Annotated in this window: 54 protein-coding genes (1 of these 54 only partly in view); 22 read left to right on the forward strand and 32 right to left on the reverse strand. The window is 32.7% G+C overall.

The window, feature by feature from the left end; translation table 11 throughout:
• Positions 1-255: 255 nt before the first annotated feature.
• Together recU and ACODH8_RS07410 are read left to right on the forward strand one after the other, a co-directional pair.
• Complete coding sequence (recU, locus tag ACODH8_RS07405; RefSeq protein ID WP_332464815.1) at positions 256-882, forward strand: Holliday junction resolvase RecU; 627 nt, start codon at positions 256-258, stop codon at positions 880-882.
• Entirely contained in the window at positions 872-3,094 is a 2,223-nt protein-coding gene (locus ACODH8_RS07410) for a PBP1A family penicillin-binding protein (protein WP_332464749.1), read from the forward strand. The genes recU and ACODH8_RS07410 overlap by 11 nt, the downstream gene beginning before the upstream one ends.
• Positions 3,095-3,120: 26 nt before the next feature.
• Here the strand turns inward: ACODH8_RS07410 and nth are convergent, their stop codons facing one another.
• The 9 genes from nth to ACODH8_RS07455 form a co-directional block, all read right to left on the reverse strand.
• On the reverse strand, positions 3,121-3,774 hold the full coding sequence (gene nth, locus ACODH8_RS07415) for an endonuclease III (protein WP_332464748.1): 654 nt from the start codon (positions 3,772-3,774) through the stop codon (positions 3,121-3,123).
• A gap of 12 nt (positions 3,775-3,786) precedes the next feature.
• A complete protein-coding gene (locus tag ACODH8_RS07420; RefSeq protein WP_332464747.1) occupies positions 3,787-4,491 on the reverse strand; it encodes a DnaD domain protein in 705 nt (234 codons plus the stop codon).
• Positions 4,492-4,560: 69 nt separating this feature from the next.
• Positions 4,561-5,712 carry a hypothetical protein gene (locus tag ACODH8_RS07425; RefSeq protein WP_332464746.1) on the reverse strand — a complete coding sequence of 384 codons (1,152 nt, stop codon included), beginning with the start codon at positions 5,710-5,712 and terminating at the stop codon, positions 4,561-4,563.
• A gap of 100 nt (positions 5,713-5,812) precedes the next feature.
• Positions 5,813-6,442 carry a uracil phosphoribosyltransferase gene (gene upp / locus ACODH8_RS07430; RefSeq protein WP_332464745.1) on the reverse strand — a complete coding sequence of 210 codons (630 nt, stop codon included), beginning with the start codon at positions 6,440-6,442 and terminating at the stop codon, positions 5,813-5,815.
• An 81-nt stretch (positions 6,443-6,523) separates the two neighbouring features.
• Entirely contained in the window at positions 6,524-7,762 is a 1,239-nt protein-coding gene (gene glyA / locus ACODH8_RS07435) for a serine hydroxymethyltransferase (protein WP_332464744.1), read from the reverse strand.
• A 51-nt stretch (positions 7,763-7,813) separates the two neighbouring features.
• Complete coding sequence (locus tag ACODH8_RS07440; protein WP_332464743.1) at positions 7,814-8,839, reverse strand: L-threonylcarbamoyladenylate synthase; 1,026 nt, start codon at positions 8,837-8,839, stop codon at positions 7,814-7,816.
• A gap of 13 nt (positions 8,840-8,852) precedes the next feature.
• Positions 8,853-9,695: a peptide chain release factor N(5)-glutamine methyltransferase gene (prmC, locus tag ACODH8_RS07445; RefSeq protein WP_332464742.1), complete on the reverse strand. Its 843-nt coding sequence runs from the start codon at positions 9,693-9,695 to the stop codon at positions 8,853-8,855.
• Positions 9,688-10,758, reverse strand: a complete 1,071-nt coding sequence (gene prfA, locus ACODH8_RS07450) for a peptide chain release factor 1 (protein WP_332464741.1) — start codon at positions 10,756-10,758, stop codon at positions 9,688-9,690. Before prfA ends, prmC begins: the two co-directional genes overlap by 8 nt.
• Before the next feature lie 54 nt (positions 10,759-10,812).
• Complete coding sequence (locus tag ACODH8_RS07455; protein ID WP_332464740.1) at positions 10,813-11,382, reverse strand: thymidine kinase; 570 nt, start codon at positions 11,380-11,382, stop codon at positions 10,813-10,815.
• A gap of 188 nt (positions 11,383-11,570) precedes the next feature.
• Between ACODH8_RS07455 and ACODH8_RS07460 the strand changes: the two genes are divergently transcribed.
• Positions 11,571-12,182 (forward strand): FMN-dependent NADH-azoreductase, encoded by a 612-nt coding sequence (locus ACODH8_RS07460; RefSeq protein WP_332464739.1) that lies wholly within the window; start codon positions 11,571-11,573, stop codon positions 12,180-12,182.
• 14 nt (positions 12,183-12,196) lie between these two features.
• Here the strand turns inward: ACODH8_RS07460 and ACODH8_RS07465 are convergent, their stop codons facing one another.
• Both ACODH8_RS07465 and ACODH8_RS07470 read right to left on the reverse strand, forming a co-directional pair.
• Positions 12,197-13,363 carry an AI-2E family transporter gene (locus tag ACODH8_RS07465; RefSeq protein ID WP_332464738.1) on the reverse strand — a complete coding sequence of 389 codons (1,167 nt, stop codon included), beginning with the start codon at positions 13,361-13,363 and terminating at the stop codon, positions 12,197-12,199.
• A gap of 29 nt (positions 13,364-13,392) precedes the next feature.
• The gene (locus tag ACODH8_RS07470) at positions 13,393-13,746 is read right to left on the reverse strand and encodes a PTS glucitol/sorbitol transporter subunit IIA (protein ID WP_332464737.1); all 354 of its coding nucleotides are present in this window, start codon (positions 13,744-13,746) and stop codon (positions 13,393-13,395) included.
• A gap of 181 nt (positions 13,747-13,927) precedes the next feature.
• Here ACODH8_RS07470 and ACODH8_RS07475 point away from each other — a divergent pair, with 181 nt between their 5' ends.
• Positions 13,928-14,953 carry a lactonase family protein gene (locus tag ACODH8_RS07475; RefSeq protein ID WP_332464736.1) on the forward strand — a complete coding sequence of 342 codons (1,026 nt, stop codon included), beginning with the start codon at positions 13,928-13,930 and terminating at the stop codon, positions 14,951-14,953.
• A gap of 60 nt (positions 14,954-15,013) precedes the next feature.
• Here the strand turns inward: ACODH8_RS07475 and ACODH8_RS07480 are convergent, their stop codons facing one another.
• Complete coding sequence (locus ACODH8_RS07480) at positions 15,014-15,952, reverse strand: NAD(P)-dependent oxidoreductase (protein ID WP_332464735.1); 939 nt, start codon at positions 15,950-15,952, stop codon at positions 15,014-15,016.
• Positions 15,953-16,075: 123 nt separating this feature from the next.
• Here ACODH8_RS07480 and ACODH8_RS07485 point away from each other — a divergent pair, with 123 nt between their 5' ends.
• The gene (locus tag ACODH8_RS07485) at positions 16,076-16,621 is read left to right on the forward strand and encodes a TIGR01440 family protein (protein WP_332464734.1); all 546 of its coding nucleotides are present in this window, start codon (positions 16,076-16,078) and stop codon (positions 16,619-16,621) included.
• A 40-nt stretch (positions 16,622-16,661) separates the two neighbouring features.
• On the opposite strand, the gene ACODH8_RS07490 is transcribed toward ACODH8_RS07485, so the two are convergent.
• The gene (locus ACODH8_RS07490; protein WP_332464733.1) at positions 16,662-17,483 is read right to left on the reverse strand and encodes a LysR family transcriptional regulator; all 822 of its coding nucleotides are present in this window, start codon (positions 17,481-17,483) and stop codon (positions 16,662-16,664) included.
• A gap of 113 nt (positions 17,484-17,596) precedes the next feature.
• Between ACODH8_RS07490 and ACODH8_RS07495 the strand changes: the two genes are divergently transcribed.
• Positions 17,597-18,601, forward strand: coding sequence for a YeiH family protein (locus ACODH8_RS07495; RefSeq protein ID WP_332464732.1), 1,005 nt, complete (start codon positions 17,597-17,599; stop codon positions 18,599-18,601).
• 49 nt (positions 18,602-18,650) lie between these two features.
• Here the strand turns inward: ACODH8_RS07495 and ACODH8_RS07500 are convergent, their stop codons facing one another.
• Genes ACODH8_RS07500 through ACODH8_RS07515 form a run of 4 tightly spaced genes read right to left on the reverse strand, consistent with a single transcriptional unit; the run spans position 18,651 to position 20,658 of the window.
• Entirely contained in the window at positions 18,651-19,196 is a 546-nt protein-coding gene (locus tag ACODH8_RS07500) for an isochorismatase family cysteine hydrolase (protein ID WP_332464731.1), read from the reverse strand.
• Positions 19,197-19,198: 2 nt separating this feature from the next.
• Positions 19,199-19,903: a 5'-methylthioadenosine/adenosylhomocysteine nucleosidase gene (locus tag ACODH8_RS07505; RefSeq protein ID WP_332464730.1), complete on the reverse strand. Its 705-nt coding sequence runs from the start codon at positions 19,901-19,903 to the stop codon at positions 19,199-19,201.
• Positions 19,904-19,915: 12 nt separating this feature from the next.
• Complete coding sequence (locus tag ACODH8_RS07510; protein ID WP_332464729.1) at positions 19,916-20,101, reverse strand: hypothetical protein; 186 nt, start codon at positions 20,099-20,101, stop codon at positions 19,916-19,918.
• A gap of 11 nt (positions 20,102-20,112) precedes the next feature.
• Positions 20,113-20,658 carry an NUDIX hydrolase gene (locus ACODH8_RS07515; protein WP_420504718.1) on the reverse strand — a complete coding sequence of 182 codons (546 nt, stop codon included), beginning with the start codon at positions 20,656-20,658 and terminating at the stop codon, positions 20,113-20,115.
• A 201-nt stretch (positions 20,659-20,859) separates the two neighbouring features.
• On the opposite strand from ACODH8_RS07515, the gene ACODH8_RS07520 reads away from it, so the two are divergent.
• Together ACODH8_RS07520 and ACODH8_RS07525 are read left to right on the forward strand one after the other, a co-directional pair.
• On the forward strand, positions 20,860-21,567 hold the full coding sequence (locus tag ACODH8_RS07520; protein ID WP_332464727.1) for a 5-bromo-4-chloroindolyl phosphate hydrolysis family protein: 708 nt from the start codon (positions 20,860-20,862) through the stop codon (positions 21,565-21,567).
• Entirely contained in the window at positions 21,568-22,755 is a 1,188-nt protein-coding gene (locus ACODH8_RS07525) for a toxic anion resistance protein (protein WP_332464726.1), read from the forward strand.
• Between the two features lie 28 nt (positions 22,756-22,783).
• Here ACODH8_RS07525 and dinB read toward each other — a convergent pair whose 3' ends face one another.
• The 5 genes from dinB to lepB all read right to left on the reverse strand — a co-directional run bounded on the left by dinB (position 22,784) and on the right by lepB (position 33,064).
• Entirely contained in the window at positions 22,784-23,902 is a 1,119-nt protein-coding gene (dinB, locus tag ACODH8_RS07530; RefSeq protein WP_332464725.1) for a DNA polymerase IV, read from the reverse strand.
• Positions 23,903-24,138: 236 nt separating this feature from the next.
• The gene (locus ACODH8_RS07535) at positions 24,139-25,029 is read right to left on the reverse strand and encodes a DUF975 family protein (RefSeq protein WP_420517654.1); all 891 of its coding nucleotides are present in this window, start codon (positions 25,027-25,029) and stop codon (positions 24,139-24,141) included.
• A 69-nt stretch (positions 25,030-25,098) separates the two neighbouring features.
• A complete protein-coding gene (gene addA, locus ACODH8_RS07540; RefSeq protein ID WP_332464723.1) occupies positions 25,099-28,848 on the reverse strand; it encodes a helicase-exonuclease AddAB subunit AddA in 3,750 nt (1,249 codons plus the stop codon).
• Positions 28,841-32,392 carry a PD-(D/E)XK nuclease family protein gene (locus ACODH8_RS07545; RefSeq protein WP_332464722.1) on the reverse strand — a complete coding sequence of 1,184 codons (3,552 nt, stop codon included), beginning with the start codon at positions 32,390-32,392 and terminating at the stop codon, positions 28,841-28,843. Before ACODH8_RS07545 ends, addA begins: the two co-directional genes overlap by 8 nt.
• Before the next feature lie 111 nt (positions 32,393-32,503).
• Positions 32,504-33,064 (reverse strand): signal peptidase I, encoded by a 561-nt coding sequence (gene lepB, locus ACODH8_RS07550; RefSeq protein ID WP_332464721.1) that lies wholly within the window; start codon positions 33,062-33,064, stop codon positions 32,504-32,506.
• 167 nt (positions 33,065-33,231) lie between these two features.
• Between lepB and ACODH8_RS07555 the strand changes: the two genes are divergently transcribed.
• The 4 genes from ACODH8_RS07555 to ACODH8_RS07570 all read left to right on the forward strand — a co-directional run bounded on the left by ACODH8_RS07555 (position 33,232) and on the right by ACODH8_RS07570 (position 37,334).
• The gene (locus ACODH8_RS07555) at positions 33,232-34,590 is read left to right on the forward strand and encodes an APC family permease (protein ID WP_332464720.1); all 1,359 of its coding nucleotides are present in this window, start codon (positions 33,232-33,234) and stop codon (positions 34,588-34,590) included.
• Positions 34,591-34,673: 83 nt separating this feature from the next.
• A complete protein-coding gene (locus ACODH8_RS07560) occupies positions 34,674-35,540 on the forward strand; it encodes an SPFH domain-containing protein (protein WP_332464719.1) in 867 nt (288 codons plus the stop codon).
• Positions 35,540-36,109: an XRE family transcriptional regulator gene (locus ACODH8_RS07565; RefSeq protein WP_332464718.1), complete on the forward strand. Its 570-nt coding sequence runs from the start codon at positions 35,540-35,542 to the stop codon at positions 36,107-36,109. Before ACODH8_RS07560 ends, ACODH8_RS07565 begins: the two co-directional genes overlap by 1 nt.
• 58 nt (positions 36,110-36,167) lie before the next feature.
• Positions 36,168-37,334 carry an MFS transporter gene (locus ACODH8_RS07570; RefSeq protein WP_332464717.1) on the forward strand — a complete coding sequence of 389 codons (1,167 nt, stop codon included), beginning with the start codon at positions 36,168-36,170 and terminating at the stop codon, positions 37,332-37,334.
• Positions 37,335-37,386: 52 nt separating this feature from the next.
• Here the strand turns inward: ACODH8_RS07570 and ACODH8_RS07575 are convergent, their stop codons facing one another.
• The 7 genes from ACODH8_RS07575 to ACODH8_RS07605 form a co-directional block, all read right to left on the reverse strand.
• Positions 37,387-38,103 carry a tyrosine-protein phosphatase gene (locus tag ACODH8_RS07575; protein ID WP_332464716.1) on the reverse strand — a complete coding sequence of 239 codons (717 nt, stop codon included), beginning with the start codon at positions 38,101-38,103 and terminating at the stop codon, positions 37,387-37,389.
• An 8-nt stretch (positions 38,104-38,111) separates the two neighbouring features.
• Positions 38,112-38,903 (reverse strand): PhnE/PtxC family ABC transporter permease, encoded by a 792-nt coding sequence (locus tag ACODH8_RS07580; protein WP_332464715.1) that lies wholly within the window; start codon positions 38,901-38,903, stop codon positions 38,112-38,114.
• A 9-nt stretch (positions 38,904-38,912) separates the two neighbouring features.
• Entirely contained in the window at positions 38,913-39,713 is an 801-nt protein-coding gene (gene phnE / locus ACODH8_RS07585; protein ID WP_332464714.1) for a phosphonate ABC transporter, permease protein PhnE, read from the reverse strand.
• A complete protein-coding gene (gene phnC / locus ACODH8_RS07590) occupies positions 39,706-40,515 on the reverse strand; it encodes a phosphonate ABC transporter ATP-binding protein (protein WP_332464713.1) in 810 nt (269 codons plus the stop codon). Before phnC ends, phnE begins: the two co-directional genes overlap by 8 nt.
• A gap of 2 nt (positions 40,516-40,517) precedes the next feature.
• On the reverse strand, positions 40,518-41,435 hold the full coding sequence (locus ACODH8_RS07595; RefSeq protein ID WP_332464712.1) for a phosphate/phosphite/phosphonate ABC transporter substrate-binding protein: 918 nt from the start codon (positions 41,433-41,435) through the stop codon (positions 40,518-40,520).
• 184 nt (positions 41,436-41,619) lie between these two features.
• On the reverse strand, positions 41,620-43,617 hold the full coding sequence (gene tkt, locus ACODH8_RS07600) for a transketolase (RefSeq protein ID WP_420517655.1): 1,998 nt from the start codon (positions 43,615-43,617) through the stop codon (positions 41,620-41,622).
• Between the two features lie 107 nt (positions 43,618-43,724).
• Positions 43,725-43,967, reverse strand: coding sequence for a DUF896 family protein (locus ACODH8_RS07605; RefSeq protein ID WP_332464710.1), 243 nt, complete (start codon positions 43,965-43,967; stop codon positions 43,725-43,727).
• 144 nt (positions 43,968-44,111) lie between these two features.
• Between ACODH8_RS07605 and lexA the strand changes: the two genes are divergently transcribed.
• From lexA to ACODH8_RS07655, 10 genes are all read left to right on the forward strand, one after another.
• Positions 44,112-44,732 carry a transcriptional repressor LexA gene (lexA, locus tag ACODH8_RS07610; protein WP_332464709.1) on the forward strand — a complete coding sequence of 207 codons (621 nt, stop codon included), beginning with the start codon at positions 44,112-44,114 and terminating at the stop codon, positions 44,730-44,732.
• A 109-nt stretch (positions 44,733-44,841) separates the two neighbouring features.
• Positions 44,842-45,051 carry a hypothetical protein gene (locus ACODH8_RS07615; protein ID WP_332464708.1) on the forward strand — a complete coding sequence of 70 codons (210 nt, stop codon included), beginning with the start codon at positions 44,842-44,844 and terminating at the stop codon, positions 45,049-45,051.
• A gap of 125 nt (positions 45,052-45,176) precedes the next feature.
• Positions 45,177-46,364, forward strand: a complete 1,188-nt coding sequence (locus tag ACODH8_RS07620) for a cation:proton antiporter (RefSeq protein WP_420517656.1) — start codon at positions 45,177-45,179, stop codon at positions 46,362-46,364.
• A gap of 136 nt (positions 46,365-46,500) precedes the next feature.
• The gene (locus ACODH8_RS07625; protein ID WP_332464707.1) at positions 46,501-47,535 is read left to right on the forward strand and encodes a M42 family metallopeptidase; all 1,035 of its coding nucleotides are present in this window, start codon (positions 46,501-46,503) and stop codon (positions 47,533-47,535) included.
• Positions 47,536-47,891: 356 nt separating this feature from the next.
• Complete coding sequence (locus ACODH8_RS07630) at positions 47,892-48,512, forward strand: 50S ribosomal protein L25/general stress protein Ctc (protein ID WP_332464706.1); 621 nt, start codon at positions 47,892-47,894, stop codon at positions 48,510-48,512.
• Positions 48,513-48,714: 202 nt separating this feature from the next.
• Positions 48,715-49,887: a hydroxymethylglutaryl-CoA synthase gene (locus ACODH8_RS07635; protein ID WP_332464705.1), complete on the forward strand. Its 1,173-nt coding sequence runs from the start codon at positions 48,715-48,717 to the stop codon at positions 49,885-49,887.
• A gap of 11 nt (positions 49,888-49,898) precedes the next feature.
• The gene (locus ACODH8_RS07640; protein WP_332464704.1) at positions 49,899-51,182 is read left to right on the forward strand and encodes a hydroxymethylglutaryl-CoA reductase, degradative; all 1,284 of its coding nucleotides are present in this window, start codon (positions 49,899-49,901) and stop codon (positions 51,180-51,182) included.
• 133 nt (positions 51,183-51,315) lie between these two features.
• Positions 51,316-52,470, forward strand: coding sequence for an efflux RND transporter periplasmic adaptor subunit (locus tag ACODH8_RS07645; RefSeq protein WP_332464703.1), 1,155 nt, complete (start codon positions 51,316-51,318; stop codon positions 52,468-52,470).
• A 1-nt stretch (position 52,471) separates the two neighbouring features.
• Positions 52,472-53,206: an ABC transporter ATP-binding protein gene (locus tag ACODH8_RS07650; protein ID WP_332464702.1), complete on the forward strand. Its 735-nt coding sequence runs from the start codon at positions 52,472-52,474 to the stop codon at positions 53,204-53,206.
• The gene (locus ACODH8_RS07655) at positions 53,199-54,422 is read left to right on the forward strand and encodes an ABC transporter permease (protein ID WP_332464701.1); all 1,224 of its coding nucleotides are present in this window, start codon (positions 53,199-53,201) and stop codon (positions 54,420-54,422) included. Before ACODH8_RS07650 ends, ACODH8_RS07655 begins: the two co-directional genes overlap by 8 nt.
• 1,143 nt (positions 54,423-55,565) lie before the next feature.
• On the opposite strand, the gene ACODH8_RS07660 is transcribed toward ACODH8_RS07655, so the two are convergent.
• The 3 genes from ACODH8_RS07660 to ACODH8_RS07670 form a co-directional block, all read right to left on the reverse strand.
• Positions 55,566-55,943: an ASCH domain-containing protein gene (locus tag ACODH8_RS07660; protein WP_332464700.1), complete on the reverse strand. Its 378-nt coding sequence runs from the start codon at positions 55,941-55,943 to the stop codon at positions 55,566-55,568.
• Between the two features lie 61 nt (positions 55,944-56,004).
• A complete protein-coding gene (locus ACODH8_RS07665) occupies positions 56,005-57,519 on the reverse strand; it encodes a DUF1846 domain-containing protein (protein WP_332464699.1) in 1,515 nt (504 codons plus the stop codon).
• A gap of 136 nt (positions 57,520-57,655) precedes the next feature.
• Positions 57,656-57,671 carry the final stretch of an L-threonine 3-dehydrogenase gene (locus ACODH8_RS07670; protein WP_332464698.1) on the reverse strand. Its footprint extends 941 nt past the window's final position, so the window shows 16 of its 957 coding nt (coding positions 942-957); its start codon lies off the right edge, out of view; the stop codon is at positions 57,656-57,658.

Consider the following 57,671-nt stretch of genomic DNA (forward strand, 5'->3'; position numbering starts at 1 on the left):
TCATTTTTATATTACTGTCTAGGGTAAATCCTATCTACTTGTAATGCTTTTATTGTATCTAATTACATTTGATAAATCAAATTCAAACTCATCCTATCCTCATATACTATAATGACTTTTTGAATAGAAAACAACTATTTTATTAATTTTTTTAAAAATTTATTTGAATATTTCATTTATCAGCTAACTTTTCGCTTATTTTCTTTTCATTGTAATTAAACATTTGCTATAATACGGACTAGGAGTGTGATATTTCTGAAGATAAACTATCCAAATGGACAATCTTTTTCAACTGAAAAAAAAGAGAAGTCCTCTCAACCAAAAAGGGCTATTAATTTTGCCAATCGTGGGATGACCTTTGAAGCAGAAATTAATCAAACGAATCAATACTATCTTGATCGGGGGATTGCTGTCATTCATAAGAAACCCACCCCTGTTCAAATTGTTAAAGTAGATTATCCTAAAAGAAGTGCTGCAGTAATAAAGGAAGCTTATTTTAAAGAGGCTTCGACAACAGATTATAATGGTATTTATCAAGGGCGCTATATTGATTTTGAAGCAAAGGAAACAAAGAACAAAACTTCTTTTCCTCTAAGTAACTTTCATGAGCATCAAATCAAACATATGAGTCATTGTTTAAATCAAAAAGGCATTGTTTTTGTCCTCATCTGTTTTTCTAGTAATAAAACCTACTATCTAGTTTCTGCTAGTTTGATTATTGACTACTGGAAAAATCAAGAAACTGGTGGACGAAAATCTATTCCTTTAGCCGCTATTAAAGAGCATGGTTATGAGATTAATCCTGGTTATGCTCCTAGGATTCCCTACCTAAGTATTTTAGATCAACATTTTTTAAAAGGAGACTACTCAAATGATAAATGAACCTACTGGGCGAAAGCCTAGAAGAAAGAAAAGTAAAGGTAAAGCAATCTTAATTGCTATTATTGTATTACTTTCCTTAATTTGTATTCCATTAGTAATTGGTGGGGCTACGTTTTTATACTACGTCAAAGATACACCTGAGTTAGATTATGCTAAATTAGAAGACACACGTTCTTCTACTCTATATGACGTGAAAGGAAATCCGTTTTTAACCCTTGGTGAAAAAAAACGAGAAACGATTGAACCAAATGAAATTCCACCTATGCTTAAAGATGCTGTTATTTCAATAGAGGACAAACGATTTGAAAAACATATCGGTATTGACCCTATTCGAATCGCTGGTGCTGCTGTTTCCAATTTAAAAGGGAATAGTCGTCAAGGAGGAAGTACGTTAACTCAGCAGTTAATCAAGTTATCATACTTCTCTCACAAACAAGAAGACCAAACCCTAAAAAGAAAAGCCCAAGAAGCTTGGTTGTCTGTAGAGTTAGAAAAGAAAAAATCTAAAGATGAAATCTTAACATACTATATTAATCGTGTGTTCATGTCTAATGGCGTCTACGGTATGAAGACGGCTGCAGAAACTTTTTATGGTAAAGATTTAAATGATTTATCCTTAGCTCAGTATGCTTTATTAGCTGGAATGCCTCAATCGCCAATGGATTACGATCCTTATGTTCATCCGGATTATGCCAAAACAAGACGTGATACTGTTTTAAATGAAATGTTAAAAGATAAAAAAATATCTGAAAAAGAATACAACGAAGCTGTTGCTGAACCGATTGATGCAGGTTTAGTTGAACTAAAAGAAGATTCAACGATTCAACGTGTGACAGATAACTACTACAATGAAGTTATTACAGAGGTCCAAAAGAAAACAGGTAAAAATGTTTATACAGACGGATTAGATGTTTATACTAACATTGATTTAGAAGCCCAAACTTATCTTTACAACTTAGTTAATAATGAAAATTCATCTATTGATTATCCTGATGAACAAATGCAAGTCGCTGGTACTTTAATTGATGTAAAAACTGGAAAAGTTGTCGCTCAAATTGGTGGTCGAAATATACCTGCAGATACACAACGTTCAGGAAATAAAGCAGTACAAAACGAACGTGACTTTGGGTCTACTTCTAAACCACTCGTTGCTTATGCACCAGTTATAGAAAACTTAAATTATGGCTCTGGGGAAATTTATGTAGATGAACCTTATTCATATAAGTCAAGTGGTAAGCCAGTTTATAACTATGACCATGCTTATAAAGGTAGCTTAACTATGAGAGAATCATTAATTGATTCAAGAAATATACCTGCCTTAAAAGCATTAGATGAAGTAGGAACTGATAAAGCTCAAGAATTTATCAAAAAATTAGGTTTTGACAATGACGTTTATGAGTCAACCGCTATTACGATGCAAGGCTCACCAAATCAATTAGCTGCTTCCTACGCGGCTTTTGCAAATGGTGGTGTTTATTACGAACCTTCGTATGTAAATAAAATTGTTTATTCTGATGGAACCGAAGAAGCTTTTGAGCCTCAAGGAACTAGAGCGATGAAAGAGTCTACAGCATATATTATTACTGATATGTTAAAAGATGTTATCAATGAAGGTACCGCTGCTCCTGTCCAAATTCCTAATGTCATTCAAGCTGGGAAAACTGGGACATCGAATTACGCAGATGATGCTCTAGATAAAGTAAAAGGTGAAGGTGTCCCTGATATTACATTTGCTGGATACACACCAAAATATTCTTTTGCTGTTTGGACTGGTTATGATGATTATTTCACGCCAATCTCTTCTTATTCACAACAATTAGCAATGGATATTTATCGAAACTTTATGACTTTCTTATACCAAAATATCGAAGCAACTGATTGGAAACAACCAGATGATGTAGTTCGTTCTGGTAGAGAAGTTTACTTAAAAGATTTTATTGGTAGCCAAAGTAAAAATACTTATAAGTCATATAGTACTCAAAGCTCTTATTATTCAGAAGTTCCAACTTCTAGTAGTAGTGCAACAAAATCATCTGAAAAAGTAACGCCTCCGACATCTGAGGTAACACCTCCAACTTCGGAAGTAACTCCTCCAACTTCGGAAGTAACTCCTCCAACTTCGGAAATAACTCCTCCAACTTCGGAAGTAACTCCTCCGACGTCTGAGGTAGTTCCACCTGATCCAAGTTCTGAAGAAGGTGGAAATGACTAATAAAAAAGAGAAATGAGTATAAAAACTCATTTCTCTTTTTTTTGTAAGATTCTCTGTCCTTCTATACACATATCAAGTAAAGGACATCCTTCACATTTAGGAGATCTTGCTGTACAGTGGTAACGGCCAAATAATATAATCGTGTGGTGGGCTTGAACCCATCTTTCTTTAGGTATTTTTTTCATGAGAACTTCTTCTACTTCTGTAACTGAAGCTGATTGTTTTGAAATTCTCAATCGCTTAGCAACCCTTTCAACATGAGTATCTACTGCTATTGCAGGCACACCAAACATATCACCAGCAACAACATTAGCAGTTTTTATACCAACTCCCGGAAGCTTCACTAATTCTTTTATTGTTTTCGGAATTTCACCATCATACTGATCAACTAATATCTGAGATGTCTTAATCACATTTTTAGCTTTTGTTTTATATAGGCCAATTGTCCTAATTTTTTCCATCACACTTTCTAAAGGCGCAGTAGCTAAATCCTGAGCTGTAGGATAACTCTCAAATAATTTTGGTGTTGCTTTATTAACTGAGACATCTGTTGCTTGGGCACTCAACATAACTGCAATCAAGTATTGAAATGGTGTTCCATGATCTAATTCACCTTGAGCATCTGGGTACATCTCTTCCATTCGATTTAGAGCTTCAACTGTTTTTTTTCCTGATAACATTATCTCACCTACTTATTTTTGATTTGGATTCAACCAATTATAAAGTGGAATATGTGGTAGTTCTTCTTCTGATTCCTCTTGTTGGCTCGTTTCAATTTTAGCTAATCTTTTCTTTTGGTCTTTTTGAATTTGGTCCTTAGACGTTAAATTTTTACGTTCCCAAGCTAATAGAATACGGTCAATGTATTTTAAACTGTATGCTTGATTTAAAACAGCTTCTCTTAAAGCTAACTGAATTAATTCAATATCATAGGAATCAACCATTAACCAATTTTGAATAGTTTCAAATTCAATAGGAGATAAAGGACGACCAAATTCAGTTTCAAAATTTCGGTAAAGTTCTACTACCTTGTTTTCCTTTTGTGTTTCTTCTTTTTTGGTTTCCTGCTGTTCTAAATAAGAAGATAACTTATCATAGATTAGAAATAAATCATATCTATCTTCTTGCTGTCCTTGTTTATTAACTTTTGTTTCAATTTTTATGAATCCTTTATCTATTAACTGTTGTAAACTTTGAAATAAATCATCAACTGGAACATCCATTGTTTCAGATATCACACTTAAATCAGGAAAAGGATTTCCTTGCTGATTATAATTTAATAATTGTAAATAGAATAAAAATTCTCTATCTGACATACCTATCTTTTTGTAATGTTTGATTAATAAATTCGAAACGCTCGTTACATCTGCTTTCAAATAATCAATGAGTGATAACATTTTTTCCCCTACTTTCTCTTACATCTAGTATAGCAAATAATTCATAATATAGTAAAAGAGAGGTTATTTTTATAATAAACTCTCTTCTAACTCTTTTAAAATAAGCTTTCTAGTGGCTTCATCAAATTTTTCTAATACTTCTTTTATACTGTTAACTTCTTTTTCAATTTCAATTTTTTCCTCTTTATCTTCTGAATTAATAACAAATTCTGTTAATCCTTCTCGCATAAAGGGATGAATTTCATTTAAAAATAAGCTATTCAACTCATAAGTCATACGTGTCTCCAATAAATGAAGATACACTTCTTTTTGGATCCATTTAGCCATTCCTTTATTACTAAAAGCAAGTAACTCTTTTTCTCTATCTGTAATATCTTCAATGAGTAACATCTTATAGAGTTCTTCAAAAAAAGAGTGTGGTAATACAGGTTTTTCTGGATGAGTTTTGAGTCGTTTTTGAATTTGACTTGACCAAATACTGATATTATCAAAAAGTGATTGTTTACGGATATTTTCTGGCAAACTCTGTTTAAATTGAACAAAATTCTCCTCAGTATAAAAATCATGTTGGATGACTTCCGTCGTTGTTAATTTTTTTATTTCAAATAAAACAGCTTGGTAATCTGATACATAAACTGGCATATCAGCCTCTTTAAAATCAGTAAATCTTTGACCTAATTCATAGTTGATTTTTTTATTTTCTTTACTGTATTGATTTTGATACAGAGTCAATGAATAATTATTCCAAAGATTAGTTGGGAACTCAACACCTCTTCTTTTTAACCACAACAACTCATCTAAAGCAAAATCGACATTGTTTAACCTTTGGACTATTTCAGAGGCTACCTGATGAGGAATGTTTAAATGATCTTTAAAATGTTGAATTCCTAGCCCCATTATTTTCCCTGTCGCTTTTGATTTAACGAGATATTGATATTTTAATCTTCTGCCACATTCACAATATAACATCAATTCTTTTTTATGACTTTCCGGATATTTTTCGTCAATCTTTAAATCCATAAATTCCCAATCAGAAGCACTTAGATAGCTGTCCTTAATAAATTCAGAACGAACGAGATATTTTCTATGGGCGTCAAGTAGGTTTCTTTGTGGCTTCGTTAATCGTTTATAAATTTCCAATCGTTCTTTGATGGTTAAAGCCCTAAAATCATCTAATTCATAAATCACGTCTTCTTGTGGTACTTCCCAATTTTCTGCCATTTTAATTCCACCCTTTTCACAATAAAAAACTCCCTCTATACATAACCAGAAAAACTACTAGCTACTATAAAATGGGAGTTTTAGTTAAAAATAAGCTTTTTTATTTAGTACCAAATAAACGGTCACCTGCGTCCCCTAAACCAGGAACAATATAACCTTTTTCATTTAATTTCTCATCTAAGCCAGCTGTATAAATATCAACATCTGGATGAGCATCTTGAAGTGCTTTAATTCCTTCAGGAGCAGCTACTAAACAAACAAATTTAATATTTGTAGCGCCACGTTTTTTTAATAAGTCAATTGCCATAATAGCAGATCCACCTGTTGCTAACATTGGGTCAACAACAAATAATTGTCTTTCAGCGATATCCGCTGGTAATTTGACAAAATACTCAACCGGTTCAAACGTTTCTTCATCACGATATAAACCAACATGTCCAACTTTAGCTGCTGGAATTAACTGTAACATACCGTCTACCATACCAATACCGGCACGTAAAATAGGAACGATTGCTACTTTTTTCCCTGTTAAAGTTTTTTGAGTTGTTTTTGCTACGGGCGTTTCAATTTCGATATCTTCAAGAGGCATATCTCTTGAAACCTCGTAAGCCATTAACATAGCGATTTCATCTACTACTTCACGAAATACTTTCGTCCCACAATTTTTTTCTCTGATGATCGTCAATTTGTGTTGAATAAGTGGATGATCAATAACTTGAAATTTTCCCATATCATGATTCTCCTTTAAATTTTGTTCCAATCTATTGTAACGGAAAAAAAGGTAATTGACTAGCCAATTACCTTAATTTTTTTATTTATATAATGGATGTGCTTCAATTAGAGTAGCCACTTCTTTTCTAATAGCTTCTAATGAATCTTCACTTCCATAATTAACAAGAGCTTCAATAATTAACTCTGCAATTTTAGTAGCGCCGTCTTCTTTAAAACCACGAGACGTGATAGCCGGTGTCCCAATACGAATACCACTTGTTTCAAAAGGACTACGACTTTCAAATGGAATCGTATTTTTGTTAACAGTGATATGAACACTGTCTAAAATAGCTTCTGCTTGTTTTCCAGTTAAACCTAAGTCCGTTACATCGATTAATAATAAATGATTATCCGTATCACCACTAATTAATCTTGGGCCAGGTGTTTGATTAATCACACGAGCCATAGCTTTTGCGTTAGCAATCACTTGCTCACTATAATCTTTAAAATCAGGTAATAATGCTTCTCTAAATGCTACTGCTTTAGCAGCAATCACATGTTCTAAAGGTCCACCTTGGATACCTGGGAAAATATTACTATTAATTTTTTTAGCCAATGCAGCATCATTCGTTAAAATAAGTCCACCACGAGGGCCTCTTAATGTTTTATGAGTTGTTGATGTCACAACATCAGCGTACATCATTGGGTTTTGATGTAAACCAGTAGCCACTAAACCAGCAATATGTGCCATATCAACCATTAGTTTTGCGCCAACACTATCTGCGATATCTCTAAATTTTTTGAAATCAATTTCTCTTGAATAAGCACTTGCCCCTGCTACAATTAATTTTGGCTCATGTTTACGCGCTAAAATTTTTACTACTTCATAATCTATTACTTCTGTTACTGGATCTACTCCATAAGAAACAAAATTGTATGTTTTACCACTAAAATTAACAGGAGAGCCATGAGTTAAATGACCGCCAGCAGTTAAGTCCATTCCCATAATCGTATCTCCTGGCTCAACTAAAGCTAAATAAGCTGCAGTATTAGCTTGAGATCCTGAATGAGGTTGTACATTAGCAAAATTAGCATCGAATAAATCACAAGCGCGTTCGATTGCTAAATTTTCAACAACATCTACAAATTCACAACCACCATAGTAACGTTTACCTGGGTATCCTTCTGCGTATTTATTTGTTAAAACACTTCCTTGAGCTGCCATAACAGCTTCAGAAACAAAGTTTTCAGAAGCAATTAACTCAATATTATTTTCTTGTCGTGTTTTTTCATTCTCTATTGCATCCCAAAGGACAGCATCTGCTTGTTTATAATCCATTTCCAATCCCACTCTTTCTCCTAAATTACATACATTGTATCATAGGTTGCATCAATTTGAATATATTTTTCCGCCAGAAGCTTTCTTTAACCGATTCATATAGGCTAAACCTTCGTCTTTTTCAAGATAAGTTTCTGAAAGTATTATATCGCAATTTTCATTATCTAATGAACGTAAACCGGCAAATAATTCTTTCATTGCTTCTTTAACATCAGCTACTTTTGACAGTTCGTAGAATTCATTAAATCCAGTTAATACATCACTTTTTTCTTTATTTGCCAAAATGGCGACACGCTTCTTTTGACTCTTGTAATAATCAATTGCTTCTTGCCAATTATCTAATTGATGGTCAATCATTATTACCTCTGTTTTAGGCGAGTAGTGCTTGTACTTCATCCCTGGTGCTTTAGGTATTTCACTTGTATCTACTAAATGAGTATCTACATCAACTACTCCTATCACTTGTTCTAATTGATGTTGAGTAATTGCTCCCGGTCTTAAAATAATAGGATTTTGACTATCATCAGATAAATCTAAAACAGTTGACTCTAGACCAACTTGACAAGGTCCTCCATCTAAGACACCAAATATTTTTCCAGATAAATCATCTAATACATGATTAGCTGTTGTCGGACTTGGTAAACCAGATGTATTAGCACTTGGTCCTACTAATACTTTGCCTGATTGATTAATTAACTTTAATGTCAGCTCATTATTAGGCATTCTAAACGCAGCTGTTTGCAAGCCTCCTGTGACAATTGAAGACAGACCCGAATCATTTGTTAAGTTAAAAATCAATGTTAAAGGTCCTGGCCAAAAAGCTTCCATTAGTTTATTAGCTCTTTCAGGAATCTTATCAACAAACTTTGCTACTTGTTCTTTATTTGACACATGAACTATTAATGGGTTATCACTAGGTCTACCCTTCGCTAAATAAACTGATTTAACGGCACTTTCATTTGTCGCATCTGCTCCTAATCCGTAAACAGTTTCTGTTGGGAATGCCACTAGTTCTCCCGATAGAATCCCTTCTACTGCTTGATCTATTTCATTCGGATGGATTATTTTAGTTTCCATCAAAACACTTCCTTTACTTCACTTCAATTATTCTATCTTGCCCATTCAAATCTTTTATGACACTTATGTTTTTTCTTGGAAATCTTTTTTGAAAGATTTGACTAACAGATTCGCCTTGTAAGTAGCCGATTTCTAAATAAATCTTTCCTGTTTCAGAAAGACACTTTTGGCTTTCTTCTGCAATTTTTTCATAAATAGCAAGTCCATTATTTTCAGCAAATAAAGCTGTTTTAGGCTCATGTTCTCTCACAGAGACATCCATAACTTCCCACTCATCATAGCTAATATAAGGAGGGTTAGAAACGAGTATATCAATTTTCTTTTCTTTAGGATAATCAGATAACACATCACTTTCTAGAAAAGTAACCTTTCCTTGAAGTATTTCATTGTTTTCAGTTGCTACTTTTAAGGCTTCTAATGAAATATCAAGACCTGTAACTTCCCAAGTTGGGTTAGCCAAACCTAAAGACAAAGCAATAATTCCCGTTCCTGTTCCAATATCAACAACAGTTAAATTCTCACTCTGATTGTCTTTAAGAATTAAATCTACTAGTTCTTCAGTTTCAGGTCGCGGAATGAGTGTGTGTTCGTTCACTTTATAACGTCGACCATAAAATTCAGTACTACCTATTAAATATTGGACAGGTATATAATTGACTACCTGCTCTATGTCTTGACAATATTGTTCATATTCTTGTTCTGGCATTTCTTTTCTTAAATGAGTTAATAAATCCGTTTTAGTCCATTGTTTTTTTTCCAATAATAAATATTCTGCGGTATAAGACTCCTGACCATTATTTTCTAAAAAAGAAGAAGCCCAATTCAGGACTTCAACATAAGTTTTTAATTTAGTCATTTAATTTTGCCAACTGTTCTGTTTGGTCATAAATGATTAATGCATCAATAATCTCATCCACTTTACCAGCTAATATTTGATCCAATTTTTGAATGGTTAAACCAATTCGGTGATCAGTTACCCTATTTTGCGGGAAGTTATATGTTCTAATTCTCTCAGAACGATCTCCCGTTCCTACAGCTGATTTACGAGTTGCATCATACTCACTTTGGCTCTCTTGTAACATTTGGTCATAAACACGAGCACGTAAAACTTTCATCGCTTTCTCTCTGTTTTTAAGCTGAGAACGCTCATCTTGCATGGCAACTGCTATTCCTGTTGGAATATGTGTTAAACGAACCGCTGAGGCTGTCTTATTAACATGCTGTCCACCAGCTCCACTAGCATGATAAATGTCTACACGGATATCTTTATCTTCTAAATCAAGTTCTACTTCTTCAGCTTCTGGTAAAACAACAACTGTAGCAGTTGAGGTATGAACACGACCTTGAGACTCTGTTGAAGGGACACGTTGAACACGATGTGCACCACTTTCATATTTTAATTTTGAAAAGACACTTTGTCCTGTAATCATGATAGTTACTTCTTTATAACCACCAATACCAGTAATATTAGCGTCCATTACTTCAAACTTCCAACCTTGTGCAGAAGCGTAACTTTGGTACATCTCAAATAAATCACCAGCAAATAAAGCTGCCTCATCTCCACCAGCTGCCCCTCTAATTTCCATGATAATATTTTTATCATCATTTGGGTCTTTTGGTAATAATAAAATCTTAATACGCTCTTCTAATTCTTCTTTTTCTGCTTTAAATTCTGCAAGTTCTTCTTTAGCTAATTCTTGTAATTCATCATCTAGTTTTTCGCTTAATAATTCTTCAGAATCTGCTATTCCTTGAACAACATCTTTATAACGACGGTAAACGTCTACTGTTTCTCTTGTACTAGCTTCTTCTTTAGATAATTCCATGAAGCGTTTCGTGTCACTTACGACTTCTGGATCACTTAACAACTCACCTAATTCTTCGTAACGATCTTCAAGAGATTGTAATTGATCAAACATTTATCTCTTCCTTTCTATTTCTTAACCTATTATACATATTTTTAAATCATTTTTCTATTTTTCCGGATTTAAGTAATGTTTCCTACAAACTGGGAAATAGGATTCATTTCCACCGATTTGAATTTGCTCACCCGTATATACCGGCTTATTGTCAGACATTCTTAAATTCATAGTCGCTTTTTTATGGCAGAACCAACAAATTGTTTTTAATTCTTCTATTTTATCTGCATAAAGAAGTAAATACTTAGAACCTTCAAATAGCTCATTTTTAAAGTCATTCTTTAGCCCAAAAGCCATTACCGGAATATCTAATTCATCAACGACTTTTGCAAATTGAATCACATGATGCTTCTCTAAAAATTGTGATTCATCTACTAAAACACAATACGGTTTAACGGGCAGTGACCTAATTGTTTCGTAAACGTCTGTCTCATTAAAAATTGGAATAGCGTCACGTTTTAAACCAATACGACTAGAAATAACTCCAACAGCTTCTCTAGTATCAATACCACTAGTCATTAAAACAACTGGTTTATCTTGTTCTTCGTAGTTATGAGCGACTTTTAAGATTTCAATTGTTTTTCCACTATTCATTGCACCATGTTTAAAAAATAATTGTGCCACTTGCTCAACCCCCTTGTTTATCCTATGATAGTATACTTTAATTTTAGAAAAAAAGCATTATCAAAGCGAAAAATTCTTGCGGATTCTCTCCTTACTTTCTTTTTACAATTATTTCCTTTACTTTTATTAAAACTATCGTTATAGTAATTAGGAAAATAACTAACAATTAATAAGTAGGGGGAACCACATTGGCAAATCTTTTAGTCGTACAAGCACATCCTTTAACAGCAGATAAATCTCGTTCAGTAGCAGCGCAAGAGGCGTTTATTACTGCATATAAAAATATTAATCCAACAGACACAGTTACTGTACTTGATATTTATAAAGAAGAAGTACCTGAAATTGATGAGTTTTTACTTTCAACTTGGGCAGATGCAGCTGCACAAAATGAATTAAGCCCTAAACAAGTTGCTTCTTTAACTCGTTTTAATGAATTAACTGAGCAGTTTTTATCAGCAGATAAAATTGTTATTACAAACCCTTTATGGAACTTAAGTATCCCAGGTCGCTTAAAACTTTGGATTGATACGATTGTTGTAAAAGGTAAAACATTTACTTACTCTGAAACTGGCCCTGTTGGTTTAGTACCAGAGAAAAAACTATTACATATTCAATCAAACGGTGGTGCATTCGCCGGTGAAGAACCTGGTTCTAAATATTTAGAAACAATTTTTAATTTTATGGGAATTACTGATATTCAACATATTTTTGTTGAAGGCGTTGACCATCAACCAGAACGAGCAGAAGAAATTATTCAAGAAGCTCATGATAAAGCAGCTCATTTAGCTGAAACTTTCTAATAAAAAAGACTAGCTTACTCTGAGCTAGTCTCTTTTTTTGCCTCTTCATAAAGTCCCGATGCTTCTTTATACCAGCGGAATAAATGTGTCACAATAACTTTCATTGCCGCGTAAAATGGAATTCCTAAGATAACCCCCATAATACCAAATATCTTTCCTGCTGATAATAAAACAAAAATAATTGTCACTGGATGAATATCCAATTGACTTCCTAATACTAAAGGTGAAATAAATTTCCCTTCAATTGTTTGTTCGATAATAAAAACGATAATAACAGCTATCAACATTTTAGGTCCATCTACTAAAGCTAATATAATAGCTGGAATTGTCGCTAAGGCTGAGCCCACATAAGGAACTAGGTTTAAAAATCCAGCCAAAATCCCTAAAGTAACACTGTAGTTTAAGCCGATTACTGAAAACCCAATAATAAACATAATAGCCACTGCTACTGCTACCGTCACTTGTCCACGAACATATGAAGATAGCTGTTTATTAATATCAGTTAAAATCATTAACGTTGTTTTTCTTAATTTAGTTGGTAGAAAGTCCATTGTATAAGGTGCCAATTTTTTACCATCTTTTAATAGGTAAAATAGGATAAAAGGAACTGTTACAACTGTCACAACAATATTAGCCACTGCTCCTACAAAGCTTCCAATCCCTGCAAAAGCATTTTTAGAAATAGTTTTTGTAATAGCATTAATCGAATTAAACAACTCGTTTATTGATTTTTCAATAGGATCACTAAACTTCTCAAAAAGTGGTGCATTAAAAAATTCAGTTGTTTTCATCTCTATTGTTTTCCAATAAATTGGCCAATCTTCAATGAAACTTTTAGTTTGATTTTCAATTTTCGGAACTAAAATGATAATTCCCCATGTTAATAAACCAAAAACAGCTACATATAAAATGGTGATGCCTAGATTACGTTTAATTCCTTTTTTCTCCATAAAATTAACAACAGGGTTAAAAATATAATAAAGTAATCCTGAAATAATAATTGGTAGTCCGACAATTCCTATAAATTGAGCCACAGGGGTAAATAAATAGGAAACTTTCGTAAATAACAAAACAATCAGTAAACCTAGTGCTAAAGCTATTAAAGGCATTAAAACTTGATTATTAAAAATCCATCGATTAATCCAGTTTTCTTTTTCTTTATTTAGGTTATTTTTTTCCACTCTTTTCCTCCCCCTCTTCTTTTAGAGTCTTATAAATATTGAATGATTGTTCCTACTTCAATAGTTGGTAACTCATAAGGTTCTAAATATAAAGCGTTAGCCAATTGGTCTTCTTTTCCTACTTCTTTAAAGACTAATGTCACATGGCCCATACTTAATAAATTTTCATCTGCAAGGGGTCCGACTTCTACAATTTTATATTCTTGCTTATCAAATAAGATACTGTTTCCAGCTGTTAATTTATTTTCACTTTTTTTCTCAAATCTTTGAATAACTGAGAAATTTTCTAAAGCTTCTGTGGCACTCTCGTCAAATAATATGATTAATGGTTCTTTCTTACTGATAGCTTCTTTACCAATTGATTTTACAATCGCTTTTTTCATAAAGTTACACCTCTTAAAATTATTTTTCTCAAAATTAGTATAACACAACTTTACTTTTCATTTTATGGTTGAAAAGAGTAGTTGGTGATTTTCAATCTATTTTGACTTCTTTTTCTATATATCCTTATTTTTATTATGTTATAATCTTCATGAGATTATAAATGGAAGGGAAGTTTACTCAATGCAAAAAATGATTTTAGGCTCTTATACAAAAAAAGATAGCCGAGGTATCTATACAATTGAATTAGATACTGAAAAAAAAGAATTAGTTAATCTACAACCTTTAATTCAAGAAGATAATCCAACTTTCTTAGCTACTTCCAAAAAAGAAGTTATTTATGCCGTTTCTAAAGATGGTTCTTTAGGTGGTGTTGCTGCTTATGAAAAATTAGATAATGGAACTTATTCTTTCCTAAATCGAGTTTCTGAAGAAGGCGCTCCTCCTTGTTATGTAGCTGTTGATGAGGTGAGACAACTTGTTTACGGCGCTAACTACCATAAAGGTGTCGTTACTTCTTATAGTATTCAAGAAGATGGTTCTTTAGAACTTGCAGATCGCATTCAGCATATTGGTAACGGTCCTCACGAAAATCAAGGTGGCCCACATGCTCATTATTCTGATTTAACACCTGATAATCGCCTAGTTGTTTGTGACTTAGGAAATGATACTTTATATACTTATGATGTAAGTGATTCAGGAAAATTAACTGAAGTAGCTCAATTCAAAGCAAATCCTGGTACTGGTCCACGTCATATCGTCTTCCATCCAAATGAAGTTAATGCTTATCTTTTTGGTGAGTTATCGAATGAAGTGGTTGTCTTGTCTTATGATAAAACAACTGGTATTTTCACTCAAGAACAAGTGATTTCAACTTTACCAAATGACTTCACTGATTTTAGTGGTGGAGCTGCTATTCGCGTCTCAGCTGATGGTCAATTTTTATATGCTTCAAACCGTGGTCATAACTCTTTAGCTGTTTACAAAGTATTAAGCGAAGGTAACAAAATCGAATTAATTCAATTAATTTCTGTTGAAGGCGACTTCCCTAGAGATTTTGATATTACTCCTGATCAACAAATGATTGTTTTAGCCAATCAAAATACAGATAATCTGACATTATTTGAGCGTAACCAAGAAACAGGAGAATTAACTCTTTTACAAAAAGATATTTACGCTCCTGAAATTGTTTGTATTCAATTTAATTAATAACATATTAAAAGAGACTCATGTATAAGTTAAACAGCTTACACATAAGTCTCTTTAGTTTTAATTTACTTTGTTTACTGACACATCGCTTGTGTCTAAGAAATGCTTCAAATTTGATACAAATATTGGAAACAGACGATTATAATATTGATCTGTAGCACCTGAAGAATGAGGTGTTATTAACACATTTTCTAATGACCATAAAGCACTATCCGCTGGTAAAGGTTCTACTTCAAAAACATCTAAACCTGCAAAACCAATTTTTTGACTTTCACAATGCTTAATCAAACTTTCTGTATGGACAGTCCCACCTCGTCCAGCATTGATAAACATGACACCATCCTGCATTTTGGAAAATAACTCATCATTAAAGAAATAATGAGTTTCTTTGGTATCAGGTAATAAACCAATAACAATATCCATCTCACCGATAACTTCTTCAATATTCTCTTGTTGTACAATATGATCAAAATGAGGTACCTGACGTCCTTTACGGTTAACACCAGTGACTTCTACTTGAAAAACTTGTAAAATCTCTGCTAATCTTTCTCCAATATGCCCTGTTCCAACAATCATAGCTTTTTTTCCATTTAAGTCACTTTGATTTTTTGGACTTGACCATGTTTTCTTCTCTTGAGACAAAACAGCTTCTTTTATTCCTCTAGTATGAACAAAAATCATCCCTAGAATCGACTCACTCATTTGATGACCGTGCACACCACTTGCATTAGTTAACAAAATATTTTTTTCTTTTAATGCTTGTTGATTAATATGATCAACTCCTGCTGATTGAGCTTGTAGCCACTTTAATTGACTATCTTCTGAAGTCAGTATGCTGTTACCAACTTCTTTATCCCAACCATACATAATGGTAATATCCTCACAATTTTTATCCCAATTATCTAAAGTGACTACTTTAAGTCTATCACTTATTTCTTGTAATTCTTTTAATTGGTTTTCTTCAATCGGAACAGTTACTAACAATGTTTCTTTATTCATTCATTATTCCTCCTATTCTCTTTTCTCTATTGTACACAATTCCACTAACTAAAAGTGGCTTTTAACTAAAATTATCTCATTTTGTGCTATAATTTACCTAGATAAATTCAGGAGATGATTGTTATGACAGACTTAAATAAAATAAAAAATGACTTAATCGCAATAACCGAAGATGTAATTGAACAAACAAACATCAGTAAAGGTGATTTATTTGTTGTAGGTTGTAGCTCAAGTGAAATAATTGGAGGCGTCATTGGTCAAAATTCAAGTGAAGAAGTTGGGCGTGTGATTGCTGAAACCTTGATTGATTTACTTGATTCAAAAGAAATTCATTTAGCTATTCAAGGTTGTGAACATATTAACCGTGCCCTAACGGTTGAAAAAGAAGTAGCTCAAAAGTTTGGCTTAGAGGTTGTTTCTGTTGTTCCTAAACTTCACGCAGGTGGCTCTTGTGCCACTGCTGCTTTCAATTACATGAAGAATCCTGTTGAGGTAGAGCATATCGTTGCTGATGCTGGTATTGATATTGGAGATACTGCTATTGGCATGCACATTAAACATGTTCAAGTGCCTGTTAGACCAACCATAAAAAGTTTAGGTGAAGCTCATGTAACAGCTTTGGGTAACAGACCTAAATTAATAGGTGGACAAAGAGCGGAATACATTTAAGTTTTTTATTTATAACTATCAAAAGAGACTGATCGTTGAATCAGTCTCTTTTTTGATAATAGTTTTCTATTTCTTTTGCAATCATTTCAAACTCATTTTGATTAACGTCATGTTTTTTCAACAAATAAAGTGGGCGTAAATAACTTTTACCTAAATCTTTATATGGAAGATGTTCTGGTACACCTCGTTTTGAAATCATACTTTTACCAATACCCCGCTCTAACATTTTAATAATGATCTCATTATTTTTAACCACAAAACGATTCGGCTTTAAATTTTCATTTAGTAAATAACGTTCCATGTAATGATAAACACCAGATGTTTCTTCGCGACTAAGCCACAGATCACTTGTCAAATCTCCTGCTAACACAAGTTGATCTTTTTTAATTTCAATTCGTTGAATTTGATCAGCCAGTAAGGGCATTTCAATAAAACCAAAGTCAATATGATGTTGTGTCATTTCTTGAAGGACTTCTGCTGAATTTTTCATGTCAATTTGAAACATAATCGTTGGGAAAATACCTTTTAAATGGGCTAATAGTTCTGGTAAATAATATACTGAGATTGTATGAGACGCACTAATTCGGCAGATTAAAGTTTCTTCTTGGCTTTCTCTAACCAGTCTTTGTGTTTCTTCCCAGTCATCTTTTAAATTAAGTGCTCTGATATACAGAGTATCAGCTGATTTAGTTGGATGCATCTCTTGCTTGCCTTTTCTTTTAAATAACGTACACTGTAACTCTTCTTCTAGTTGTTTCATCTGACTAGAGACTGTTGGTTGTGAAATAAACAATATTTCTGCTGTTTTCGAGAAGTTTCTTGTTTCATAAGCTACACGAAAAGTTGTTAAATGTTTAAACATTTCTCTCACCTACTATTTATTTTTTCTATAGTTACTATTCTAACTATTTATTTCTCAAATGTAAAAAACAAAGTTATAATTTATTTATAAATTAAATAGGAAGTGTGATTTTAATGACAAAGAATATAAAACAAATAGCACCAGGGTTGATATTATCATTTATTGTAGCAGCAATTAGTAAAGTAATCGCTATCTGGCTACCATCAATTGGAGCGGCAACTATTGCCATCCTTTTAGGGATTTTATTAGGTAACACTTTTTTAAAACAACCTTTTCTAGGTAAAGGAACTAAGTTAGCAGAGAGTAAGTTACTTGAAATTTCTATTGTCTTATTAGGAACTACTGTGACGTTTCAAACAATTGCTCATATGGGATTAAATGGTTTTTCTTTTATTGTTTTACAAATGGCTGGGACTATTGTTGGTGTTTACTTAATCGGTAGAAAAATGGGCTTTTCAAAAAAAATGGGACTTTTAATGGCAGGAGGTAATGCTGTTTGCGGTTCATCAGCCGTTGGAGCCATCGCTCCTGAAATAGAAGCTAATGAAGATGAAAAAGGACAAATTATTACTTTAGTAAACCTTCTAGGGACAGTCTTAATGCTCCTCTTACCCTTTATTGCTACAGGACTTTATTCGGAAGTTTTAACTCAAAGTGCTTTAATTGGTGGTATCTTACAATCAGTTGGACAAGTTGTAGCTAGTGCAAGTATGATTGGACCAGAAGTTGTTGAATACGCAACCTTATTTAAAATCATGAGAATTGTTTTATTAGTTGTTGTGGTTGTTTGTTTTTCAAAATTTACTGAAAAAGACCGTACCCCTGTTAACGTAGAACAAACAACAACTAATAAGAAAAAATTACCCTTGCCTTGGTACATTATTGGTTTCCTTTTCTTCTGCACCTTAAATAGTGTTATTCACTTACCTGTCAAACTCAGTGATGCTGCTCATTTTGTGAGTGGATGGTTTGAAATAACAGCTCTTGCTGCTATTGGTTTACGACTTGATTTTGCTAAATTTTTCAAAGAAGGTATTCGCTTCTTGATTTACGGGTTATTAGTTGGTATCTTACAAATTGTACTAGCCTTAGCTCTCATTTTTCTTTTCAAGATATAAATAAAAAAGCTTTTCAAGAGTGTTTTAAACATTCTTGAAAAGCTTTTGTTTATTTAATCGTTGCACCAAGTGTATTTTTAAAATGTCTTAAAGCCCAACGATGACCTTCTGCATCAAAACTTTGAACACATTTTTCATGAATAACAATATCATATCCTAAATTGTAGGCGTCTACTGCTGTATGTAAGACACAAATATCCGTACAAACACCAGTTAAATGAAGTGTGCTTATTTTTCTTTCTCTAAGGCGGACATCTAAGTCTGTTCCACTAAAAGCCGAGTAATGACGTTTATCTAACCAATAAACATTCTGATCCTCTTCATGTGTTTCGTATAATTCTTTTAAAGAACCAAATAAATCACGGCCCTTTGTTCCCATTAAATTATGAGGCGGAAATAATTTGTTTTCTGGGTGATAGTTATCTGCTGAATCATGTCCATCTATAGCAAAAACAACGTACTCTCCAGCTTCAATAAATTGTTTGGTTAAAGAAACTAAATCCTTTTCAATCCCTTGTCCTTCTTTACCTGTTGTTAACTTACCATCATCTGCAACAAAATCATAGGTATAATCAATTGATAATAAAGCTTCCATTTTTATAGGTCTCCTTTTTTAATCTCTCCTAATAAAGCAATTACCATCTTAGCTGATTTTTCTCCAGCTTCAATAATAAATTCATCAAAGTTAACACTCGCGTTTTCATCTCCTACATCACTCATCGCACGAATAACAACAAAAGGAATATTATACTGATGAGCTACATGAGCAATAGCTGCTCCTTCCATTTCGTTTGCTAAACAGTCAGGAAAATGCGTTTTTATCTCACTAATTTGTTTTTGACTATGAACAAAGGTATCTCCTGAAACAATTAAGCCAACACGGCCGTTTAACATGTTGTTACTTGAAGCTTCCATTGCTGCTTGAACTAATCCAGTATTAGCTTCATAATACAGTGGCATTTGAGCCATTTGTCCATATTCATAACCAAAGGCTGTTACGTCAACATCTGAATAGGCTAGGCGGTCAGAAATCACCACATCTCCTATAGAAAGACCTTCTCCGATACCACCAGCTGAACCTGTATTAATCACTACTTCAACATGATAGTGACTAATTAATAAAGTTGTTGTCAAAGCTGCCAGCGTTTTACCAATGCCTGATTTAGTCACCACCACTTCATGGTCACCTAAATTCCCTTTATAAAAAACAGCTCCTGCTTCTTCCCAAGAAGACATGTTTTCTAATCTATCTTTTAGTATCGTTACTTCTTGTTCCATTGCTCCAATAATTCCTATTTTCAACCTAAACACTCCTTAAAAATTTAATACTAAATAAATCGTTATTACTAATAATACTGCTACAATAACAATCGCTGTATTTAACCACGTATTTCTTTTTTTATTTTTATTAAATTCACGTACACGACTTCTCGTTAAAATCTGAGGATCTTCCTTTTTAATAGGAGGCTCTTCTTTCACTTCTTTTTCTTTTCTAAACATTAGTTGTCTCCTTACTTCTGATTCATTTCCCAATATAGCATAGCATACATTGTTTTAGCATCACAGATTTCTCCGCTTTTTATTTTATCTTTTGCTTCATCTAAAGTTAATGTCACTATTTCTAAAAACTCATCCTCATCTTGTGGAAGGGGATTTTCTACTTTTATTAATCCTTTTGCTTCATAAATAGTTAACTCTTCATTACAAAATCCAGGAGACGCGATAAATTTTGTTACCTCTATCATCTCTTCTGCTTGAAATCCTGTTTCTTCTTCTAACTCTCTTTTAGCAGTTTCTAACGGATTCGTTTCATCTTTTTCAATTTTTCCAGCAGGAATTTCTAAAATACTTTTTTCTAAAGCTTTTCGAAATTGTCTAACAAGAACTAATTTATTCTCTTCAGTAATAGCAATAATGGCAACTGCTCCATTGTGAAATACCAATTCACGTTTTGCTGACTTTCCATTTGGTAATAAAACGTCATCTCTTACAACATCAATGATTTTGCCTTCATAGATTAATTCTCGTTTAGTTGTTACTTCTGCAAATTTATCCATCATTTTTTCTCCTTGAATGTCTTTGATTTTAAGATTATGATACCTTTAAAGGCTTTCCATTTCAATTTAATCTGCTTGTTTTTTGCCTTTTCATTAAGAAAGATGGAAATCCATCCATAGACTGATATGAATTACTATGGACTGTGATAAAATGTTTTTAAGACCAAGATATTTGGAAAAACCATATAGGAGTGAGCCAGAATGAAACAACATAATAATTCAAAACTTTATAAGGCACTCGGTGTGATTATCTTACTAATCCCACTTAACCTTATGATAGGAACAGACTGGGGACTAATTCACCTTGTTCTCTCAGCAACTCTTTTCTTTTCAATTTTTTATGCTGTTTTATTGTTAATTAAGAGCCTAACTAAAAAAGACAATGATTCTAACAAAATGCCTGAATTAACAAAAGAAAAAGAAGCCCATTATACTGAATTTGGTATGAGTGATAAAGAAATTGCCTTTTTTAGAGAAACAATGGCCGAAGCAAAATCTCAAATAACCGTCTTAGAAAAAAATATGCAGCAAGTTGCTAAACTAAAAGCAATTAATCTAAGATACGATACGTTGAAAGCAAGCCGAGCAATGTTTAAAGAAATCGTAAAAGAGCCAAACAAATTACATCGTTCAGATCGTTTTCTTTATAACCATTTACCTAACCTAGTAGAATTAACTTCTAAGTACATTGAAATCAATGACCATGAGTTAAAAACTAAAGACACTTTTGATGCTTTAAATCAATGTGCTGCTGCGATTGAAGAAGTTTCTCAATTAATTGTTAAAGATTATTCTGAGTTCGTTCAAGATGACTTAGATGATTTAGATGTAGAGCTTTCAATTGCCAAACAAAATATTGACCGTGAAAAAGAACTTGAAGATTATAAGATAGATAAGGAGCAAATTTAGATGACGGATGAATTAAAAGACGTTACTCCAGTTAGTAACACACTAGATGATTTATTAAGCAACCCTTTTGAAGCACCTGATGCTACCAAATTAGCCACTCAGGAAGATAAAAAACTACAAACCAACACTTCTGTAGCCCCAAAAGTAATTGATAAGCTACCAGAAGAAAGACAAAAACAAGCACGAGAATTAGCAGCTCAAATTGACGCAACAGATAGTCAAGCTGTTTTAAGTTACGGCGTTGCTGCTCAGCAAAAACTAGGTGAATTTTCTCATACAATGTTAAATCATGTCCAAGCACAAGACATTGGACCTATGGGAGATTCTTTAACTGAATTAATGTATCGACTAAATGAAGCAAGCCCTAGTGAGCTAGAAGCTAGAGATAGCAATATTTTCAGAAAAATGTTTGGCAAAGTAAAACAATCCGTATATGAGGTTACTGCTAAATATCAAAAAATTGGTGCCCAAATTGATAAAATTGCTGTTAAGCTTGATAAAGAAAAAAACGGTTTATTACAAGACAACTTAATGCTAGAGCAACTTTACAATAAAAATAAAGATTATTTTGATGCCTTAAATATCTATATTGCGGCTGGCGAAGTAAAAATTGAAGAATTAGAGATGGTAACCATTCCAGAGGCTATGAAAAAAGCTGAAGAAACTGGAGACCAGATGGATGCTCAAATCGTTAATGACTTAAATCAATTTGTTGATCGTCTAGAAAAAAGAACTTACGATTTGAAATTAGCAAGACAAATTACGATTCAACAAGCACCTCAAATTCGTTTGATTCAAAATACTAACCAAGCTTTGGCAGAAAAAATTCAAGCATCTATCAATACGGCTATTCCTTTATGGAAAAACCAAGTTGCTATTGCCTTAACTTTATTAAGACAAAAAGATGCTGTAACAGCACAACGACAAGTCTCTCAAACAACTAATGATCTTCTAGCTAAAAACTCTGAAATGTTAAAAATTTCAGCTATTGAAACTGCTGAAGAAAATGAACGTGGTATCGTTGATATTGAAACACTTCAAAAAACTCAAAATGATTTAATTGAAACAATTCAAGAAACTCTTCGCATTCAAAAAGAAGGTAAAGAAAAACGCCGTAACGCTGAAATTGAATTAAGTGTTATGGAAGAAGATTTAAAAAATAAATTACTTGAAATGTCTAATCAATAATAGTTTAGGAGAACTCAGCTGAGTTCTCCTATTTTTTATCCCATAGAGGTAATTTAATTAGTTCATATTGTTTCGATTCTAAGTTAGTTACTGTAATCCCTAACAATCTAATCCCTCTTTCTAATAAATCAAATTCATCCCAAATCTGTTTGGCATAAAAATAAATCGTTTCATAATCATCTATGTAATCTGTTAAAGTGATTCTTTTAGTAAAGGTTTCATACTCTTTATCACGGACTTTCAGCACAACAGTTTGACCGTGTAATTGAGCTTTTTTTAATGATTTTTCAACGTCTTTAGCCAGCTCTCTTAATTCAATGACAATATTTTCTTCTACTACAATCAGTTTTGAAAAGGTGTTCTCTCGTCCAACAGATTTTCGGTCACGATTAGGTTCTACAGGACTGTTATGAATACCTCTTACTTTTCGGTACAAAGAATATCCCATCTTACCAAACTCACGAATCAAGTCCATCTCAGACTGATTGTATAGGTCATGACCAGTATAAATACCTAATTCATGCATACGAGGAACTGTTTTTTTCCCTACTCCATGAAAGTCCTCAATGGGTATGTCCATTAAAAATTCTTCTGCTTTCTCTGGTAAGACAACGGTTAACCCTCTTGGTTTTTCGTAATCAGAGGCTAATTTAGCTAAAAATTTATTGTAGCTAACACCAGCTGAACAAGTTAGGTGAAGTTTGTGCCAAATTTCTAATTGAATCATTTGAGCAATTTTTATGGCACTTTTTATATTTTTTTTATTGGTAGTAACATCTAGATAAGCTTCATCTAAGGAAAGAGGTTCTATCATGTCTGTATATTCTCTAAATATATGATGAATCTCTTTTGAAATCTCAGCATAATGACTTCTATTTCCTTGGACAAAATTTGCCTTTGGGCATAACTCATAAGCTTTTTGAGAACTCATCGCAGAATGAATCCCAAATTTTCTAGCTTCATAATTGGCAGTCGTTACTACTCCTCTGCCACCTGTTTCTCTTGGATGTTTCGCTATCACAAGAGGATACCCCTTTAATTCTGGATTGTCTCGTTCTTCCACAGAAGCATAAAAAGCATCCATATCAATATGAATAATTTTTCGTGACGTATCTTTATGTAATGGAAATCTTAATTCATTTGACATGTAACTCCTCCTAATAAGAACGTATGTTTCTATTATAAAATAAAACATAAAAAAAAACCACTAAAGCCGTCGCTTTAGCGGAAATGAAGGTTGTTATTTCACTCTCTCGGTAAGAGTTAAGTATGAAAAACCAATTCGGGATAATTGGTATGTATGTATATTACTCTACTATTCTTAAATATTATTGATTAATCACTTTCAATATAATAAAAAAAGAATGAGAATTATCTCATTCTTTAAAAACTTGTCCACTCTTCGTCTTCTTCTTCAACTTCTTCAAAAGATAAATATTTATCCTTTGCTAAGTCATTGTAAAAGGCTGCTTTAGTTGTTGTTACATATGGATTAATCCATAATAAACCGATACCTAAAGTTAAAAATCCTAATAAGTACCATCCAATGAAGCTGACATCCAACCAAAACAATCTTCCTTTATGTCCATGCATTAAATCACGACTTTCAGAGATAAAGCTTGTTGCTCCCATTCCTCTGACATCTTTGTGTGTTGCCAAATCTTTATAAATAAAGTAAGACTGAGAATAAGAGTAACTTTTTATAATCCCTGGAATAACAAATAACAGTGACCATAACGCCGTAAAGATATACGTTAAAATATTAATTAAAAAGATTGGAATAAAGTCAATGCCATTAAACACTCTAAAAGCATCTTTAAATTCCATAGACTGATCTTTACCTCTTCTAACAACATCTAAGAATGTAAAAGAAATACCTACCATTAAAAATGAAATGACTAAATTCATGATTGGTGCCATAAATGATGATGAGCTTGCAGATGCTGCTGCACTGGCAATTGATGAACTTGATGATGAATAATCATCATTATATTCTTGATACCAACTATCTACCTCATCTTCAAAAAAGTCTTCGTCAAACATTTGCTCAATATTAGTTCTACCAACATTACTTTGACTCTCGAATGATTCAAAGCTTGAACTTGTTGCAAACATTGAAATAAAGAAAAACATTCCTGCGACTAATAGTCCTATTAAAAACATAGAAATCATTTGTAGAAGGGACGGGACTAAATTTAAAATAACCGCTTCTTTCCAACGCCCTTGCAAACTATTTCTTGCTTCTTGTTTCAATTGTCCTGATGTTTTATACATAACTTCCCCTCCTTTTGTATACACAAATTTTACCACTATTCTATTTAATTCACTAGCGTTTTCTTAAAGTTAGCTCATTTCTATTTGATGGTTCCCTTTTAATAAAATTAATTTTACAGATGTAACTTTTTGTTGTTTGACTTGTTCAAGAGCTTGTTTATATAAATTTAGTTGGCCTACATATTTTTGTTTAACCTTCTCTATTTCTTCTGATAAAGGATTTTTTGACATATAATCCGTTTTAAAATCATATAATATTAATTCCGTCTCAGTTTCAATAAAGCCATCAATAATCCCATGAACTAATAACTTATCAGATTGTTTTCCTTTGAAATCTTTAAAGATGGTATCTGCACTTAACAATAATGAAAAAGGCTGTTCTCTTTTTAAAGATTGATGGTTACTGATTAAATACTGACCAAAGTCACTTTCAAAAAAGGTGATAATCATCTCTCTATCAATTTTTTCACCGATTTCTTTTTCAAGGACCTCATCTTCAATCAATCCATTTATAAGACTATCAATTGATTGCTCACTTGGCGTTTGAGACAAATCTAGCATTTGCATAACTAAATGGGTTCCTGTTCCTATTTCAGCAGGAGAAACTGTTTTTCTCTGAGATAAAAAATTAGGTTTAGCTAATTCATCTCCCACTATTCGGTTTCCTTTACTCTCCTCAGCCTTAACAAAATCTAAAACTTTTAACTCTTTCATATCAGGATCTTCAAATAGGCGTTTAATCTCAGAAACAGACTGATAGCTAGCTGTTGTAGTTGCAGATTGATCCTGATACTCATAAGATAAACGATCAACTACTTTTCTCAACAGTTGAGGATCCGCTTTAGTTGTAACTTTTAACTCTTCACTAACAACGTCGCTCTCTTCCTTCACTAACTGTAGGTCGTCTTTTGAAACAAATTGAACTTTAAAAGACACAGGTATTTCTCCTAATCCTTTTAAAGGTGTTGTTTGAACTTCTGGATAGTCTTTAATAAACTGAGGATGTCTGACTAAACTTAATCCAACCCATCCTAGTAAACTTCTTTGAGCTAACCTAGCATTTGTAGATAAGACACGATGGTCAGATGTGACATTGTCTTGCCAACTTTTTAGAGCAGCCTCTTTATTTTTATACGAGCCAACTAAAAAGAGTTTCTCTTCGGCTCTTGTTAAAGCCACATATAACTTTCTCATCTCTTCTGCTAAGAGTTTTTTTCGTTTTTGCTCTCGAATTAAAACGTATGGTAATGTTTCGTATTTTACTCGACTGTCGCTATCTAAAAACTTAATTCCTGCCCCTAGTCCTTCATCAAAAATAAAGGATTGATTATTAATATCTGTCATATTAAATTGTTTATTCATATCTAAAACAAAAACAACTGGAAATTCCAATCCTTTACTGGCATGGATGGTCATCACTCGAACAGCATCCTCTTCTTCACCAGTTTGATTTGGTTCTGCTAAATCTTTGTTTTTAGCCTGCATTTTTTCGATAAAACGGATAAATTGGAACAAACCTTTAAAGCTCATCTCTTCATAAGCAGCCGCTCTATCATATAAAGCATGTAAGTTAGCTTGCCTTTGTTTACCAGAAGGCATTCCTGCCACATATTCTAAAAGACCTGTATCTTGATAAATTTTCCAAATTAAAGTAACTAGTTTTTCTTGTCTAGCTAATTCACGCCAGTGATTAAATTGCTTATGGAATTCACTGATTTTGTTATACAAGATATCTACCGAAGATTCATTAACTAAGTACGTCTCTAAAGCTTCATAAAAATAACCGCGAGTATCAAACTGTCTAATTTTAACTAAATCATTTTCCTTTGCTCCTACTATTGGAGATCTTAAGATTGCAGCTAACGGAATATCTTGATAAGGATTATCAATCAATTGAAGTAAGGCAACCATAATCCGGACTTCCGTTGCTTGGAAATAGTTTTGTGTATCATTAATTAATAAAGGAATATCAAATTCCTTAAAGACATCTAAAATAACTAAATTATTCTTTTTGGTTGGACTAAGTAACACAATATCACTATAAGTGACTGATCGTGTTACTTGTGCTTTTTTATCATATATCGGAAATTCAGAAGCAATTAATGATTTAATTTTTTGTGCAACTAACAGAAGTTCCCCTTCTGTTTTATCTTCAATTTCAAAAGTTAACTCAGCATCTAATTCTTCTTCTTTATCCGTTTCACTTTCATAAATCAAAACTTCTGTGTCATGTAGAGAACTCTCAGGATATCCTGTATAACCCGTTATTAATTCAGCACTTTGATCGTATTCAATTTGTCCTAATTCTTTATCCATTAATTGAGTGAAGATTAGATTAGTAAAATCAAGAACACTGCCACGTGATCTAAAGTTTTCAGCTAAGATAATACGACGTCCATCTTTTTCATCTGCATACTGTTCATATTTTTCGATAAAGAGCGTAGGATCTGCAAGACGAAAAGCATAAATCGATTGCTTCACGTCTCCTACCATAAATAAATTCCCTTGATTTTCTTCAGGACGCCTTAGCCAGTAAAGAATTCCTTCCTGTAAACGATTGACATCTTGATATTCATCCACTAATACTTCTTTGAATTTATGGCGGTAATAAGTAGAGGCTTCTGATGCTTGCCATTGTCCTTCCTGTTCTTGTCTTAAAATACTTAAAGTGAGATGTTCTAAATCATTAAAATCAACTAGATTTTTTTGCTCTTTTTGTTTTTTGAAAGCATCTAAGTAAGCCAAACAAACAGCCACCATCTCTTCAACTAGAGGCTTAGCTTCTTTAATAAGAGATAACATTTTTTCAGGTGATAAACTAAAGTAATTTTTCTTTATCGTTCCCAATTCTTTTTTGATAATGTCTCGTTCTTTTTTTAGACTCTCGTAATGTTCCATTACTTCTTCAGGACTTGTTTTTTTACTTGGTCCTTTAATTGTTGCAAATTTATTATTTAAAAGACTTTGATAACTTCCCTCTAAATCATCTACTTCAATTTGTTTTAACACTTGTAAAATTAATGCTTTGTCTGATTCAAAAATAGGTAATGTTTTCTCAAAATCAGGCTCACCAGTAGTTTGCTGAATCAAACTTTCTGACTTATCTACTAATAAGGATAATTCCTTTATTAAACTAGGCTTCATTAAAGTCTGATACAAGTTACTTTCTGTTATCGAACCCGTTACTGCATAATGTTCTGACAGACCTTCCAACCATTTTTTAGGCTCTGTATTAGACTGGGCAAAATTAGCCAATGAAAAAATAAGTTTTGTTAGTCCATTGTCATTACGGTCATTAGAAAAATTTTCTGTTAGTTGATAAAAGGCTTCTTGATTCTCTCCATACAACTTTTCTCGCAACTCTTCCCAAACATCTTCCTTAAGTAAGGTTATTTCCGTTTCATCTGTTAACAACCTAAAAACCGGGTCGATATGAATCAAATAATAATATTTTCTAATAACCGTTAAACAAAATGCATGTAAGGTACTAATAGGCGCTGTTGGCAATAAACTCAGTTGCGCAATTAAGTGCTGACGTTTTTCTAAATCAACTTCTTCGGTGATTCCTTGTTGAATGGCTACCTGAATTCTCTGCTTCATCTCTCTTGCTGCAGCCTCTGTGTAGGTAACAATCAGTAATTCATCAACATTTATGCCTGATTTAATATGCTGAATCACACGTTCTACTAAAACAGTTGTTTTACCTGACCCAGCTGAGGCAGATATCAAGAGATTATCGCCACCATCATAGACTGATTGCCACTGTTTATCAGTAAAGTGACTGTTACTTGGCTTTAGAGGTATATTATGTTTACTCATCTTCTGATACCTCCTTAGGATGAATGACATCTTCTTTATTAATTTCTTCAATACGATGATAATTATTTTCTTTTAACATCACGTCAAATTGGCAGACACTTCTAAAAGGACAAAACTCACAGGCAATTCTTTTTTGCTTTTTATAAGCTGGGTTTAGATTAGTTTCTCCACTAAAAATAGCTTTTCCTGCTTCTTCGTATTTACTTTGATTATTTTTAAGTAACCAATCTAACTCTTCTTCTGATACAAATTGAGAGGATTTCATGGTTTCTTTTTTCAATTGTTGATATGGATAGACTGAAGATTTAACACCTGGCTCCATTGTCTTATCAAGTAGCTCAAGAACCCGTTCTTCATTTGTTAATATACCTTCATATTTAAAACTTTTGAGCAACTCTTCCTCTAAAGATTCTTCATCTATTTTTTCACTAGCAGTGATAATTGGATTTTGAATCTGCATGTAGAATGCGCCAGCTGCTTTAGCTTCTTCTCCTACTAAGCTAACGGCATTGTTAAGAGCAACATTGAGATAGGTCACCATTTGTAAAGCTAGCCCGTAATAAGCATCGACAAAATCAAAATTATGTTTACTTGATTTATAATCAATAACAGATAGGTAAATATCTTCCTCAACTGTCATTTTATCAATTCGGTCAATTTTTCCACGAACTTTTAGTTTCTTTTTGTTCCCTAATTCAAAATCAAGACTAGCTAGTCCTTTATCTTGCAGTATTTGACCAAATAATACTTCCGTTTGAATAACTGACATGTTACTGCGTTCACTTTGCTTTTTCAAATTCCATCCAACTCGCTGAATCGTTTGAGAGAGTTGGTACTTAATATAATTCATTCGATTAGTCGTGTTTAAAATGCCAAATTTATCTTGTCCTAACACTTTTTGAAGAACTTGTTCTGTCACTTTATTAATTTCTTCTTGAGTCATTTGGCTTAATATATATTGCTCAGACATAATTTCTTTGAAAAATTGATCAAGTGCCTCATGATAAAAGTCTCCTGTTGCCGCTGGAGATAGCTCAAATTGATCTCTTTCTCTCAGTCCTAATCCGTACATCAAAAAGTACTTATACTGACATTTGTAGAAATTTTCAATTTTTGATACAGACGCATAAACCGTGTCACCATACAACTCTTCAACAGAAACTGGTGTCAATTTCTCAGGAATATTTTGATGTGTCAAACTACTTAATAAACGTTCTGTTTTAAAAGGTAACTCTTTTAAAAGCCTCTTTTCAAGTTGATTGAATAACCACGGAACCTGTGCTTTTTCGTCGATAATAGTTCTTTTATACGACAACCACTCTCTTAGTAAAACATCATCCGTTGAAAAATTATTTTCAGTTACCTCTTGCCCTTCATAAAAGCCTACTACTTTATTATGTTCTTCTAATTTAAATTGTTTTTTTAGTATATTTAAGTAAGGTGAAATTTTTAATTCTTTGGCACCATCACTACTTTTAGGATAAGTTAAAATCACTTTATCTGTAGCAGATAGTAAAGAGAGATAAAATACAAATGGTTCTCTTGCTAAGTCACCTTGTCGATCTTTCTTTAAATATTTATCAAAAGGTAAATACTCCTTAACTAATCCTCGTTCTTCATCTGTTAATAACGTTTTATTCTCAATTTTCCGAGGGATTTGTTGATCCGTTGCCCCAATGATAAACGTAACTTTACTTTTTTTGGCGCGAACTAAATCCATAGAAGTTACTTCTAATTGATCTAAAGTTGTGGGCACTTTACTATAAGTCAATCCTTCTAATCCTGCTTTTATGACTTGAACAAAATCTTCTAACACAAATTCAAACTCACCCATTAACTCAGTATATTCATCTAGTAAAGAAATAAAAGCTTGCCAAGTTTGTTCATGATTTTTAGCTTTTACTAAATTGCCTCGTTCTAATTCTAAGTCTCGCATAAAGGTTAATTGTTTCTCCACTCCAGCTTGAATCATAAAATCATATAATAAAAAACTTGCTTCTTTACCTAAGATTACTTGATCTAATTGTTTGAAAAATTGTCCCACATGATCTTTGATTAAATGTCTCACCTCATTTGATGTGTCTTGAATGACACGCTCTTTATCAACGGTAAGCTCTTCACCTTCATATTGGTAATAGATATATTTCCAATCTTTTTCTTTAATCCAATCACTACCACTAAAGCCGTATGCTAGTACCACGTTTTCTGTATAATCAATAGCTTTCCTTAAATTTTTCTGCTCTTTTTGCCAGTCTTCTAATGAATCTACTTCCAGGCTAATTGGCGAAAAAATCTCAGACCTTAAAAAACGTAGTACATCCTTATATTGATAATAATTTTTTTTCATATTAAACAAGGAACTAATAAATTCAACTAATGGATGATGTTTCATTTCAGTCTCTTGGTTAAAGTAATAAGGAATCTTATTTTCATCTAACACTGGTCCTAGCACTTTTTCATAAAGAGATAGGTCTCTTGTGAGAATCATAATATCTTGGTAACGGTACCCCTCATCTACAACTAACCGTCTAACCTCTTTTGCCATAGAGACCATCTCTGTATAAGGATCATCACACTTCCAAACTTCTAACCAATCTGGGTTTTCAATAGCTGTAGGTTTCGATGGGGATATTTTTTGACTGTCTTGCCATACTTCATCCAAGACAGCTAATTTTTCTTTTTTTCGCTTATTTATCTTATGATCAAATAATAAAGGTATTTTTTTCCCTCTCGCCAGTTGATACAACTCATGATATAAATTGCCTGTATTATAAAATAAGTCAAAAGGTTCTGGCTGATTATGAGGATACCCTTTATCTAAGACGAGTGAGATTTTCATTTCTCCAGCACTTAACATTAAAGCTTCTATTAATTGCTTTTCTGAAGCTGTAAAATTAGAGAACCCAGAGACAATAATCATCACATGTTGCATCTCTTTTTCTTTCAAATACTCAGCTAAGGATAATAAAATTTCATGTCCATCACTATTGAGTTCAATTATTTTTTCTGAATAATTAGCATAAATTTTTTGAATATCACTTAGTTTAACCGCTTCATCTGAATGAGAATTATCTTGCTTCAACTCTTTTAATAAAACTTCTAAATCCTCGCAAGTCACGAATCCTTCTTGAAGCTCATCAAATAAATCTACTAATTGCTCGACAAAGCCTGGCTTATCAATTTCAAATTGAAATAAACTCAAATCAGCAGCACTTTCTATTAATACTTGTTTTAATATCATATATTTAGCTGTTGGCGTTAAGGTTTGTTTTTGATAGCTAGCAGTATTTTGCAAAAAATACCATGCTAACCTTGAAAAACTGAATACTTGTAAATTCATACTCACCATGTTTTCCCAATTAGCATAACTCGGTCTCTCACTTAACTCTTTTAACACGTGAATCTCAGTCTCGAATTTCACATGGTTCGGGACGAGATAAAAAACTTCATGAGCACTTGACTGCTTGAGCCACTCATCGGCCATACAAACTAACTCTTTTGTATGTTCTTCATTTGCTGTTCCTAATATAAATTGAATACTCACAATCACAATCCCTTTCTATTTGCTTATTAGCTTTAGTTTAGCATAATTTCAATGATAAAATAACTGAAAACAAAAAGGCTGGGCATAATTGCCTCAACCTCTTTATCTTTATTATTTATTAAACATGCCCCATTTTTCTGGTGGCCAAAAAACAAATTTTACATCTCCTAAAACATCGTCTTCATTAATAAAACCAATCATTCGACTATCTTTTGAGTTTTGACGATTATCACCTAAAACAAATAATTGATTTTCTGGAACCTTTTGAACACCTAATACGTCTTCCATCTTAAAGTCCTGAGTTAAAGGTAAACCGTATCGAACTGTTTCTTCTGTAGGATTATTTTTGTATTCATCTAAGTAAGGTTCTTTGTATTCTTTGCCGTTAATATAAAGAATATCATCTCTATATTCCACAGTATCTCCTGGTAAACCAATCACTCGTTTTATATAGTTCTTTTTAGGATTATCTGGTGCTGGAAATGTAATAACATCAAAGCGTTCAATTTTTGATTTTTTTAAGGCGATAACTCGTTCTCTATCTACCATTGTTGGATTCATTGAATCTCCAGAAACATTAGTTGGTGTAAAAACATAAGCTCGTAATAAAAATAAAACAATAATTAAACCACCAAACCAGACAATGTTACTAATTATTTCTTTTTTATTCATTTCTTCACTTCCTTTTAATTAAGTTCTTCTTATCTAGTTTAACACATCACACAAAGACTGAATAGTTTAGAAATAAACACTAACCATATCTTACAATTACATTAAACGTTATTTTTATATTTCTTTAGAGTACTAGATATGGTATATTTTTCCTTATAGAAAATCATATGGGAGGTTTTTTTATCAATCAAAATAAAACATATGGATTATGGACCGCCACTGCGATGATTGTTGGAATATGTGTCGGCTCTGGTATTTTTTTCAAAGTTGATGATATTTTAAGATTTACTGGTGGAAATGTAGTTCTTGGTGCTTTAGTTTTTATTATTGGAGCCTTTAGTATCATATTTGGAAGTATTTCCTTAACGAATCTAGCTGCTCGTTCAAACAAAAATGGTGGCATTGTTGCCTATTTCGAAGAATTTTATTCTGAATCTATTGCTAGTGCTGTTGGATGGTTTCAAACATTTCTTTATTATCCTACTATTGCAGTCGTTGTTGCATGGGCCTCTGGTATTTACACGTGCTTATTATTAGGCTTGCCAGATAATTTAGACTTACAAATGGCAATTGGTTTATTTTATTTATTACTATTTTATGGAATCAACATTTTATCTTCTACTTTAGGAGGAAGATTCCAAGTGATTTCTTCCATTGCTAAATTAATTCCACTAATTGGTGTAGGACTTATTGCTATCTTTTTCACAAAAGATTATCCAGAGATTCCTGCAAACGTTGAAAGAGTGCCTGTTAGTAACGTTGGAATAGGTTGGTTAGCAGCTCTTGCACCAACAGCTTTTTCTTATGATGGATGGGCTATTTCTTTAAGTATCTCAGGTGAAGTTAAAAATCCTAAAAAAACAATGCCTTTAGCATTAACCATTGCGCCAATCATTGTGTTATTTGTTTACTTATCTTACTTCTTAGGAATGACTCATATTTTAGGACCTGAGTATATTTTATCAACTGGAAATGGTGCTGTTACTGAGATTGGCTACATGTTATTAGGAAAAAGTGGCGAAGTTATTATCTTACTCTTTATCTTAATTTCTATGTTAGGAGTTGTGAATGGTGTTATTCTAGGACATATTCGTATGCCTTATGCCCTAGCAACTAAAAACATGATTCCTTATTCAGCTAATGTAACGCAACACAATCAAAAAGGTTTTTTCAAAAATTATTCAGCTCTCATTAGTTTAGTTTGTTCTCTTATGTGGTTCTCCATTCACTATTTAACACAAAAATTTGAACTTATGTCGACTGGAGATATTAGTGAAATTGCTATTGTTTTTGGTTATTTATTCTACATGATTCTCTACGTTAAAGTCTTATCATTATATAAACAAAAAATCATTACAAATGCCTTTACAGGGTTAGTAGCACCTATATTTGCTATAATTGGCGGTTTAATTATTGTCATTGGTGGCTTCTCATCTAATCCACTTTCAATGATTGTCTTTTTTGTTATTTGTCTTCTATTCTCATTATCCGGTAGTTTTTATTACCGCAAACAGCTATCTCTTTAATAAAAAGATAGCTGTTTTTTTTGTAAAATAGTTGTCTTATGAAAGAGTTTATACTAACATAAGTTTATAAAAGGAGTGAAAAAATGAAAGAAAAAAATACGTTTCATGTTAATGGTTATTTAGGTCTTTTTATCTTACTTATTATGGTGTTAGGTGGTGGTGGTCTTATCTACTTAACCATCATCAAAGAATCTATTCTGATGGGGATTTTAGGCGCTCTACTGTGGATTATTTCTGGTTTCTTTCTTAGTTCTTTAACAATCGTTAGTCCTAACCAAGCAAAAGCCATTCTTTTCTTTGGTAAGTACTTAGGAACAATTAAAGAAAATGGTCTGTTTATTACTACTCCACTGACTCAAAAGATTTCAATTTCTCTAAAGGTTAGAAATTTTAATACAGCTTTATTAAAAGTAAATGATTCTGATGGAAATCCCATTGAAATTTCAGCTGTGGTTGTGTTTAAAGTAGTTGATTCTGCTAAAGCACTCTTTGCTGTTGATAATTACCGTGATTTTGTGGCAATTCAAAGTGAAACAGCTTTAAGACATATTGCCTCTCAGTACCCTTATGATACCTTTGATGCTGAAGATATTACCCTTAGAGGAAATACCACTGAAGTATCTGAAAAATTAAAAATTGAGTTAGAAGAACGCTTAACGATTGCTGGTGTTGAAGTTATCGAAACTAGGTTAAATCACTTAGCTTATGCAACTGAAATTGCAAGTGCTATGTTACAACGTCAACAAGCTCGTGCCATTTTATCAGCTCGTCAAACTATTGTTGAGGGAGCCGTATCAATGACTCAAATGGCCTTAGAACAAATTGAAGACGGTCAAGATATTCATTTTACAGATGATAGACGTGTTCAATTGATTAATAACTTACTGGTTTCAATTATCACTGATAAAGGAACACAACCAGTTATCAATACGGGAGATGTAAAAGATTAATGCCAACACGAAAAAAAAATCCTTTCAATGATGAAATTGGAATTAAATTAAGACAAATTAGAAAAGAAAAAAAATTAACTATTGAAGAGTTAGCCAAACTATCAGATGTTAGTGGTATCACGATTAGCAATATCGAAAACGGCCGTTCTAACCCAACTTTAAATAGTTTATGGCGTTTAGCAGACTCTTTAAATGTGCCATTAACTAAACTCTTAGGTTACTCTCATACTGAAAAAGAAATCTCTAGTTTAGAAGAAGCACCACCTTACTTTACAAATGATTTAAAAGAAGGATGGCTTGTTCAACCAATTTTTCAAGAAGATGATATTGAAATTTTTAGAGTCTGCCTAAAAGGAGAATCAGCTACTAAACGTTCTCATCAAGTAAGAGATTCTAAAGAAATCATTACTGTTATGAGTGGTGAGTTGGAACTTAGAGTCGGAGATAAATCTTATCATCTTAAAGCTTATGATAGTATCAACTTTGATTCAGGTAATACACATGAATACATCAATCACTCCTCTCAAGACCTTTTATTAAATGTGGTTGTCAAATACAAAAACATATAATATAATATGCAAAGACATATTATATTATATGTTTTATTTTTTTGGAGAGGAATTTTATATGAAACACAAATTAAATTATTTATTGCTGTTAGCAATTATTTTAATCGCCACCAACTTAAGAGCTCCCATCACTGCTGTTGGTCCTTTAGTTGGAATCATTACAGAAGAATTATCATTAACTGGAGCACAAGCTGGTTTAATCACTACTTTACCATTGATTGCTTTTGCTTTAGTATCGCCTTTAGCACCTAAAATAGCACGGAAATTCGGAACTGAAAAAACAATACTTGGTTCTTTGCTATTCATTATTTTAGGATTAAGCATTCGTTATATTCCTAGTATACCTACCCTATTTTTAGGAACCATTATCTTAGGTTGTGGAATTGCTATTGGTAACGTGTTAATTCCTAGTATTGTGAAGAAAGAATTCCAAGGAAATAGTGGTTTAGTAACAGGGATTTATTCAGTAAGCATGAACCTAACAGGTGCTATTGCTTCTGGTGTTAGTATTCCATTAATCCAACAACTTGGATGGACGTGGAATCAAGCTCTTAGTCTATGGATACTATTTGCTCTCTTAGGTCTCATCGGATGGTTACCTCAGATGAAAAGAAAGCAAAAAACAACGACCATTGTTGAATCTACTTCTAATGTATCTGTGTGGCATTCAAAATTAGCTTGGTCTATCTCTTTATTTATGGGAATTCAATCCTTTATTTTTTATGTACTAGTTGCTTGGTTACCTCAAATGTTAATTAGCCAAGGTATTCCAAGTTCAAAATCAGGTGGTATGCTGTCCTTACTACAGTTAACTTTACTACCTACAACCTTCATTATTCCGATCATTGCAGAGAAAAAAGAGAATCAAAAATCTCTTGTTAGCCTATCTTTCTTATTATTCTTTTTAGGAATTGGTGGATTAATGTTTTCAAATAGCTTCATTATTACAACAGCTATCATTTTTATTGGAATTGCGGGTGGTATTGCTTTTAGTTTATCGATGATGTTCTTTAATCTACGGACAACTAGTGCTAAAAGTGCTGCTGATTTATCAGGTATGGCTCAATCAGTTGGTTATATTCTTGCTGCCATTGGTCCTTTCCTCTTTGGTTTACTCCATGATTTAACAAATTCATGGCAATCCTCATTGATTCTACTACTGGCAACGACTCTTATTCTATTATTCGTTGGTCTAAAAGCTGGATCTAAAGAAACTATTTCATAAAACCAAAAGAAGGTTGCTAACCTAAGCAACCTTCTTTTTAGTTTAATAATTACTAATCAATTTCAATATATTTTTCAATAATTTGATTTATGTCTGTTTCAGTTAGTCCACATGTTAACAAATAATTTCTTAAGTTTCCATAATCTGCCCGTAATTTATCTAAAAAGCGTTCCATATGCTCTCTTTTAGAGTTAACTAAATGAGCATATTCTTCTGGCACTTGAAAATCTGGATTCTTAGATAAATGAGAGTAAGTTACTTCATAGTTAGCTATAATATCTCCGTCTGTTACTCCTAGTAAATTCAACATCAAGGCAGAGATAACTCCTGTTCGATCTTTTCCAGCAGCACAATGAAATAAAATACCATTGTTTGTAGAGTCTTTAAAAACATTAAAGATATCCTTAATCATATCTTTTCCTTGATCTAATAACTCACAATAAAAATCCCCTAGATTCATCTCTGTATCAGATTGTGTTATATCTTGAACATCATCTGCAATCATTAATGAGATATAATGTTTTTTAAATGAGTCATTCTTTTCAAGAATATAACCTGTTTCTTCTCTCTCAGCTTTCGTTCTTAAGTCAATAATAGTATCTACTCCATACGATTGTAGTTTTTCTATATCCTTAGTACTTAAAGAAGAAATATCGTCACTTCGTAATAACTGTCCCCATTTAACAGCTGAATCAAAGCCAATTGGAATACCTCCTAACTCACGTGTATTGTAAGTTGTTTCTAGTACCAATCGATTTCTATATAACATATTTTCACCTATCCTATTTTTTGTTTTTTCTTAACTTGTCCCATACTTAGTTCAAACAACAACATAGTCATAAAAATGCATATGATACACATGGAGATTTTCCCGTAATTATAACTACTAATAGCCCTTGATAACACAGTTCCAATCCCACCTGCTCCTACCATACCAAGTGAGATAGATTCTGCTACATTAGCTTCAAGACGAATAGCAATCCAAGTCGTAAAAGCTTGCGATACATTAGGCAAAACCCCTTCAAAAACAAGCTGTAACCAACTGGCTCCTGTTGCTCGCATCGTCTCTATCATCTCTTCTGGGACTTCTTCAATACTACTAATAAAGGATTTAGTTAAATAACCCACTGTTGGAAAAACTAATCCTACAACACCCGCTACACTTCCAAATCCAAGACTTGCAACAATCATTAATACCCACACTAAAGAAGGGATAGCTCTAATAATTGAAACACCACTTTTAATAAAAGTTGAGAGTAGTTTAGACGGTGCGATATTAGATGCTCCTAAAATAGAAAAGATGAAAGAAAGTAAAATACCAATTAACAATGAAGCGATTGCCATAGCGATTGAAACTAATAATTGAGCACTTATTTCTCCTATATCTTGTGTATTAATAACCATAAAATTACTAATAACATTTCCTGCTTCAGCACCTCTTTCAAAAAAAGTTACAAAATCTAACTCTAAGTAAAAAGCACTCACTAAAAACAGAAGTGTAGCTCCAATAATTGAAACAACTATTTTTATTTTATTTTTGGGTGGTGTTAAATAAATTGCTTGTTCCATTTTTACCTCCTATAAGATAATCTTTCTCAGTCGATTAACGGTGAATTCAATTAATAAAACCATGATAACAAGAACAATAATTAAAGCACTTGCTTCTTGGTACTTAAATAATCGAATGTTGGTTTGAATCATAATACCAATACCACCTGCTCCTACCATACCTAGAATAGCTGATGCACGAATGTTAATTTCAAAAGAAAACAATGTCCAATTAATCCATGAAGGATAAAACTCAGGTAGTAATCCATGAATGACTAATTGCGTTTTACTGGCGCCTGTCGCTTTTAAAGCTTCCAATTTACTTCCCGCAATATGATTCATCTCCTCAGCATAGGATCTAGCTAAAAAACCAAAAGTCGCTATAATCAAAGCTAATAAACCAACCATGTTTCCAATTCCAAAAATATAGACTAATAAAGACGCCCATACAAGAACTGGAATATTCCGAATGAAAGAGACCAACATTCTAACAATCAATCTAACAGGTGCTAAAGAATTAATCTCCTCAGCCATTAACAATCCGAAAATAAAAGCTAGAATAGCAGAAATATAGGTACCAACTACAGCAAACAGGACTGTCTCAATAATGAGTGGTACATAACTATCAATATGACTAAAATTTGGTGGAAAAAATTCCTTTCCTAAAAAACTAAAAATTTCAGGAAAAGCCACTAAAACTGAAATCGGATTTACCTGTAAGTAAACAAATGAATAACCAACGACAAAAGCTGTTAATACGAATGTTAATTTCCGTTTAAATTGCTTTTTATCTGTTAATTCAATTAACATCAAAGAATCTAAGTTAGCCATAGACACCTTCCTCCACTACAACAAAAGGTTCATTCTCCATAACCTCAATTTCATCATCCTGCGTATCATAGATATGAGCAATAACGTCTTGTGTTAATCCTGAAGGTAGGCCATCAAATACAATCTCTCCAGCCTTGACGCCAATTATTCTTGTCGCGTATTTTTTAGCAATTTCTACTTGGTGTAAATTTACTAAACAAGTTAACCCCCGTTCTTCTGTTATTGCTTTCAGATGTGACATTACTTTTTTAGATGATTTAGGATCTAAAGATGCTATCGGCTCATCTGCTAAAATTAAATCAGGTTTTTGCATAATCGCTCGGCAAATCCCTACTCTCTGCATCTGACCTCCAGATAATTCGCCCGCTTTTTTATACATATGTTCTTCTAATCCAACAGTTTTTAATAACTCTACAGCTAATTGTCTATCTTCTTGAGAATATAATCCAAGTGTACTCGTTAAGAGAGAGACTTGACCTAACCTACCATGAAGAACATTTTTTAGGACATTGGTACGATTGATTAAATTATAATGCTGAAAAATCATTCCAATTTTGGCACGGTATTCTCTTAACTCTTTTTTACTAGAATGAGTTAACGTTTTTCCTTTAAAAATAACTTCACCTGATGTTGGCTCTACTAATTGGTTAATTGTTCTAATTAAAGTCGATTTCCCTGCTCCAGATGGACCAATAATGACAACAAATTCACCTTCGTTAATAGTTAAATCAATTCCTTTTAAAGCTACATGTTGGTTTTTATATTCTTTTTTAACTTCTTTCAACTCTAAAATAGGTGTCATGACTACTCTCCTTTAATTCCTAATGTTTCAATCATATCCTTCACCGTATCGTAATCAGATTCTTTCGCTTCAACATATCTAACTGTTTTATCTTGATAAAAGGCTTCAAAGAATTTTTCATCTTCATATTGTAAGTAGAATTCTTTAATTTTTTTCTTTAAATCTTCTGGTAAGTCTTTTCTAACAACAAATGAAGGATTTGGAATCTCATCTGTTTCGGCAATTACTTTTAGTTCATCCTTATCAACTAATTCTGCTTTATCCATCATAGCAATGACTTGTCCTGCAACTGCTGCTGCCTCATAGTCACCTTTAACAACTCCCATTAAACTTGAATCATGTTTTCCTGAATATGCCACTGTTTCAAAAAAGTAATTAGGTTCTTCTACTTTATTTGGGTCTAACTCTAACTCTTTAACTAGTGTATATTTTGGAAACATGTAACCAGATGACGACGCTGGGTCTACAAAAGCAAAATTTTTACCTTTTAAATCTTTTAGTTCATTAATCTCTTTATTATCTTTTTTAGTAACAAATACTGTTTTATAGACTTCTGCACCTACACTGCTTGTCGTTACAAGGGGTTCTATATTCACTCTTTGTTTTGCTTGGAAATAACTCATTGGTGAAACAAGTAACACATCTAACTGTTCATTTTTCATCGCTTCAATCCCAACAGCATAATCTCCACCTTCCATTTGTTCAACAGGAATACCGATGTACTCACTCATTGCTTTTTGGAAAGCTTCGTTTTTCCCACCAGCTTCTGGATTATTTTCATCGGGCATCGTTACAACAGTTAATTTTTCAGGCCAATCTTTGTTAGCTCCTTTACCGGAACTTCCTTCACTTGACTGACATCCTGCTAATAATATAACTCCTAGTACTAATGAAACAGTTGCTAAAATTACTTTTTTCATTTGTTTACTGCACTCCCTTATCTCTAATCTGAATACATCATAACGACTTACTGTAAATTTCAACCTAAGTTTTCAGTAAAGCTTCCGTAAAGAGTGTAAAGTTTTCCCTTTTTGTTTACATGAGACTTACTTGATTTTTACGCACAAAAAAAGTCAGACTATCACAGTCTGACTTTCTATAAGATTATAAAGATTTAAATGTGTTTACTACGTTTTCTACTGTAAAACCATATTTTTCGATAACTGTATTTCCTGGAGCACTTGCACCAAAGCGATCGATTCCTAGTGTTTTACCTTCTAAACCAGTGTAACGTTCCCATCCAAATGTAGATCCCATCTCAATAGAAACACGTTTAGTAACTGATTTTGGAAGAACAGATTCTTTGTATGAAGCATCTTGTGCATCATAAATAGCTGTTGAAGGCATTGATACAACTGATACATCGATTCCTTCTTTAGCTAATTCTTTTTGAGCTTCCATTGCTAAATTCACTTCAGAACCAGTTGCAATTAAAATCCCTGCTGGTACGTCACTTGTTGAAGGTGATAATACATAACCACCACGTGCAACACCTTCATAAGCTTTTTCTTTAGTTCCTTCTAAAACTGGTAAGTTTTGACGAGATAAAGCTAAAACTGTTGGTGTTTCAGTTGAAGTTGCTGCTAATTTCCATGCAGCTGAAACTTCATTTCCATCAGCTGGACGAATTAAGTTAACATTTGGCATACTTCTTAAGCTTGATAATTGTTCAATTGGCTCATGAGTAGGTCCATCTTCTCCAACTGCCACTGAATCATGTGTTAACACATAAGTCACAGGTGCTTTTTGAATAGCTGATAAACGTACTGCTGGACGTAAGTAGTCAACAAATACAAAGAAAGTTGCTCCGTAAACGCGAGTACCACCATGTAAAGCAATACCGTTCATTGCTGCTGCCATTCCAAATTCACGAACACCAAACCAAATGTTACGGCCTTCATATGATCCTGGTTCAAAGTCTTTTTCTCCAGCAATCATTGTATTGTTTGATGAAGAAAGATCGGCTGATCCACCCCATAAGTTAGGCATTACTTTAGCTAATTCTTGAATAGCTTCTTTACTTGTAATACGACTTGCTGAAGAATCTCCAACTTCATAAACAGGTAATGCTTTTTCTAAATCAACTGTTACCTCACCTTTAAAGGCTTCTTCAAATTGTGCTGCTAATTCTGGGTACTCAGCTTTATATGAAGCGAATAATTCGTTCCATTTAGCTTCTGCTTCTGCTCCCTTAACAAGCATATCTTCTTTAAAACGAGTTTGAACTTCTTCAGGTACAGTAAATTCTGGGTAATCCCATCCGTAAGCTTTTTTAGCTACTTCAATTCCTTCAGCACCTAATGGAGCACCGTGAACTTTGTTTGTACCTTGATTTGAAGCACCAAAACCGATAATTGTTTTAATTTCAATAATTGTTGGTTTGTTTGTTTCTTTTTTAGCTTCTTCGATAGCATTAGAAATTGCTTCTAAATCGTTACCGTCTTTTACTAAAATATGTTGCCAACCAGTTGCTTCAAAACGACCCTTAACGTCTTCACTAAATGATTTATCTAAAGGACCATCTAATGAAATATCATTTGAATCATAAAGAACGATTAATTTATCTAATTTTAAATGACCAGCTAAGCTGACTGCTTCTTGAGAGATACCTTCCATTAGGTCACCATCTCCACATAAAGCGTAAGTATAGTGATCAACAATATTAAAGTTCTCTTTGTTATATGTAGCTGCTAAATGTGCTTCTGCCATTGCAAAACCAACACTCATTGCAATCCCTTGACCTAAAGGACCTGTTGTTGCTTCGATACCATCAGTATGTAACACTTCAGGATGTCCTGGTGTTAAACTATCCCATTGACGGAAATTTTTAATCTCTGACATTGGTAAGTTATAACCAGATAAATGAAGTAAACTATATAACATTGCAGACCCATGTCCAGCAGATAAAATAAAACGGTCTCTATCAGCCCAGTTTCTTGATGTTGCTGGATTTACTTTTAAATGTTTTGTCCATAATGTATAAGCCATTGGTGCAGCACCCATTGGTAATCCAGGGTGACCTGAGTTAGCTTTTTGAATCATGTCTAAACTTAATGTACGAATCGTGTTAACGCCTAATTGATCTACTTGATCAAACTTCATAAAATACATCCTCCTATTTAGGTTTAATTTACCTTTATTTATTGTATTTTACCTCGAAACGGTATTTTTAGCAAGTTCTTTTAAGCTCTTTTCAGTCTCTTAAAGAATTATCTACCATGTAGACCTTTCTCTTTTTGGATTTCTTTTAATTTATCAGGTGTCACATCGTTTCCTTCATCATCCATTACTTTCATGCCTTCAATATGATTACGCATACCGCCTCTAAATCTCTCTAGATACTCTTGGCGTAAATCCTGTTGTTCACTTTTTTCTTCTGTTGTTAATCCTTCAGCCGTTTTAGATTTTTTGGCTAATTCATTAATTCTTGCTAATTTTTCTTTACTTAACATATTAAATGCCTCCCTTTAATTCATTCTCAATTTTAGCTTAATCAAGATAAAAGCACAATAAATTACCTTTCTAAAAAAGCGAACACCCGTTTGATTTTTATTCACAATTATGTTACACTCAAAAAAAAGAAATGGAGAAATCTTATGACAAAAAAACAATCTTCAAGACAAGTTGATGTTTTAAAATACATATATGAACAAGTCGAAGAACGTGGTTATCCACCAACAGTTCGAGAAATTGGCGAGGCTGTTAACTTGTCTTCCACTTCTACTGTTCACGGACACTTATCTCGTTTAGAAAAAAAAGGACTAATTTTAAGAGACCCTACTAAACCTAGAGCAATTGAATTAACAGCAGAAGGATTAGATGTTATTGGTGTTCGCCCTTCTACTATCCCTATGTTAGGTGTTGTTACAGCTGGTGAACCTATCTTAGCTGTTGAAGAAGCATCAGACTTCTTTCCATTACCACCAGATTTAAAATACGAAGAGAATTCACTCTTTATGTTGACTATCCGTGGAGAAAGTATGATCAATGCTGGTATTTTTGATGGCGATCACGTCATTGTTAGAAAACAAGCTAACGCTTCTAATGGCGATGTCGTTATTGCGATGACAGATGAGAATGAAGCTACTTGTAAACGATTCTTCAAAGAAGAAACTCATATTAGACTACAACCAGAAAATGACAGTCTGGAACCAATCATTCTTAGTGATGTTTCAATATTAGGTAAAGTTGTTGGCCTTTACAGAAATCATATTTAAAAAAATAAAGCGTAATGCTTTATTTTTTTCTTTACAAAGAGAACGTTTGTTTGTATAATAAAAATAAAGATACGAACAAACGTTCTAAACACCTAAGGAGTGGTCGAAGATGGAAGCAATTAGAAGATATGCATTATTATTAATCGTTTTAGTTTTAGGTATTATTTTAGGTACACTTGGTTGGCAAGCTGCTTTAATTGTGTTAACTCCCCTTACGATGATTTGGTTAATGCTCTGGGATGAAAAAAGTTACAAACATAAACAATATAAAAAAGTAATGAAAGAAAATCCTCAATACGTTTATAGAAACAGTCGCTAAATAAGTGACTGTTTTTTATTTCCACATTTTATTTTAATTTTCAGTGCATAAAAATTGCTATGTAATTTTATTTTTTGTTATTATAATAATGTACCAAAAATAAAATATAGAAGGAGAGGATGTTTTTGACCTTTGAATTATTGAAAATGGTCATCTTTATTTTACTCGGAACAAAAATCGCAGGACATCTCTGTAACAAGCTTAATCTTCCAGTCGTCTTTGGAGAATTAATGGTTGGACTTATCATTGGACCTGCACTCTTTAATCTCGTACGAGAAACGGAAGGGATTCATCTATTTGCTGAAATAGGAATTATACTTCTTATGTTTTTAGTCGGATTAGAAAGCGATTTGGGATTACTCAAACGATACTTAAAGCCAGCCGTTATGGTTGCTACATTTGGTGTCTTAGTCCCATTTATCTTCATTACCATTCTAGGCCAACTTCTTGGCATGGGAACTCCAGAATCACTCTTTTTAGGCATTATCTTCAGTGCCACCTCACTAAGCATTACCGTTCAAGTACTCAAAGAGTACGACTACCTTGATAACGAAGCAGGAGCTATCACTCTAGGCGCCGCCATTTTAGATGATACTTTCGTTGTTTTACTAATTAGTATTTTTACAGCAGTCATTAATTTTGATGCTGAAATAGGTTTTACTACTCCTATGCTTTGGGACTTAATTGGTAAGAAAATACTATTCTTCGTTATTGTTTACTTAGTTGCTAAATACCTTATCAAACCTGTTATGAATATGGCTTCAAAAATGAGTGCCGTTAAAGCAAAAACTGCTATGGCATTAGTCTTATGTTTTGCCTTCACTATCTTTGCTGAAGAAATGGGATTAAGTGATATTATCGGTGCATTCTTCATCGGTGTTATGTTGTCTACTCACGAATCTAGTCATGAAATTGAAGCTGATTTAGATACAATTGGTAATAGTTTGTTTATTCCAATATTCTTTGTTTCCATTGGATTAGGTATCCACATCGAGGCGTTATTTACTCAATTCTGGTTAATTTTAATTCTTTCAATTGGTGCTATTACAACAAAACTTGTTGGTGGTTATATTGCCTCTCGTTTAATGAAAGTTAATCGTAAATCTGCTTTTATCATCGGTTCTGGTATGGTATCTCGTGGTGAAATGGCTTTAATTGTCGCAAAAATTGGACAAGAATTAGGATACATCTCTGATACATTCTTTACTGTCGTTATTGCTTCAATTATCATTACAACCTTAATTTCTCCACTATTACTGAAATTTAGTATTAGTTTAGAAGCAAATGATGATGCTGAAACATTAACAACTTAAACAAATAAAACATCTCTACTAAAATTCCCCTCTCATTTCGACAGAGAAACTTTGGTAAAGATGTTTTTTTCTTGCTTACTTTTGTTTCTTATTCTAATCTTATAGATATATATAAGAAAGAAGGCGTTGTTTTATTATGACTTTATCAACTATCAAATTGGTGGAAACACTAACAAACATCCCATCTCCTACTGGGAATACAACTACTATTATTAATCACATTGATTCTCTTTTAAAAGAACATGGTTATGAAGGACAGAAAAATAGAAAAGGAAGCCTTATTGTAACAGTTCCTGGAGAAGACAATAACAACCACCGTTTTATCACTGCACACATCGATACATTAGGCGCTATGGTTAGAGCTATTAAACCAGATGGACGACTAAAATTAGATTTGATTGGTGGCTTTAGATACAACTCGATTGAGGGAGAATATTGTACGATTCATACTCAATCTGGAAAAGAGATAACTGGGACTATATTAATGCATCAAACAAGTGTCCACGTCTATAAAGATGCTGGTACGGCTGAGAGAAATCAAGATAATATGGAAGTTCGTCTTGATGAAAAAACTTTTTCAAAAGAAGACACACAAAATTTAGGTATTCAAGTAGGCGATTTTATTAGTTTTGATCCCCGTACTGAAATTACTGAATCTGGTTTTATTAAATCACGTCATTTAGATGACAAAGTAAGTGCTGCTATTTTGATTCAATTTTTAATTGAGCTAAGCCAATCTAAAAAGACCTTGCCTTACACAACACACTTCTTCTTCTCTAACAATGAAGAAATTGGATACGGAGGTAATTCAAATATTGACGAACGTGTCGTAGAATACCTTGCTGTTGACATGGGAGCTATGGGTGACGACCAACAAACAGATGAATATACAGTTTCGATTTGTGTTAAAGACGGCAGTGGCCCCTATCACCTTGGTCTTAGAAATCATTTCGTCACTCTTTGCGAAGATAATAATATTCCGTATCAATTAGATATCTATCCATTCTACGGAAGTGATGCTTCTGCTGCAATGCGTGCTGGAGCTGATGTCAAACATGGTTTAATTGGCGCTGGAATCGAAGCTAGTCACGCTTTTGAACGTACTCATAATGATTCAATAGTTGCTACTGAACAATTAGTTTCTAAATATTTATTTAGTCCTTTTTCATAAAAATAAAAAAGACGAAAGTTATTAAAAATAAAATATAAAGTTATTACTTGACCTTTTATCGGATAAGAAGTATGGTTAGTACATAAGCTTATATTATAGTGTGGTTTTTTGAACCATGATGAGCAGGCAAGTAACAGAGTGTCTAAGTATGAAATTCTGTTGTTTTAATTTTGAATATCTTTTTCTATTCGATTAAAATCGCCTAATCAATTTGTAAGTTTATGGTTCGTCACTTAAAAAATGCTGACATTCATTTTTTAAGCGCATGATAATCGACAGGCTCAATTCTCGGTTAACACTGCAGAACTAAATAACGAACCGAATGAAGATTTTATTCTAAAGGAGGAAGATTATTTATGTCAGTAGTATTAAAAGCAGAAAAAAGAGCGGTTAGACCTCGTTCTATCCGTACAAAGTTAAGAGCAGAAGGAAGAGTACCAAGTGCTGTTCATGGTAACAAAAAAGAAAATATTTCATTTTCAGTTGATGCCCATGAATTAGACAAAGCTATCCGTGAAAATGGATTAAACGCTGTGTACACTTTAGATTTAGATGGTCAAAAAATTAGTACTTTATTACAAGACTATCAATTAGATACTTTTTCAAGAGAATGGATTCATGCTCAATTCTTAGCAGTAGATATGAATGAAGAAGTTGAAGTTGAAGCAGAATTAACATTAGTTGGAACACCTAAAGGCGTTAAAGCTGGTGGAGTTCTTGAGCAAAACTTATACGCAGTAACAGTATCAGCTACTCCTGATAAATTACCTGAGCGTGTTGAAGTAGACATTACTGAAATGGCGATTGGTGATTCTTTAGTAATTGGCGATTTACCTAAACAAGACGGATTCACTATTGTAACAGATGCTGAAGAGCAAATCTGTACTGTTGTTGAAATGGCTGCACCATCTGAAGATGATGAAACAGCTGCAACTCCAGCTGAACCAGAAGTTATTACTGAAAAAGCTGCAGAATAATAACGTAACACAAAAGACTGATCCTAGTGATCAGTCTTTTTTATTTATGTAAATGAAATGAAATAACTTTCTATTCTCATTGTCTTTTTCAATGTTTCTAAAGAATCATTTAAGTATTTAGAAACTTACTGGGTTTTCTATAGTCTTATTCGAATCTATGATAAAATGACAAAGGTTAATAATATTATTAGGAGTGTTATAGATGATTGGAATAGATAAAATGAATTTCTTTACGCCAAATACATATATTGATTTAGTAACCTTGGCTAACAAACGTGGGATTGATCCAAATAAATTTACCATTGGTATTGGACAATCCAAAATGGCTGTTCCTACTATTACACAAGATACAGTTTCTATGGGAGCTAACGCAGCATTTCCAATTCTTGATAAAGAAGATTTAGAGACTATTGATTTAATTGTGGTTGGAACAGAAACTGGTATTGATGAATCTAAATCATCTGCTGCATTCATTCATCAACTACTAAATATCCATCCCTTTGCAAAATCAGTTGAAGTGAAACAAGCTTGTTACGGAGCTACTGCAGGGTTAATGATGGCTAAAGACTATATTAAAGCCCATCCTGGTAGAAAAGCATTAGTAATTGGTTCAGATATTTCGAGATACGGTCTAAATACATCTGGTGAAGTAACTCAAGGTGCAGGAGCTATCGCACTTCTTATTAGTGAAAATCCAAGAATTTTAGCATTAGACGATACTTCTGTTGCCATGACTGAGAGTATTTTTGATTTTTGGAGACCGAACTACCGTGATACAGCAATTGTTGACGGTAAGTATTCAAATGAAGCTTACGTTAATTTCTTTACAACTATTTGGGAAGAATATAAAAATAGAACTAATCATTCATTATCTGATTTTAGCGCCTTCTGCTTCCATTTACCTTATAGCAAAATGGGACGTAAAGCTCTTCTTCCAGTTTTAGAAAATGAATCAGAAGAATTAGCAACTGAGTTACTTAAAAACTATGACTTATCTACTGATTACACAAAAAATATTGGTAATATTTATACTGGTTCTCTTTATTTAAGTCTTATGTCTTTATTAGACCATTCAGATAATACTTTAAAAGAAAATGATTTGATTGGTTTCTTTAGTTACGGATCTGGTGCTGTCGGTGAAATTTTCTCTGGAAGATTGGTACCTGGTTACGAAAACTTCTTAATGAAAGAAGAACATATCGCTATGTTAGACGAGCGCTATGATTTATCGATTGAAGAATACGAAGCCATTTTCAATAAAGAGTTACCTAAAACAGATGGAACTCATCCTCTAAGTGAAGCTAAATACGATAAGAGCTTATTCTACTTATCAAGCATTACAGATCATCAAAGACATTACAGTCAAAGGCAATAAGGAGTTTTAAGATGGTTAACAAAGAAAAAAAATTCTATCAAAAAACTCGATTAGAAAGACTTGATTTTTTATCTCAAACTGAAAAGATTTCTTCTGAATCAAAACAGCTATTTACAGATAATACTTTATTAGCAAATGATGTAGCTGATTCTTTAATTGAAAATCAAATCACGCAATTTCATTTACCACAAGGAGTCGCTCTTAATTTTACTATTGATGGCATTGAAAGAGTTATTCCTATGGTGGTTGAAGAACCTTCAGTCATTGCAGCTTGTAGTAATGCGGCTAAAATAGTTGGTTCTAGTGGCTTTAAAACTTCTGTAATCAGTCGTGAGTTAATCGGACAAATTATTCTAAAAGACGTTCCTTCTATCGACCAAGCTAAAAAAGATATTGAAGAACAATCAGACATACTTTTTGATTTAGCTAAACAAGCCCACCCTTCTATTCATAAACGTGGTGGTGGATTAAAAAGTATTGAGACTACCATTATTTCAGATCCACTGCTCACTGATAAACAGTTTCTTACAATCTATTTGAAAATAGAAACTAAAGACGCTATGGGTGCTAATATTATCAACACTATTTTAGAAGGTGTCACTCCTTTTCTAGCTGATTTAACTACAGGAACTCCTTTAATGTCAATTCTAAGTAATTACAACACTGAAGCTTTAGTAAGTGCTACTTGCGACATAGAGGTTGATCGTTTAGCTACTTCTTCTTTTACTGGCCAAGAAATAGCAGAAAAGATTGTAGAAGCTACTCTTTATTCAAAACTAGATCCATATCGTGCTGCTACACATAACAAAGGCATTATGAATGGGATAGATTCAGTTGTTATAGCAACTGGAAATGATCCTCGCGCTGTTGAAGCTGGCGCTCATGCTTATGCTAGCCGGAGTGGTCGCTACCAAGGAATGACAGATTGGCAACTAGTTGATAATAAACTAGTTGGTTCACTTACTTTACCTATGGCAGTTGGAACTGTTGGTGGTGCGATTTCGGTATTACCAATGGCTAAAGCCAATTTAGAGTTATTAAATGTTTCTAGTTCTGAAGAGCTAGCTCGTATTATTATTTGTGTTGGTTTAGCTCAAAATTTGGCTGCTTTAAAAGCATTAGTCAGTGATGGTATCCAAAAGGGACATATGAGTTTACATGCAAGCTCTTTAGCCATACAGGTTGGTGCAAAAGAGGAAGAAATAAAAGAATTAGCAAACCTATTGAGAGCTGAATCTAAAATGAATACTCAAATAGCACATAAATTATTAGAAAAAATAAGAAAAAAATCATAATAGACATCAAATGACTTAGGAATCAGTATTTAGACTGATTCCTAAGTCATTTTTAGGTCTTACGTCTGATGTTAAAGTATCTTCTTTTAAGATAGAATTAAATAGTATAAAAAATAAAAGGAGTTATTATATCATGTCAAAGAAAAAGAAAATCATTATTGCCGTTGTAGCAATACTTGTCATTTTGTTTGTAGGGTTTAAATTATTGTTTGGAGGAAAACCTAAAGAAGCACCAATGGCAGAATCAAACATCGAATACTTCGCTGTTGAAGATGTGGAACAAGTTTTTATTAACGGTATCGTGACTCCCACAGAGTCAAAAGAGTTTATTAAAGATCCTGCTTTAGGTAAGTTAGGTGATTTAAACGTTAAGAACGGAGACAATGTTGAAAAAGATGCTGTTCTTTATCAATATGTGGATGAAACAAGTAGTAATCAAATCACTGAGTTAAAATTCCAAATTGAATCAACTCAAGCTGAAAAAGAAAAAGCTGCTCGTCAAATGCAGTTAGAAATCAATGAATTAGGCTCTGCCACAACTGGTGAAGGTGAACCAGCTGCTGCTGCTCCATCTCAAGAAAGTATCGCTTTAAAATACGATATCAATAGTTATGATATTAAAATGGGCCAATTACAAAGCCAAATTGATGAACTATATAGCAAGCAAGTCAATCAAGTCCTAGCACCATTTAAAGGACAAGTGACTATTGCTCAAGAACAAAATAGAGATAGTGCGATTATGACTTTAACATCAAATGATTTTTATGTAGAAGGTGAAGTCAACGAACGTGACCTTAGTAAAATCAAAGTAGGTCAACCTGCTGAAGTAAGAACAATTGCTGATAATAAAGTTTATAAAGGTGAAATCACTTATATTTCAAACTCACCAACGACTAGTCAAGCTTCAGCAAACGGTGCTTCTCAATCTAGTGGTAGTGGTGCTTTATCAACTTATACAGTTAAATTAACACTAAAAGATGGTAAAGATATCAAAACTGGTTTCCATGTTCAATCTTCTATTAAATTAGATGATAAGAAAATTGAAATCCCTGAATCTGCTATTCACACTGATGAAAAAGATAAGAAAAAATATGTTTTCGTAGATGACTTCGGAACTGTTTTAAGAAAAGATATTGAAGTAGCTGAAAAAGCTAATGATGAAGGCATGATTGTTGTAACAAGCGGCTTAGAAGGCTTAGATAAGATTATCGTTAAATCTGATAAAGAATTAAAGAATGGTGAATTATTAGATACTATGGGTGCTGAAATACCAGAGGAGATGAAATAACATGACGGAAGACATTAAACAAGAAGAAATACTCTCTTCCTCTTCTCCTCTAATTGAAATGACTGATATAAATAAATACTATCCAGTTGGAAAAAATCAATTACACGTTTTAAAGAACTTGAATCTAACCATTGAACGTGGCGAATTTTTAATGATTATGGGGAAATCTGGAAGTGGTAAAACCACATTAATGAATATCATTGGTTTTCTAGATCAAACAACTGATGGAACTTATATATTTGACGAGAAAGATGTTTCTCAGTTAACTGAAAACCAAAAATCTGATTTAAGAAATAAATACATTGGTTTTATTTTCCAACAATTTTTCTTAATTCAATCTCTCAATGTTTCTCAAAATGTTGAATTGCCTATGGTTTATGAAGGACAGAAAAAAGAAAATAAACGTAAAAAGATTGCTGAACATTATTTACAACTCGTTGGCTTAGAAGGTAAAGAAAATTCTAAAACAACCGAGCTATCAGGTGGTCAACAACAACGTGTTGCTATTGCTCGTGCTTTAGTCAATGAGCCTTTATTAATTATGGCAGATGAACCTACAGGCGCTCTAGATAGTGAAACAAGTGCTGACATCATGAACATTTTAACGGATTTAAATAAAGAAGGTAAAACTATTGTCATGGTAACCCACGATAATGACATGAAAAAATATGCCTCTCGAGTAGTTTACATGCGCGATGGTATTTTCTTAAGTGAGGAGGAATTTAATAATGCTTAAAAATTTATTATTAAGTACTTTCTTAAGTTTAAAAGCTCATAAATTGCGTGTTTTTCTAACCATGGTTGGAATTATCATTGGTATTACTGCCGTAGTAACCGTTTCAGCCATTGGTGAAGGAATGAAGCAAAGTAGTTTAGAGTTACTTGAATCAACGAATGCTGATACGATTCGTTTAATTTACCGAGTTGACGCTGAGGATGAAACGGCTGTTGCTAGTCAAAGTTTTGATGAGTTTGCATTTAGTATGTCAGATTTAAAGATGCTTAGAAAACTTGACGGTGTGGATAATATTAGCGCTGATTATGGATTTGGGTTCGGTAATACAGAATCTATCCAAGGAAATATCTCCTTCTTTGAAACACAATCTGGTGGTGAAATACAAGCTTATACAAAACCTGATCCTAACGTCATTCATGGGGCTGATTTTTCAACATCAGATTTAGATAAAAATCGAATTGTTTTAGCCTATGATACGATGCTTTACGGTTTAAATATTAAACATCCTAAAGACATTATTGGCAAAGCAATAGACGTTGATGGACAAAAATTCCAAGTTATAGGCGTTAAAAAGAAAGTTAACATGGATGAAATGATTACAGATGGTTCTATTTTTAGTAATACCATTCCTAAAAAAGCTTATAATGATTTAGCTAAAAATAAGCCAATCAACGCTATTAAATTAAAAACTAAAACGGATGCTGATCGTATGATGGTTATTGAAGAAGCTAATGCTCTACTTAAAGATTACCACCCACAATTGGTTGGTAATTTTGAAGAAGATCGTAGTAATGAAACATTCCGTAAACAAATGGAAGACATGCTACAAGCTGTTATTACGGGGCTTTTATTCATCACTGCTATTTCACTACTTGTTGGTGGTATTGGCGTTATGAATATTATGTATGTTTCAGTCTCTGAGAGAAAACGTGAAATCGGAATTAGACGTGCGATTGGAGCTAAACCTTCCAACATTCTAATTCAATTTTTATTAGAAGCTGCCTTTATCACACTAATTGGTGGTGTTATCGGTGTTCTACTTGGTTCTGGTATTGCTAACTTAATTTCAGCAGTGATTCCTGATGTTAAAGCAATTGTCAGTCCTCAAATGGCCCTCATGTCTGCTGGTATTTCAGCAGCAATTGGTTTAGTATTCGGTGTTATACCTGCTGTAAATGCAGCAAAAATGGATCCTATTAAAGCCATTTATCAATAAAATAATAATGTAAAAAGGATTCGAAATAGTTAATTTCGAATCCTTTTTATTTTTATTAGTAGTAATATTGCGATTACTTTCAATTATTCATTAAAAGAAACAAAATTTAAGATAATTTTGTTTCTTTATTTTCAATAATTTTAGGTTAGTTCTTTTTGTTAGGATTTAAAATGATAGAAATATAATAGCTTAACCTTAGATTTAATTTTTTTATCAAAGAGAGAGAAAAAATGATCTATATACTAGATAATATTCATTTATTAGCTAGATTATCAATGTTTAGCAAAGATGGTATAATAAATAATTTGGGATATCTCATCTTTATATTAATGGGGAACTATAATATAACAATAATATCAGTTTTAATTTGTAAGGTTTTATTATTACTAAACTTACTAGAGATCATGGGATTATTAGTTAGTTTTTCATAAAAAATTAACTGAATATTATTAAAAATCAATGCCATTGAAAACTTTTATTAATGTATTTAACTAATTTAAGAAATAACTTATCTATTGAATGTACTAAAGTTATTTTTTTCACTAAAACTAATTAAATCAAAAAGTTAAAAGACTCATTAATAAAATCTATAATTAATTTATCCATGTAACAACGACTAAAGAACTGCCGAAAATATATTGAATGTGTTTCACCTCACAAGTATATATCTAAATCATCAAATTAAAAGGTACTATTTATATTTATTACAATTAACGTCTTCAAAACAAAAGTTAAATAACTGTCTAAAAATTCACAAACACAACTCTTTTAATACTTATAACAATTTCTTATATATATATTCAAAAGTTCTATAACTTAATTATTAAAACGTTTATATTTTTTCTAATAATTGAAAACGCTTTTCATATGAGAAATATATCTAATTAATTCGTCTAATAAGTTTGTTAAAAAAAACAACTTTGTCTAATTTTTAACAATATAAGAAAAAATGTTAGGTATTTTTTGAAATAAATTTCATTTTTTCTTTTATATAAATATTTCGGATAATTTTTCATTTTAATCAAAAGTTCACAAATACGATTAAAACGTTTTAGTATTTTTAAGAAAAATAAAAAATGTTAGTTTATTAAAATAACATTTTTATTTATATTAATTTTTTTTAATTTTCAATCGATTTTCTCCTTATTTTTTAACTTTAAAGAATACACACTCTAATATTGTCTCTTTATCTAAAGAAACTCCGTAATTCTTTAACTTTTCTCCATAATACTTATTATGAATGTTAAACCAATTAATGTAAGTTCCATCTCCTTCTGCAACTGCAAAAGCCTCCTCAATTTCACCAAAGGGTTTATTATAAACTTCGGTTACTTCGACAAGGCATACCTGTTTATTCTCTCCATCTCTAATTTCCCACAAATCTCCTACTTGACTAGCTAAGTTTCCCTCTATTTTTTGTAACTCTTTTAATGAAGAAGTAGCATATTTTTCACCACTCAAAACTAATTGAGCTAACTCTGTTTGTTCTTTTTTAGTGCCACCAAATTGAATAATTTCCATTGATAATCTCCTTTTACAAAAAAAGGACTACCCTTTCAGAATAGTCCTTTCTAATTACTTCTTAAATATAAAATAAATTCTCAGATGGGAAAATTGGATCACTTGTAATATCCATTCCTAAACGTTTTAATATCTGTTCATCATCTTTATTCAACATAACTGTCGAATGAGCTTGAGTTCCCTCTAATGAAGATAGTTTTTCATAAGCTATTTGAGCTGTTGGATTAGTCACGGCACTAATTGATAAAGCAATTAATACTTCATTTGCATTAAGTGCTGTAATCTTGCTGTGTAGATCAACATCCTTCATTTTACGAATCGTTTCTAAGATAACTGGTGATAATAATAAAATTTCATCTGCAATATTAGCTAAGTATTTAATTGAATTTAAAATAGCAGCAGCAGAAGAATCCATTAAATCAGTTGAGCGACCTGTAATGATTTTCCCATCAGGTAGTTCAAAAGCCATCACTGAAACTGGCGCTAATCCTATTTCTGTCTGTTCTTCTTTTAACTTAGTAGCATAATTTCTTGCTGGAATAACTGGATGTCTATCTTCTTTCTTGAGTTCCATCTCTTCCATAATCACTTGAATACGGCTAACAACATCATCGTCAACCATTCCACGTTTATGGAAACACTCTGTATCAAAGCAACGACGAATAATTTCTTCTTTAGAAGCTTCTCTAACCACTTCGTCATCAATAATCCCAAATCCAACTCGGTTAACACCCATATCAGTTGGTGATTTAAACACTGATTCTTGATTAGTAATTCTCTCAATAATACGTTTAATCACAGGGAATGTTTCAATATCACGATTGTAATTAACAGCCACCTCACCATATGCTTCATAATGATATGAATCAATTAAGTTAACGTCTTTCAAATCAACGGTTGCTGCTTCATAAGCAATATTTAAAGGATGTTTTAATGGAACATTCCAAACTGGGAAAGTTTCAAACTTAGAATAACCTGCAATACGGCCAAGTTTACTCTCATGATAGATTTGGCTTAAACTAGTCGCTAACTTTCCACTACCAGCTCCTGGTGCTGTTACAACAACAATAGGTTTTGTTGTAGGAATATAAGGATTTTTACCAAATCCTTCATCACTTACAATTTGATCAATATTGTATGGATATCCTTCAATGGCTTCATGTGTATAAACTTTAATATTTCTTTTTTCTAATTTATTAATGAATACTTTTGTAGCTGGCTGTCCACTGTAGCGTGTGATTAAAACACTATTAACTTTTAAACCATATTCTGTAAATTCATCAATTGATTTTAGAATATCCATATCATAAGTAATACCATAATCACCACGGATTTTATTACGTTCAATGTCTCCTGCGTAGGCACAAATAATAACTTCTGCTTGATCTTTTAATTTTTGAAGGATCTTAATTTTTGAGTCCTCATCAAACCCTGGTAACACTCGTTTTGCGTGTTTATCACCAATCAGTTTGCCTCCAAACTCTAGATACAACTTGTCATAATTATTTACTCTCTCAAGAATATATTTTGACTGTTCTTCAATATACTTTTGAGAATCAAATCCAATTTTCTTCATGTTGATCCCTCCATTAATTATTCAAGAAACTATTATAAAGGAAATAGTTCATACTGCCAACTGATAACTATCGTTCTTTTTAAATAATAGCTTCCTCACAAAAAAAGAGTGGGATATAGTATCCCCTCTTTTTTAATTACTTCACTTCTAGT

The sequence above is a fragment of the Vagococcus fluvialis genome (genome assembly GCF_048815235.1).
Classification (GTDB): Bacteria; Bacillota; Bacilli; order Lactobacillales; family Vagococcaceae; genus Vagococcus.

Excerpts from the sequence above, each read along its gene's own strand:
- ACODH8_RS07475 (WP_332464736.1), top strand. The coding sequence starts at position 13,928 with ATGCAAAAAATGATTTTAGGCTCTTATACAAAAAAAGATAGCCGAGGT.
- ACODH8_RS07520 (WP_332464727.1), top strand. The coding sequence starts at position 20,860 with ATGAAACAACATAATAATTCAAAACTTTATAAGGCACTCGGTGTGATT.
- ACODH8_RS07525 (WP_332464726.1), top strand. The coding sequence starts at position 21,568 with ATGACGGATGAATTAAAAGACGTTACTCCAGTTAGTAACACACTAGAT.
- addA (WP_332464723.1), bottom strand. The coding sequence starts at position 28,848 with ATGAGTAAACATAATATACCTCTAAAGCCAAGTAACAGTCACTTTACT.
- phnC (WP_332464713.1), bottom strand. The coding sequence starts at position 40,515 with ATGACACCTATTTTAGAGTTGAAAGAAGTTAAAAAAGAATATAAAAAC.
- ACODH8_RS07495 (WP_332464732.1), top strand. The coding sequence starts at position 17,597 with ATGACAAAGAATATAAAACAAATAGCACCAGGGTTGATATTATCATTT.
- ACODH8_RS07535 (WP_420517654.1), bottom strand. The coding sequence starts at position 25,029 with ATGTATAAAACATCAGGACAATTGAAACAAGAAGCAAGAAATAGTTTG.
- phnE (WP_332464714.1), bottom strand. The coding sequence starts at position 39,713 with ATGGCTAACTTAGATTCTTTGATGTTAATTGAATTAACAGATAAAAAG.
- ACODH8_RS07605 (WP_332464710.1), bottom strand. The coding sequence starts at position 43,967 with ATGTTAAGTAAAGAAAAATTAGCAAGAATTAATGAATTAGCCAAAAAA.
- ACODH8_RS07440 (WP_332464743.1), bottom strand. The coding sequence starts at position 8,839 with ATGGAAACTAAAATAATCCATCCGAATGAAATAGATCAAGCAGTAGAA.
- ACODH8_RS07490 (WP_332464733.1), bottom strand. The coding sequence starts at position 17,483 with ATGTTTAAACATTTAACAACTTTTCGTGTAGCTTATGAAACAAGAAAC.
- ACODH8_RS07645 (WP_332464703.1), top strand. The coding sequence starts at position 51,316 with ATGTCAAAGAAAAAGAAAATCATTATTGCCGTTGTAGCAATACTTGTC.
- ACODH8_RS07615 (WP_332464708.1), top strand. The coding sequence starts at position 44,842 with ATGGAAGCAATTAGAAGATATGCATTATTATTAATCGTTTTAGTTTTA.
- ACODH8_RS07425 (WP_332464746.1), bottom strand. The coding sequence starts at position 5,712 with ATGGCAGAAAATTGGGAAGTACCACAAGAAGACGTGATTTATGAATTA.
- ACODH8_RS07555 (WP_332464720.1), top strand. The coding sequence starts at position 33,232 with ATGGGAGGTTTTTTTATCAATCAAAATAAAACATATGGATTATGGACC.
- ACODH8_RS07650 (WP_332464702.1), top strand. The coding sequence starts at position 52,472 with ATGACGGAAGACATTAAACAAGAAGAAATACTCTCTTCCTCTTCTCCT.
- ACODH8_RS07470 (WP_332464737.1), bottom strand. The coding sequence starts at position 13,746 with ATGAAAAAAGCGATTGTAAAATCAATTGGTAAAGAAGCTATCAGTAAG.
- ACODH8_RS07485 (WP_332464734.1), top strand. The coding sequence starts at position 16,076 with ATGACAGACTTAAATAAAATAAAAAATGACTTAATCGCAATAACCGAA.
- ACODH8_RS07480 (WP_332464735.1), bottom strand. The coding sequence starts at position 15,952 with ATGAATAAAGAAACATTGTTAGTAACTGTTCCGATTGAAGAAAACCAA.
- ACODH8_RS07640 (WP_332464704.1), top strand. The coding sequence starts at position 49,899 with ATGGTTAACAAAGAAAAAAAATTCTATCAAAAAACTCGATTAGAAAGA.
- ACODH8_RS07510 (WP_332464729.1), bottom strand. The coding sequence starts at position 20,101 with ATGTTTAGAAAAGAAAAAGAAGTGAAAGAAGAGCCTCCTATTAAAAAG.
- tkt (WP_420517655.1), bottom strand. The coding sequence starts at position 43,617 with ATGAAGTTTGATCAAGTAGATCAATTAGGCGTTAACACGATTCGTACA.
- ACODH8_RS07410 (WP_332464749.1), top strand. The coding sequence starts at position 872 with ATGATAAATGAACCTACTGGGCGAAAGCCTAGAAGAAAGAAAAGTAAA.
- lexA (WP_332464709.1), top strand. The coding sequence starts at position 44,112 with ATGACAAAAAAACAATCTTCAAGACAAGTTGATGTTTTAAAATACATA.
- ACODH8_RS07565 (WP_332464718.1), top strand. The coding sequence starts at position 35,540 with ATGCCAACACGAAAAAAAAATCCTTTCAATGATGAAATTGGAATTAAA.
- ACODH8_RS07560 (WP_332464719.1), top strand. The coding sequence starts at position 34,674 with ATGAAAGAAAAAAATACGTTTCATGTTAATGGTTATTTAGGTCTTTTT.
- prmC (WP_332464742.1), bottom strand. The coding sequence starts at position 9,695 with ATGACTAAATTAAAAACTTATGTTGAAGTCCTGAATTGGGCTTCTTCT.
- dinB (WP_332464725.1), bottom strand. The coding sequence starts at position 23,902 with ATGTCAAATGAATTAAGATTTCCATTACATAAAGATACGTCACGAAAA.
- ACODH8_RS07660 (WP_332464700.1), bottom strand. The coding sequence starts at position 55,943 with ATGGAAATTATTCAATTTGGTGGCACTAAAAAAGAACAAACAGAGTTA.
- ACODH8_RS07665 (WP_332464699.1), bottom strand. The coding sequence starts at position 57,519 with ATGAAGAAAATTGGATTTGATTCTCAAAAGTATATTGAAGAACAGTCA.
- nth (WP_332464748.1), bottom strand. The coding sequence starts at position 3,774 with ATGTTATCAGGAAAAAAAACAGTTGAAGCTCTAAATCGAATGGAAGAG.
- ACODH8_RS07630 (WP_332464706.1), top strand. The coding sequence starts at position 47,892 with ATGTCAGTAGTATTAAAAGCAGAAAAAAGAGCGGTTAGACCTCGTTCT.
- upp (WP_332464745.1), bottom strand. The coding sequence starts at position 6,442 with ATGGGAAAATTTCAAGTTATTGATCATCCACTTATTCAACACAAATTG.
- ACODH8_RS07625 (WP_332464707.1), top strand. The coding sequence starts at position 46,501 with ATGACTTTATCAACTATCAAATTGGTGGAAACACTAACAAACATCCCA.
- prfA (WP_332464741.1), bottom strand. The coding sequence starts at position 10,758 with ATGTTTGATCAATTACAATCTCTTGAAGATCGTTACGAAGAATTAGGT.
- ACODH8_RS07575 (WP_332464716.1), bottom strand. The coding sequence starts at position 38,103 with ATGTTATATAGAAATCGATTGGTACTAGAAACAACTTACAATACACGT.
- ACODH8_RS07420 (WP_332464747.1), bottom strand. The coding sequence starts at position 4,491 with ATGTTATCACTCATTGATTATTTGAAAGCAGATGTAACGAGCGTTTCG.
- ACODH8_RS07595 (WP_332464712.1), bottom strand. The coding sequence starts at position 41,435 with ATGAAAAAAGTAATTTTAGCAACTGTTTCATTAGTACTAGGAGTTATA.
- glyA (WP_332464744.1), bottom strand. The coding sequence starts at position 7,762 with ATGGATTATAAACAAGCAGATGCTGTCCTTTGGGATGCAATAGAGAAT.
- ACODH8_RS07635 (WP_332464705.1), top strand. The coding sequence starts at position 48,715 with ATGATTGGAATAGATAAAATGAATTTCTTTACGCCAAATACATATATT.
- ACODH8_RS07580 (WP_332464715.1), bottom strand. The coding sequence starts at position 38,903 with ATGGAACAAGCAATTTATTTAACACCACCCAAAAATAAAATAAAAATA.
- ACODH8_RS07500 (WP_332464731.1), bottom strand. The coding sequence starts at position 19,196 with ATGGAAGCTTTATTATCAATTGATTATACCTATGATTTTGTTGCAGAT.
- ACODH8_RS07655 (WP_332464701.1), top strand. The coding sequence starts at position 53,199 with ATGCTTAAAAATTTATTATTAAGTACTTTCTTAAGTTTAAAAGCTCAT.
- ACODH8_RS07515 (WP_420504718.1), bottom strand. The coding sequence starts at position 20,658 with ATGGATAAATTTGCAGAAGTAACAACTAAACGAGAATTAATCTATGAA.
- ACODH8_RS07570 (WP_332464717.1), top strand. The coding sequence starts at position 36,168 with ATGAAACACAAATTAAATTATTTATTGCTGTTAGCAATTATTTTAATC.
- lepB (WP_332464721.1), bottom strand. The coding sequence starts at position 33,064 with ATGAATAAAAAAGAAATAATTAGTAACATTGTCTGGTTTGGTGGTTTA.